The sequence below is a fragment of the Streptomyces aureus genome (genome assembly GCF_000725495.1).
Lineage (GTDB): Bacteria > Actinomycetota > Actinomycetes > Streptomycetales > Streptomycetaceae > Streptomyces > Streptomyces aureus_B.
In genome coordinates this window covers 457,973-514,330 of record NZ_JNZD01000004.1, presented here as the reverse complement: position 1 = coordinate 514,330, position 56,358 = coordinate 457,973, and the positions used below count along the sequence as shown (strand labels likewise).

52 protein-coding genes and 1 pseudogene (2 of these 53 only partly in view) are annotated in these 56,358 nt (G+C 72.9%); 16 read left to right on the top strand and 37 right to left on the bottom strand.

Going from position 1 to position 56,358, the window contains the following annotated elements; all coding sequences use genetic code 11:
* The 4 genes in view from IO36_RS08415 to IO36_RS08400 are tightly spaced (at most 47 nt apart) and all read right to left on the bottom strand, a layout consistent with a single transcriptional unit that may run on beyond the window.
* On the bottom strand, positions 1-661 hold the start of the coding sequence (locus tag IO36_RS08415) for a GH1 family beta-glucosidase (protein ID WP_037618511.1). 698 nt of this gene lie to the left of the window's left edge; the window shows 661 of its 1,359 coding nt (coding positions 1-661); it begins with the start codon at positions 659-661; its stop codon lies beyond the left edge, outside the window.
* A 47-nt stretch (positions 662-708) separates the two neighbouring features.
* Positions 709-1,581 carry a carbohydrate ABC transporter permease gene (locus IO36_RS08410; RefSeq protein ID WP_078943071.1) on the bottom strand — a complete coding sequence of 291 codons (873 nt, stop codon included), beginning with the start codon at positions 1,579-1,581 and terminating at the stop codon, positions 709-711.
* Entirely contained in the window at positions 1,574-2,575 is a 1,002-nt protein-coding gene (locus tag IO36_RS08405; RefSeq protein ID WP_037617736.1) for a carbohydrate ABC transporter permease, read from the bottom strand. The genes IO36_RS08410 and IO36_RS08405 overlap by 8 nt, the downstream gene beginning before the upstream one ends.
* 14 nt (positions 2,576-2,589) lie before the next feature.
* The gene (locus IO36_RS08400; protein WP_037617735.1) at positions 2,590-3,903 is read right to left on the bottom strand and encodes an ABC transporter substrate-binding protein; all 1,314 of its coding nucleotides are present in this window, start codon (positions 3,901-3,903) and stop codon (positions 2,590-2,592) included.
* Positions 3,904-4,070: 167 nt separating this feature from the next.
* Here IO36_RS08400 and IO36_RS08395 point away from each other — a divergent pair, with 167 nt between their 5' ends.
* On the top strand, positions 4,071-5,393 hold the full coding sequence (locus IO36_RS08395) for an ROK family transcriptional regulator (protein ID WP_037617734.1): 1,323 nt from the start codon (positions 4,071-4,073) through the stop codon (positions 5,391-5,393).
* 246 nt (positions 5,394-5,639) lie between these two features.
* Complete coding sequence (locus tag IO36_RS08390; RefSeq protein ID WP_037617732.1) at positions 5,640-6,473, top strand: alpha/beta fold hydrolase; 834 nt, start codon at positions 5,640-5,642, stop codon at positions 6,471-6,473.
* 192 nt (positions 6,474-6,665) lie between these two features.
* Here the strand turns inward: IO36_RS08390 and IO36_RS08385 are convergent, their stop codons facing one another.
* Both IO36_RS08385 and IO36_RS08380 read right to left on the bottom strand, forming a co-directional pair.
* The gene (locus IO36_RS08385) at positions 6,666-7,625 is read right to left on the bottom strand and encodes an SDR family NAD(P)-dependent oxidoreductase (protein WP_037617730.1); all 960 of its coding nucleotides are present in this window, start codon (positions 7,623-7,625) and stop codon (positions 6,666-6,668) included.
* A gap of 187 nt (positions 7,626-7,812) precedes the next feature.
* A complete protein-coding gene (locus tag IO36_RS08380; RefSeq protein ID WP_037617728.1) occupies positions 7,813-8,832 on the bottom strand; it encodes a PHP domain-containing protein in 1,020 nt (339 codons plus the stop codon).
* A gap of 254 nt (positions 8,833-9,086) precedes the next feature.
* Between IO36_RS08380 and IO36_RS08375 the strand changes: the two genes are divergently transcribed.
* The gene (locus IO36_RS08375; RefSeq protein ID WP_037617726.1) at positions 9,087-9,323 is read left to right on the top strand and encodes a hypothetical protein; all 237 of its coding nucleotides are present in this window, start codon (positions 9,087-9,089) and stop codon (positions 9,321-9,323) included.
* Positions 9,324-9,446: 123 nt separating this feature from the next.
* On the opposite strand, the gene IO36_RS48000 is transcribed toward IO36_RS08375, so the two are convergent.
* From IO36_RS48000 to IO36_RS08360, 3 genes are all read right to left on the bottom strand, one after another.
* Complete coding sequence (locus tag IO36_RS48000; RefSeq protein WP_425535517.1) at positions 9,447-10,163, bottom strand: VanZ family protein; 717 nt, start codon at positions 10,161-10,163, stop codon at positions 9,447-9,449.
* A gap of 203 nt (positions 10,164-10,366) precedes the next feature.
* Positions 10,367-10,729, bottom strand: a complete 363-nt coding sequence (locus IO36_RS08365; protein WP_037617723.1) for a cupin domain-containing protein — start codon at positions 10,727-10,729, stop codon at positions 10,367-10,369.
* A gap of 135 nt (positions 10,730-10,864) precedes the next feature.
* On the bottom strand, positions 10,865-11,515 hold the full coding sequence (locus IO36_RS08360; protein WP_051900162.1) for a DUF4230 domain-containing protein: 651 nt from the start codon (positions 11,513-11,515) through the stop codon (positions 10,865-10,867).
* 275 nt (positions 11,516-11,790) lie between these two features.
* Here IO36_RS08360 and IO36_RS08355 point away from each other — a divergent pair, with 275 nt between their 5' ends.
* Positions 11,791-12,744: a ribose-phosphate diphosphokinase gene (locus IO36_RS08355; protein WP_037617721.1), complete on the top strand. Its 954-nt coding sequence runs from the start codon at positions 11,791-11,793 to the stop codon at positions 12,742-12,744.
* 42 nt (positions 12,745-12,786) lie between these two features.
* On the opposite strand, the gene IO36_RS08350 is transcribed toward IO36_RS08355, so the two are convergent.
* A complete protein-coding gene (locus tag IO36_RS08350; protein ID WP_037617719.1) occupies positions 12,787-13,158 on the bottom strand; it encodes an anti-sigma factor antagonist in 372 nt (123 codons plus the stop codon).
* A gap of 247 nt (positions 13,159-13,405) precedes the next feature.
* A complete protein-coding gene (locus tag IO36_RS08345; protein ID WP_037617716.1) occupies positions 13,406-14,356 on the bottom strand; it encodes an NADP-dependent oxidoreductase in 951 nt (316 codons plus the stop codon).
* 71 nt (positions 14,357-14,427) lie between these two features.
* On the opposite strand from IO36_RS08345, the gene IO36_RS08340 reads away from it, so the two are divergent.
* Positions 14,428-15,405, top strand: coding sequence for a GlxA family transcriptional regulator (locus IO36_RS08340; RefSeq protein ID WP_245173169.1), 978 nt, complete (start codon positions 14,428-14,430; stop codon positions 15,403-15,405).
* Between the two features lie 130 nt (positions 15,406-15,535).
* A complete protein-coding gene (locus tag IO36_RS08335; protein WP_051900256.1) occupies positions 15,536-16,345 on the top strand; it encodes a hypothetical protein in 810 nt (269 codons plus the stop codon).
* Positions 16,346-16,394: 49 nt separating this feature from the next.
* Here the strand turns inward: IO36_RS08335 and IO36_RS08330 are convergent, their stop codons facing one another.
* From IO36_RS08330 to IO36_RS08315, 4 genes are all read right to left on the bottom strand, one after another.
* Entirely contained in the window at positions 16,395-16,949 is a 555-nt protein-coding gene (locus tag IO36_RS08330) for a TetR/AcrR family transcriptional regulator (protein WP_037617712.1), read from the bottom strand.
* Positions 16,946-17,308 carry a DUF1304 domain-containing protein gene (locus tag IO36_RS08325; RefSeq protein ID WP_037617710.1) on the bottom strand — a complete coding sequence of 121 codons (363 nt, stop codon included), beginning with the start codon at positions 17,306-17,308 and terminating at the stop codon, positions 16,946-16,948. The genes IO36_RS08330 and IO36_RS08325 overlap by 4 nt, the downstream gene beginning before the upstream one ends.
* A 122-nt stretch (positions 17,309-17,430) precedes the next feature.
* The gene (locus IO36_RS08320) at positions 17,431-19,062 is read right to left on the bottom strand and encodes an amidohydrolase (RefSeq protein ID WP_037617708.1); all 1,632 of its coding nucleotides are present in this window, start codon (positions 19,060-19,062) and stop codon (positions 17,431-17,433) included.
* A 33-nt stretch (positions 19,063-19,095) separates the two neighbouring features.
* Positions 19,096-20,589 (bottom strand): APC family permease, encoded by a 1,494-nt coding sequence (locus IO36_RS08315; RefSeq protein WP_037617707.1) that lies wholly within the window; start codon positions 20,587-20,589, stop codon positions 19,096-19,098.
* Positions 20,590-20,731: 142 nt separating this feature from the next.
* Between IO36_RS08315 and IO36_RS08310 the strand changes: the two genes are divergently transcribed.
* Complete coding sequence (locus IO36_RS08310) at positions 20,732-21,478, top strand: TetR/AcrR family transcriptional regulator (RefSeq protein ID WP_037617706.1); 747 nt, start codon at positions 20,732-20,734, stop codon at positions 21,476-21,478.
* Positions 21,479-21,785: 307 nt separating this feature from the next.
* On the opposite strand, the gene IO36_RS08305 is transcribed toward IO36_RS08310, so the two are convergent.
* Positions 21,786-22,091: a DUF4235 domain-containing protein gene (locus tag IO36_RS08305; protein WP_037617704.1), complete on the bottom strand. Its 306-nt coding sequence runs from the start codon at positions 22,089-22,091 to the stop codon at positions 21,786-21,788.
* Between the two features lie 175 nt (positions 22,092-22,266).
* Between IO36_RS08305 and IO36_RS08300 the strand changes: the two genes are divergently transcribed.
* Complete coding sequence (locus IO36_RS08300) at positions 22,267-23,442, top strand: cation diffusion facilitator family transporter (protein WP_245173168.1); 1,176 nt, start codon at positions 22,267-22,269, stop codon at positions 23,440-23,442.
* Positions 23,443-23,517: 75 nt separating this feature from the next.
* Here the strand turns inward: IO36_RS08300 and IO36_RS08295 are convergent, their stop codons facing one another.
* Positions 23,518-23,961, bottom strand: a complete 444-nt coding sequence (locus IO36_RS08295; protein ID WP_037617703.1) for a nitroreductase family deazaflavin-dependent oxidoreductase — start codon at positions 23,959-23,961, stop codon at positions 23,518-23,520.
* Between the two features lie 185 nt (positions 23,962-24,146).
* Positions 24,147-24,779 (bottom strand): LysE family transporter, encoded by a 633-nt coding sequence (locus tag IO36_RS08290; protein ID WP_037617702.1) that lies wholly within the window; start codon positions 24,777-24,779, stop codon positions 24,147-24,149.
* A gap of 357 nt (positions 24,780-25,136) precedes the next feature.
* On the opposite strand from IO36_RS08290, the gene IO36_RS08285 reads away from it, so the two are divergent.
* The 4 genes from IO36_RS08285 (at position 25,137) to IO36_RS08270 (ending at position 27,788) form a co-directional block, all read left to right on the top strand.
* Positions 25,137-26,447 carry a cytochrome P450 gene (locus IO36_RS08285; protein ID WP_063764837.1) on the top strand — a complete coding sequence of 437 codons (1,311 nt, stop codon included), beginning with the start codon at positions 25,137-25,139 and terminating at the stop codon, positions 26,445-26,447.
* Between the two features lie 11 nt (positions 26,448-26,458).
* Positions 26,459-26,665 carry a ferredoxin gene (locus tag IO36_RS08280; protein ID WP_387703616.1) on the top strand — a complete coding sequence of 69 codons (207 nt, stop codon included), beginning with the start codon at positions 26,459-26,461 and terminating at the stop codon, positions 26,663-26,665.
* 76 nt (positions 26,666-26,741) lie between these two features.
* A complete protein-coding gene (locus tag IO36_RS08275) occupies positions 26,742-27,200 on the top strand; it encodes a nuclear transport factor 2 family protein (protein ID WP_037617700.1) in 459 nt (152 codons plus the stop codon).
* Between the two features lie 54 nt (positions 27,201-27,254).
* Positions 27,255-27,788, top strand: coding sequence for a flavoprotein (locus IO36_RS08270; protein ID WP_037617698.1), 534 nt, complete (start codon positions 27,255-27,257; stop codon positions 27,786-27,788).
* A gap of 21 nt (positions 27,789-27,809) precedes the next feature.
* Here the strand turns inward: IO36_RS08270 and IO36_RS08265 are convergent, their stop codons facing one another.
* From IO36_RS08265 to IO36_RS08245, 5 genes are all read right to left on the bottom strand, one after another.
* Complete coding sequence (locus IO36_RS08265; RefSeq protein ID WP_037617696.1) at positions 27,810-28,241, bottom strand: glutaredoxin domain-containing protein; 432 nt, start codon at positions 28,239-28,241, stop codon at positions 27,810-27,812.
* A 307-nt stretch (positions 28,242-28,548) separates the two neighbouring features.
* A complete protein-coding gene (locus tag IO36_RS08260) occupies positions 28,549-30,366 on the bottom strand; it encodes a phospholipid carrier-dependent glycosyltransferase (protein WP_078943069.1) in 1,818 nt (605 codons plus the stop codon).
* A 208-nt stretch (positions 30,367-30,574) separates the two neighbouring features.
* Positions 30,575-31,237: an HdeD family acid-resistance protein gene (locus IO36_RS08255; protein ID WP_037617693.1), complete on the bottom strand. Its 663-nt coding sequence runs from the start codon at positions 31,235-31,237 to the stop codon at positions 30,575-30,577.
* 163 nt (positions 31,238-31,400) lie between these two features.
* On the bottom strand, positions 31,401-31,598 hold the full coding sequence (locus IO36_RS08250) for a hypothetical protein (RefSeq protein WP_037618493.1): 198 nt from the start codon (positions 31,596-31,598) through the stop codon (positions 31,401-31,403).
* 175 nt (positions 31,599-31,773) lie between these two features.
* Complete coding sequence (locus IO36_RS08245; RefSeq protein WP_037617692.1) at positions 31,774-33,399, bottom strand: MFS transporter; 1,626 nt, start codon at positions 33,397-33,399, stop codon at positions 31,774-31,776.
* Positions 33,400-33,732: 333 nt separating this feature from the next.
* Here IO36_RS08245 and IO36_RS08240 point away from each other — a divergent pair, with 333 nt between their 5' ends.
* Positions 33,733-36,396, top strand: coding sequence for a winged helix-turn-helix domain-containing protein (locus IO36_RS08240; RefSeq protein ID WP_037617690.1), 2,664 nt, complete (start codon positions 33,733-33,735; stop codon positions 36,394-36,396).
* Positions 36,397-36,466: 70 nt separating this feature from the next.
* Here the strand turns inward: IO36_RS08240 and IO36_RS08235 are convergent, their stop codons facing one another.
* The 10 genes from IO36_RS08235 to IO36_RS08190 all read right to left on the bottom strand — a co-directional run bounded on the left by IO36_RS08235 (position 36,467) and on the right by IO36_RS08190 (position 48,255).
* Positions 36,467-36,886 carry a DUF7144 family membrane protein gene (locus tag IO36_RS08235; RefSeq protein WP_037617688.1) on the bottom strand — a complete coding sequence of 140 codons (420 nt, stop codon included), beginning with the start codon at positions 36,884-36,886 and terminating at the stop codon, positions 36,467-36,469.
* A 279-nt stretch (positions 36,887-37,165) separates the two neighbouring features.
* Positions 37,166-38,485, bottom strand: coding sequence for an alpha-glucosidase/alpha-galactosidase (locus IO36_RS08230; protein ID WP_037617686.1), 1,320 nt, complete (start codon positions 38,483-38,485; stop codon positions 37,166-37,168).
* Positions 38,482-39,522, bottom strand: coding sequence for a carbohydrate kinase family protein (locus IO36_RS08225; RefSeq protein ID WP_078943068.1), 1,041 nt, complete (start codon positions 39,520-39,522; stop codon positions 38,482-38,484). The genes IO36_RS08230 and IO36_RS08225 overlap by 4 nt, the downstream gene beginning before the upstream one ends.
* Positions 39,523-39,528: 6 nt before the next feature.
* Positions 39,529-40,359 carry a carbohydrate ABC transporter permease gene (locus tag IO36_RS08220; RefSeq protein WP_051900161.1) on the bottom strand — a complete coding sequence of 277 codons (831 nt, stop codon included), beginning with the start codon at positions 40,357-40,359 and terminating at the stop codon, positions 39,529-39,531.
* Complete coding sequence (locus tag IO36_RS08215) at positions 40,356-41,318, bottom strand: carbohydrate ABC transporter permease (protein WP_037617683.1); 963 nt, start codon at positions 41,316-41,318, stop codon at positions 40,356-40,358. Before IO36_RS08215 ends, IO36_RS08220 begins: the two co-directional genes overlap by 4 nt.
* Positions 41,319-41,386: 68 nt before the next feature.
* The gene (locus IO36_RS08210) at positions 41,387-42,679 is read right to left on the bottom strand and encodes an ABC transporter substrate-binding protein (RefSeq protein WP_037617681.1); all 1,293 of its coding nucleotides are present in this window, start codon (positions 42,677-42,679) and stop codon (positions 41,387-41,389) included.
* Between the two features lie 9 nt (positions 42,680-42,688).
* Positions 42,689-43,546, bottom strand: coding sequence for an endo alpha-1,4 polygalactosaminidase (locus IO36_RS08205; protein ID WP_037617679.1), 858 nt, complete (start codon positions 43,544-43,546; stop codon positions 42,689-42,691).
* 211 nt (positions 43,547-43,757) lie between these two features.
* Complete coding sequence (locus tag IO36_RS08200) at positions 43,758-44,291, bottom strand: universal stress protein (RefSeq protein ID WP_037618483.1); 534 nt, start codon at positions 44,289-44,291, stop codon at positions 43,758-43,760.
* A gap of 5 nt (positions 44,292-44,296) precedes the next feature.
* Complete coding sequence (locus IO36_RS08195) at positions 44,297-45,601, bottom strand: arsenic transporter (protein WP_425535516.1); 1,305 nt, start codon at positions 45,599-45,601, stop codon at positions 44,297-44,299.
* Between the two features lie 278 nt (positions 45,602-45,879).
* Entirely contained in the window at positions 45,880-48,255 is a 2,376-nt protein-coding gene (locus IO36_RS08190; protein ID WP_037617677.1) for a SpoIIE family protein phosphatase, read from the bottom strand.
* Positions 48,256-48,754: 499 nt separating this feature from the next.
* Between IO36_RS08190 and IO36_RS45800 the strand changes: the two genes are divergently transcribed.
* Entirely contained in the window at positions 48,755-50,578 is a 1,824-nt protein-coding gene (locus tag IO36_RS45800; RefSeq protein WP_051900160.1) for an RICIN domain-containing protein, read from the top strand.
* A gap of 40 nt (positions 50,579-50,618) precedes the next feature.
* Here the strand turns inward: IO36_RS45800 and IO36_RS08180 are convergent, their stop codons facing one another.
* The gene (locus tag IO36_RS08180) at positions 50,619-51,593 is read right to left on the bottom strand and encodes a 2-hydroxyacid dehydrogenase (RefSeq protein ID WP_037617675.1); all 975 of its coding nucleotides are present in this window, start codon (positions 51,591-51,593) and stop codon (positions 50,619-50,621) included.
* The gene (locus IO36_RS08175) at positions 51,590-52,759 is read right to left on the bottom strand and encodes a lactate 2-monooxygenase (RefSeq protein ID WP_037617673.1); all 1,170 of its coding nucleotides are present in this window, start codon (positions 52,757-52,759) and stop codon (positions 51,590-51,592) included. The genes IO36_RS08180 and IO36_RS08175 overlap by 4 nt, the downstream gene beginning before the upstream one ends.
* A gap of 113 nt (positions 52,760-52,872) precedes the next feature.
* Here IO36_RS08175 and IO36_RS08170 point away from each other — a divergent pair, with 113 nt between their 5' ends.
* Positions 52,873-54,075, top strand: a complete 1,203-nt coding sequence (locus IO36_RS08170; RefSeq protein WP_051900159.1) for a PucR family transcriptional regulator — start codon at positions 52,873-52,875, stop codon at positions 54,073-54,075.
* Positions 54,076-54,234: 159 nt separating this feature from the next.
* On the opposite strand, the pseudogene IO36_RS46745 reads toward IO36_RS08170, so the two are convergent.
* A pseudogene (locus IO36_RS46745) lies at positions 54,235-54,609 on the bottom strand (hypothetical protein); the annotation flags it as partial.
* Positions 54,610-54,681: 72 nt separating this feature from the next.
* Here IO36_RS46745 and IO36_RS08160 point away from each other — a divergent pair.
* Positions 54,682-55,218: an SRPBCC domain-containing protein gene (locus tag IO36_RS08160; protein ID WP_037617672.1), complete on the top strand. Its 537-nt coding sequence runs from the start codon at positions 54,682-54,684 to the stop codon at positions 55,216-55,218.
* Positions 55,219-55,222: 4 nt separating this feature from the next.
* On the opposite strand, the gene IO36_RS08155 is transcribed toward IO36_RS08160, so the two are convergent.
* Positions 55,223-56,358, bottom strand: the 3' portion of a protein-coding gene (locus IO36_RS08155; RefSeq protein WP_037617670.1) for an NHLP bacteriocin export ABC transporter permease/ATPase subunit. The gene runs 1,693 nt beyond the window's last position; only the last 1,136 of its 2,829 coding nucleotides appear in the window; its start codon lies beyond the right edge, outside the window; its stop codon occupies positions 55,223-55,225.

Sequence of the window (56,358 nt, the reverse complement as noted above, 5' to 3'; positions counted from 1 at the left end):
TGCCGATCTGCGCGCCGGGCGCGGCCGCGCGGATCGCCTGGGTGGCGAGACCGTGGCCGAGCAGGAGGTGGTACGACGCCCGGACGGCGGCCGTGAGGTCGGTCAGGCCGGGGGCCATCCGCCCCTCCAGGTGGCCGATCCAGGCCGAGCACAGCGGTTCGTTGAGGGTGGTCCAGTGCTGGACGCGGTCGCCGAGCCGCTCCGCGACCGCCGAGGCGTAGGCGGCGAGGTGGTGCGCGGTGTCACGGGCCGGCCAGCCGCCCCGGTCCTGGAGCACCTGCGGCAGGTCCCAGTGGTAGAGGGTGACCGAGGGCGTGATGCCCGCCTCCAGGAGGCCGTCGATCAACGCGTCGTAGTAGTCGAGGCCCTTGGCGTTGACCGGGCCGTCGCCGCCCGGCATCACCCGGGGCCAGGCGACGGACAGCCGGTAGGCGTTGGTGCCGAGCCGGCGCATGAGCCCGATGTCCTCGCGCCAGCGGTGGTAATGGTCGCAGGCGACGTCCCCGTCGTCGCCGTTGTCCACCTTGCCGGGAGTGTGGGAGAACGTGTCCCAGATGGAGGGGGAGCGGCCGTCCTCGGCGACGGCGCCCTCGATCTGGTAGGCCGACGTGGCCGTGCCCCAGAGGAAGTCCTCGGGGAGGGCGGCGAGGTCGATGGTCACTGAAGTCCCTTCGTCGTCAATGGAGTCGATGTCCTCGGCGGGGCCGGTCACTTGACCGCTCCCGCCGTGAGACCGGCGACGAGATAGCGCTGGAGCAGCAGGAAGCCGGCCACCACGGGGACGCTGACGACCAGCGAGGCGGCCATGATCTGGTTCCAGTACACGTCGTTGAGCGTGGAGTAGCCCTGGAGGCCGACGGCGAGGGTGCGGGTGGCGTCGTTGGTCATCACCGACGCGAACAGCACTTCGCCCCAGGCCGTCATGAAGGCGTAGACGGCGACCGCGACGATGCCGGGGATCGCCGCGGGCACGACGACCCGGAACAGCGCCCCGAGCGGCCCGCAGCCGTCCACCAGCGCCGCCTCGTCGAGATCGCGCGGCACCGAGTCGAAGTACCCGATCAGCATCCAGATCGAGAACGGCAGCGAGAAGGTCAGATACGTGAGGATCAGACCGCCGCGCGAGCCGAACAGCGCGATGCCGGTGGCGTTGCCGATGTTCACGTAGATCAGGAACAGCGGCAGCAGGAACAGGATGCCGGGGAACATCTGGGTGGACAGCACGGTGACCGTGAAGACGCGCTTGCCGCGGAAGTTGTAGCGGCTGACGGCGTACGCGGAGAACACGGCGATCACGACCGAGCAGGCCGTGGCCGCGCCCGCCACGATCAGCGAGTTCACGAAGTACTTCGCCAGCGGCACGGTCGACCAGATGTCGACGTACGGCCGCAGGGTCAGCCCGCTCGGGATCCAGCGGAACTTCCCCGACACGTCCGCGAGCGGCTTCAGCGAGCTGGAGACCATGACGTAGACGGGCACCAGGACGAAGCCCGTGAGCGCGGTGAGGAAGATCCGCCGGGACCACAGGAAGGACCGCGGCGGGGCCATCGGGGAGCGGGGCGTGGTGGAGGTGCTAGACATCGGCCGTCTTCCTTCCCCGGGAGGTCAGCAGCAGGTAGACGCCGGTCACCACGAGCAGGAAGAGCAGCAGCAGCACGGACATCGCCGAGCCGGTGCCGAAGTTCCAGGTGACGAAGGACGCCTGGTAGATGTGGACCGAGATGAGGTCCGCCGACTCCGGGGCGGTCTTGCCGAACAGGACGAACGGCGTGTTGAAGTCGTTGAACGTCCACAGGAACAGCACCAGCACCAGCACCTGGTTGACCGGCCTGAGCGACGGCAGGGTGATGCGGCGCAGCTGCTGCCACAGGCCGGCGCCGTCGAGGGCGGCGGCCTCGTACAGCTCGCCCGGGATGTTCTGCAGGCCGGCCATGACGATCAGGAAGGCGAACGGCCAGCCCTTCCAGACGGACACGGTCAGCAGGGCGTAGAAGCTGTTGTCGCCGATCAGCCAGAACGACGGCTTGTCGGTGATGCCGAGCTGGTCGTGCAGGACGTGGTTCACCAGGCCGTTGTCGTGCTGGAACATGAACACCCAGGTGATCACGGCCGCGTAGACGGGCAGCGCGTACGGGACCAGGAACAGGGCCCGCAGCACACCCCGCCCCACGAAGTTGTCCTGCATGTAGATCGCTGCGGCCGTGCCGATCAGCCAGCACAGGCCCACCGAGAGCAGGGTGAAGCCGATGGTGACGAAGAACGAGTGCAGCAGCGCCTCGCCGACGGGCTCGTCGAAGTGCACCGACACCGAGTAGTTGTCGAAGCCGGCCCAGGGCGCCGTGCCCCAGTCGCGGATGTAGAACTGGGTGAGCTCCTTGAAGCTCATCACGATGCCGATCACCATCGGCACCAGGTGCACCAGGAGTTCGAGCACCAGCGCGGGCAGGAGTAGCAGGTAGGGGAGGCCGATGCGCTTGATCCGCCCGGTGCGGCGCGGGCCGCGCGCCGCACCGGGGGAGCTCTTGCGCACCGTCCGCTCGCCGGGTTCGGCGGAAGCGGCGGTCGTGGTGGTCATGAGGGTGTCCGCACTCACTTCTTCGGCATCTGCTGCTGGGCCTTCTCGAGCGCCGCCTTCACCGACGCGGTGGTCACCGCGCGTCCGCCGGCCGCGTCGGCGAACAGGCCCTTGATGGCCGTGCCCACAGCCGTCTCGAACTGGGACTCGTCGGCGACCTGCGGCAGCGCCGCCGCGCTCTTGGCCAGGGTGTCCTTCAGAACCGCGTTCGAGGGGGAGTTGAACGCGGTGTCCGTCTGGGCGGTCTTGACCGGCGGGATCGAGGTGTAGGCGCCGTTGAGGATCTTCTGCTCGGCGTCACTGGTCATGAACTTCACGAACTTCGTGGCGCCGTCGAGGTTCTTGGTGTTCTTGAACACCGCGAGGTTGATGCCGGCGACCATCGAGTTGACGTTCGTGCCCGTGCCCGGGGTGCCGGACTGCACGGGCACCGGGGCGATCCCGTACGCGTCGTCGGCCATGCCCTGCGACTTGAGGTTGGCGGCCGCGGACTGCCACAGCAGCATCGCGTTCTTGCCCTTGGCGAAGTCGCTCACCGACTGGTTCTGGGCGTACTCGGCGTTGCCCGGGGCGATGATCTTGTCCTTCGCCATCAGGTCGACGTACTGCTTGACCGCGGCGACGACCCCGTCGTTGGTGAAGTCGGCCTTGCCGTCGGCGGTGAAGAAGTCGGCTCCGTGCTGCTTGGCGAAGACGAAGGCGTGGTGGATGTTCTCCGAGGCGTTCGAACCCTCGGCGCCGAGGCCCCACTTGCCGTTCTTCGAGATCTTCTTGCCGTCGGCGATCAGCTCGTCCCAGGTGGCCGGCGGGTTCTTGATGCCGGCGTCGGCGAACATCTGCTTGTTGTAGTAGAGCGCGTACGCCATCGAGTACAGCGGGACCGCGGCGGGGTCCTTGCCCTCGGCGCCGGTCGAGCCGAGCGCGGAGTCGACGAAGCGGTCCTTGCCGCCGATCTTGTCGAAGTTCTTCGCGTCCCAGGGCAGCAGCGCGCCGGTGGCCTGGAGCGAGGCGCTCCAGGTGTTGCCTATGTTGAGGACGTCCGGGCCCTGGCCCGAGGTGGTGGCCGTCAGGATGCGGTTCAGCAGGTCGGACCAGGGCACGACCTCCAGCTTCACCTTGATGCCGGTCTGCTTCTCGAACTTCGCCAGCTCGGGGGCGAGCGTCTTCTTGTCGATCTCGATGCTGGCACCCTGGTTGGACGCCCAGTACGTGAGCGTCTTCGGCGAGGCGTTGGACCCGCCGTCCGACGAGCCGCCGCCACAGGCGGTCGCGGCGGTGAGCAGGGTGATGGTGACCGCACCGGCGGCCGCGGCTCGGATTCTGCGCATGGCTGCTTCTGTCCCTTTCCCGGAGGGAGCGATGACGGCGCCCGGGTTCATTTCCCGAACGGCCCTCATGGCTTAATTTAGGACGTGAGTTAAGACCCCGAAGAAAGTCGCGTCAAGGGATCGCGCAGGGGTATCTTGCAGGTCGGGCAGGTTGGAAGGGACATCACATGGCGGGCCGGAACGGGCGGACAGTGCGTGACCTGCGGCGGGGCAACCGGACCGCCGTACTACAACGGTTGTATTTCGACGGGCCGATGAGCCGCTACGAACTCGGTCCGGCGACCGGACTGAGTTCCGGATCCATCAGCAACGTCGTCGCCGAGCTAGTCGCCGACGGTCTCGTCGAGGAGGCCGGAAGCGTCGACTCCGACGGCGGCCGCCCCCGCACCCTGCTGCGCGTCGTGCCCGGCAGCGGCCACATGATCGGCGTCGACGTCGGCGAGACCCGGGTCCGCATCGAGCTGTTCGACCTGACCCTCACCGAACTCGCCCGCGCGGAACGGCCGTTGGAGCGCCACGGGTACGAGGCCGACCGGCCGCTCAGGGGCCGGGAGTACGACGTCGACGTCATCGTCGGCCACATCCGCGACGGCATCGCCGAGGTCCTCGCCGCCGCTGACATCGCCCCCGAACGGCTCCTCGGCGTCGGCATAGGCGTTCCCGGCATCGTCGCCCGCACGCCCGAGCGCGGCGCCGTCGTGCACGGCCAGACCATCGGCTGGGACGCCGTCCCGCTCGAGTCCCTGCTCCGCTCCGCCTGCGAACTCCCCGACACCGTGCCGTACTTCGCGGACAACGGCGCCCGCACGCTCGGCCAGGCCGAGATGTGGTTCGGTGCCGGCCGCGGGGCCCGCAACGCGGTGGTCGTGCTCTTCGGCTCCGGCGTGGGCGCCTCGCTCGTCACCGAGGACGTCGAGAACGGCCGGTCCGTCGAGTGGGGGCACCTGACCGTCCGCGTCCGGGGCCGGCGCTGCCGCTGCGGCTCCCTCGGCTGCCTGGAGGCCTACGCGGGTGCCGAGGCGCTGCTCGACCGCTGGCTCGAGGAGGGCGGGCGGCCCCCGGAGGGCACCGACGAGGAGACCGCGCTCACCGCGATGCTCGCCGCCGCCTATCCGCCCGAGGGCACCGAACCCGACCTCGTCGCGCTCGCGGTCCTGGAGGAGACCGCGGAATACCTCGGCGCGGGCCTCTCCGACCTGATCAACCTCTTCCAGCCCGAGCGCATCCTCATCGGCGGCTGGGCCGGCCTCCAGCTCGGCTCCCGGTTCCTGCCCGCCGTGCGCCGCTACGCCTCCTCGTACGCCCTGCGCTACCCGGCCCAGCACGTCACCGTGGACCTCGGGCGCCTCGGCCCCGACGCCGTCACGGTCGGCGCCGCGATCCTGCCGCTGGCCGACTTCTTCGCCCGCGGCGGCCGGCGCGAGGAACCCGCGCCCACGGGACCGTCCCCGGCCTGGCGCACGGCCCTTGAGGAGCGGACACCGCACTGACCCGCTCCGGCGCCGGTCCGGTGTCCGGGGCGTCCGGCTCGCCGGTGCGCGACCGCGGTGGCGCGCGGGCCCTGCGGCGCCCGACCTTGGCGGCGCCCGGCACCGCGGCACCGCGGCACCCGACGTCCGCCGGGCGGGGCCTCCGGGGCACATGACCTCCGGGGTAATCGACGCCGGCACCGCCTCCCGGAAGCATGAAGGGCACAGAGACACCGCCCCTCGTACCACCGGATCCCGGGAGGACCCATGCCGTACTTCGCGAGCCCCGTCGACGGTGCCCGGCTGCACTTCGTCGACTACGGCCCCGCCACGGGCCGGGTCGTCGTCTTCGTCAACAGCTCCTACTTCGGCACCGAGATGTGGGAGTACCAGATGCTGCCGCTCGCCGAGGCCGGCTTCCGGTGCGTCGGGTTCGACCGGCGCGGGCACGGCAGGTCCGACGACGTCTGGGGAGGATTCGACCTCGACAGCCTCGCCGACGACGTCGACGGGCTGCTGCGGCACCTCGATCTGCGCGAGGTCACCCTGGTCGGGCACTCCCTCGGGGCCGCCGAGGTCGTCCGCTGTCTGACCCGGCACGGGGTGGAGCGGGTGGCGCGCGTGGCGCTGGTCGCCGGGATGGCGCCGGGCCCGGTACGGTCCGCGAACCACCCCGGGGGCGTCGACCCGGCCCTCGTCGAGGCGGGCAACCGGGCGTTCCGCCAGGACCGGGCCGCGTTCTTCGAGGACGGCGCCGACGCGTTCTTCGCCCTCGGCCTGCCCGGCAACGAACTCTCCGCGGCCTACGTACGGTCCATGGTCGACCGCTGTCACGGCGCCACCGCCCGGGCCGGGGCCGCCCTCGGCGACCTCGTCGTCACCCTGGACGTCGCGCCCGAGCTGGCGAAGCTCGATCTGCCCGCCCTCGTCGTGCACGGCACGCACGACGCCTCGGCCCCGCTGGAGCTGACCGGCCGCCGGGCCGCGGAGCTGCTGCCCGACAGCACGCTCAAGGTCTACGAGAACGCCGGACACGGCCTGTTCGCCACGCACCGCGACCGGCTCACCGCGGATCTGCGGGAGTTCATGACCGGTGCGTGAGCGGTCCCGCCGGGGCGCGACCGCCGCACATGCGACCGCTGCCCACGCGATCGCCGCCCATGCGACGGTCACGACCGCGGCCCGCGACAGCCGCCCACGGGACCGTCACGACCGTGACCCTCGCCCCCCGGCACACGCGAACATCGTGACCGGGACCCGCCGCCCGCCACCTGCCACGCGCGACCGGGCGGCTCAGGCGAAGGCGTTCACCCCGGTCAGCTCGGCGGACAACTCCCAGAGCCGGGAAGCCTGTTCGGGGTCGGTGGCCCAGTCGCGGACTCCGGTCCGGCCGCCGTCCGCCGGAGCGGGCTCGGCGATGTCGCAGTCCTCGCAGTACACCCCGCCCATGCCGTCGAGCATCGGTGAGGTCGCGGCCCACACCTGGGTGGCCGCGCCCTGCTCGGGCGTCTTGAAGCCCTCCGGGTTCAGCGGCTTGCCGTCCTCGTCGATCCAGCCGCGCTCGACCATCTCCTGCCGGGGCAGGTGCCGCTGGAGCGGGGTGAGGATGCCGCCGGGGTGCAGCGCGAAGGCCCGGACGCCGAAGTCCCGTCCCCTGCGGTCGAGTTCCACGGCGAACAGCACGTTCGCCGTCTTCGCCTGACCGTAGGCCTCCCACTTGTCGTAGCCCGTCCGCCAGTGCACGTCGTCCCAGCGGATGCCGGAGTAGTGGTGGCCCGCGGAGGACACGGACACGACCCGGGCGCCGCCCGGCGCGATCGCCGGCCAGAGCCGGTTGACCAGCGCGAAGTGGCCGAGATGATTGGTCGCGAACTGGGCCTCCCAGCCGGGGCCGACCCGAGTCTCGGGGCAGGCCATGATCCCGGCGCTGTCGATGACGATGTCGACGGTGCGGCCCGAGGCGAGGAACCGCTCGGCGAAGGCGCGCACGCTGTCCAGGTCGCCGAGGTCGAGCTCGTCGGTCTCGGTGCCCTCGATGTCCGCCAGTGCCTCGCGCGCGGTCGACGGGCGGCGCGCCGGTACCACGACATGGGCGCCCGCCCCGGCCAGCGCCCGGGTGGTCTCCAGGCCGAGACCCGAGTACCCGCCCGTGACGATCGCGAGCTTCCCCGAGAGGTCGATCCCGGCCAGGACCTCCTCCGCGGTGCTCCGTGCGCCGAATCCCGAACCGATCTTGTGCTGTGCAGTGCTCATGTCCCGCACGCTACGAACTGGAGCGGACTCGAAGTCAAGCGGACACGTCCCCGGCGGGGCGAACATGTCCCCGGGCAGCGATGGGGCCCCGGCCGGACGGGGGAATCTCGGCCGGGGCCCACGGTTTGTTCAACGGGTAACTACCGGTGGGTGTTCCCGGGAGCGGAGGCCCGGGCGGTGACGTGTGTCACGGCGTCCGGCGGGTCCGAGTCCAGGTGAGCAGCTGGTCCAGGGTCCAGGTGGTGACGACGCGCTCCGACGGCACCCCGCACTCCTCGGCCCGCGCGCACCCGTACACCTGCCAGTCCAGCTGCCCGGGGGCGTGCGCGTCGGTGTCCAGGGAGAACAGGACACCGGCGTCGACGGCCTGGCGCAGCAGCCGGCGCGGCGGGTCGAGGCGCTCGGGCCGGCTGTTGATCTCGACGGCCGTTCCGGTCTCCGCGCAGGCGGCGAAGACCGCCTCGGCGTCGAAGGCGGACTCGGGCCTGCCCCGTCCCTGGACCAGCCGGCCGGTGCAGTGGCCGAGGATGTCCGCGTGCGGGTTGCGTACGGCGGCGACCATGCGGCGGGTCATCGGGCCCGCGTCCATGCGCAGTTTGGAGTGCACGGACACGACCACCACGTCCAGCCGCTCCAGCAACTCCGGCTCCTGGTCGAGCGATCCGTCGTCGAGGATGTCGCACTCGATGCCGGTGAGCAGCCGGAAGGGGGCCCAGCGTTCGTTGAGCCCGGCGACGACCTCCAGTTGCTCGCGCAGTCGCTCGGGCGACAGGCCGTTCGCCACCGTCAGCCGGGGGGAGTGGTCGGTGAGCACCGCCCACTCGTGGCCGAGCCGGGCCGCCGTACGCCCCATCTCCTCGATGGGGCTGCCGCCGTCGGACCAGTCGGAGTGCAGATGGCAGTCGCCGCGCAGCAGCGCCCTCAGGGCCTCGCCCCCTTCGGCGAGCGGCCCCGCGGACTCCCGCTCGGCCTTCGCCAGATAGCCCGGCACCTCACCGGCCAGCGCCTCCCGCACGACCTGCGCGGTCTTCGGGCCGATGCCCTTGAGCGACTCCAGCGTGCCGTTCCCGGCGCGCTCGCGGACCTCGTCGGCGGGCAGAGCGGCGAGCAGGGTCCGGGCGGTGCGGAAGGCCCGTACGCGGTAGGTCGGCGCCAGGCTCCGCTCCAGCAGGAACGCGATCCGGTCCAGGGCCTCGACGGGGTCCATCGGCACTCCTCCCTGCGGTCGCGGCGGCGGCCGGGCGCTTCCCCCAGGGTTGCCCAACCGCCGCCGGACCGCACGGTGGACGTCACCGGGAGGGCTTTGCCGTGCCCCGGGCGGTGCGGATCGGGGCTGTTCACCCGGCCGGGTGAATGCCGGGACAGCCGCCGCCACGCCCGCACCTGGTCCCACCGGCGCCGGGCTCCCGGCGCTCGACCGCTGACCAGCGGAAAGCGTGGTGACGCCCTTACGCTCTAGTCATGACCGAAAGCGCGAGCCCTCACATCGCCCACCCACGGATCATGGTGCTCGGGGTGCAGCCGGGCACGCCCCCGTTCCGGATCATGGAGATCGACGGCGAGATGGTCGGCGAGGCCAAGACGATCACCGACGTCCTGGAGTACGCGGCCGCGTACGGCATCACGGTGGACGACCTGGACGACCCGGACGTGGTCCGCTGGGTCGGCGGCGACAAGCTCACCTGGTATCCGCGCTGACGCGCCCCAGGGGGCGCTCCCGCCGTCCCCCGGGTGTGCGCCGTGTCCGGCACGGTCGCGCGGGGCGGAAGACGCTTCCGGAGCCGACAGCGCCGGCTCCGGAAGCGTCTTCCGCCCGGTGGCTCAGGCGCGGAGGCGCTTCCTGGGGTGCACGGCCCGGCCGAGCCGCCGGCCGAGGAGGAGGTAACCCACCAGCGCCCCGGTCGTGTTGAGGATGACGTCGTCGATGTCGAAGGAGCGTCCGGTGATGAGGGCGCCCTGGACGAGCTCGACGAGGAACATCACGACCGCGGTGAGCGCGAGGACGCGCAGGATCCCGCGGGTCCTCGGGAACACCACGGGCAGCAGGACGCCGAAGGGCACCCCGAGCAGCAGGTTCCCGCCGATCTGCTTGACGGCGTCGCGCAGCTCCGGCTGGTCGAGATAGGCGCGCAGCGAGTCACCGGGGTGAAGGTTGTTGTGGATCAGCGCGGCCGACGCCGGTGAGGGCTCCAGGGTCAGCCGGGCCAGGACGACGGCGAACGCCACCATGGCCGCGAACGCGATCAGCATGGCCAGCAACCGGAAGGGGAGCGCGAGCGCTCCGGTCTCACGGGCCGGCTCGGGCGCGCGCTTCGGCGTCCGCCGGGGTTCCCCCTTCGGCTTCCCGAAGCCGAGGAACGACCACCGTTTCGCCGGCTCGCTCCGCTCCGCCTTCGGCGCCCGCTTGTTCCGCGTGGTCCTGCCTGTCCCGGCCTTCGAACCGCCGGTGCCCCGTCCCGCCTTCGCCGGTGGCTTCTCCTCGTCCGGTCCCGGCTTGGCCGCCGGTTTCCGGCCCCCCTTGGTGGCACGAGCGCGCAACGCGGTGCGGACCATGTCCCCTCCCCTTTTCAACTGCCCTCTGGTGCTGCCCGCTTACCCCCGGGGAGCCCGACAATGCCCGGCGTTTCGGCGCGGGGGAGGACTTCGCGACAGGGCACGCCCGAGGGCGCGGAAGCGGCCCGCGCCCTCGGGAGTCGGTCGTACGTGCCGGATGGCCTCTAGGGCGTATTGCGAAACACGCCCTAGTCCTTCGCCTTCGCGTAGTCGGTGGCCATGCCGCCCGCGAAGTCGTACACGATGACCTGTTCGTCGCCCACGACCCAGGCGTCGTGCCCGGGCGGGCAGACGAAGACGTCTCCGGGACCCACCTCGCCCTCGCCGCCCTCGTCCATGACGAGGTGCATCCGTCCCTGTACGACATAGCCGTTGTGGTGGATCTGGCACGTCTTCGTGCCCGCGATCGGGCCCACGGACTCGGACCAGCGCCAGCCCGGTTCGAAGGTCCCCACGGCGAAGTCGAGTCCGCTCATGTGAACCGCTTCGAGGTGGCCGCGCGGGAAGTCACGTCGCTCGTCGGGCTTGTCCACCGTCTTGATCTCCAGCATGACGGCTTCCTTCCGTTGCCTGCCTCCATCGTCCGCCCGCCCCGGGGGGACTGCCATCCGGAGGGCCGTCGCCGCGGCGACGCCGGCACCGGGCGCGGACCCTCGTCCGTCCGGTGCCGCCGTCGCCGTGGTGGCTCAGGTGCCGTAGGTGACCGTCACCCGGGTGAAGCCGAGCGAGCGCAGCAGGCCCTGGAGCATGCTGGTCGTGTTCTCCTCGGCCCGCGCGGTGAGGCGGCTGTCCTTCGCGGCCGTGCCGATGTGCCGGGCCGCGAGCCGCTGCACGGCACGCTCGTCGTTCGGGTTGTCCGAGAACAGATCCCCGATCCGGTCGAAGAGACCGCGCTGCTTGGAGACGGCGTAGGAGTGATCGGGGTCGAGGGCGGGCTTGCCCAGTGCCGCGTGCGGCAGGTGGAGCGTGGCCGACGTACGGTCGTCGTTGACCGTCACGTCCTTCTGCCCGACCCGTCCCAGATCGACGTAGGCGTCTACGGTGCCGGCCCCCACGTACAGCGTGCGGGTGCCGCGGATCGCGTCGGGCAGGTACTTCGCGTCCTTCTCCAGGTCCACGACCACCTGGAAGTTGCCCGACGCGGCGTCGTAACGGCTCATGTCCTGGATGGACTTGAGCAGGGCGGGGCCCGAGTTGTCGTGGGTCTCCGTGCCGAACACGTCGCGCAGCCCCGGCAGTACGGCCAGCCGCAGCCCGGCGAACAGCACCACGAGGACCAGCACGAGGGCGGAGAGGACCTTCGCCCAGCCGGGCATGCGTTTGATGGACGTCGTCATGTCGACGTTCCTCCTTTCAACCGTCCGTCTACCCGGCAAGTCCCTTGGCAGGCCGCCGGACAGGCCGCGGGGCGGGACGCGGGACGGGCCCCCGGTCGGGCCGCCGGGCGAACCCGGCGGGGTCCGGCACTGCGTGACCGGTTCCGCAACCCGGTCGGCGGCCGGAAATCCCCCGGTCGAAGGCCTGAAAGGTGCCCAGTAGCATGAAGTGCGCGCTCCGGGCGATCTTGCGCCCGGGGACAGGCGCGTCCGGTCAGACCGTGCGAGGAGCCGACGTGCGTGACATCGCCGTGTTCAGCGGTAGTGCCCATCCAGAGCTCGCGGCGGAGCTCTGTGCGCACCTCGGGGTGCCGCTCAGCCCGACCCGGGTCAGCCGGTTCGCCAACGACTGCCTGGAGGTCCAGCTCCAGGCCAACTGCCGCGAGCGTGACGTCTTCCTCGTGCAGCCCCTGGTCACTCCGGTGCAGGAGCACCTGGTCGAGCTGCTGATGATGTGCGACGCGGCGCGCGGCGCCTCCGCCGGGCGGATCACCGTGGTCATGCCGCATTATTCGTACGCCCGTTCGGACAAGAAGGACATGCCGCGGATCTCGCTGGGCGGCCGGCTCGTGGCGGATCTGCTGGTGGCCGCCGGCGCGAGCCGCGTCCTGGCGATGACGCTGCACTCCCCGCAGGTGCACGGCTTCTTCTCGGTCCCGGTCGACCATCTGCACGCCCTGCGGGAACTGGCCGCGCACTTCCGGACCAACGACCTGTCGCGGACGACGGTGGTCTCGCCCGACCTCGGCAACGCCAAGGAGGCCGCCGCGTTCGCGCGGCTGATCGGCGCCCAGGTGGCGGCCGGCGCCAAGCAGCGGTTCGCCGACGACCGGGTGAGCATCAACTCCGTCATCGGCGAGATAGCGGGCCGCGATGTCATCGTGCTCGACGACGAGATAGCCAAGGGCAGCACGGTCCTCGAACTCCTGGACCGGCTGCGCGAGTTGGGGCCGCGCTCGATCAGGATCGCCTGCACCCACGGTCTGTTCGCGGCGGGCGCGCTCAAGCGGCTCAGTGAACAGCCCGACGTCCTGGAGATCGTCTGCACCAACACGGTGCCGGTCCCGGACGAGGAGTACACCGAAAAGCTCAGCGTCCTGTCCATCGCCCCGGCGCTCGCCGAGGCGGTCCGGCGCATTCACAACGGGGAGTCCGTCAGCGCCCTGTTCGACGCGCCCCGCAACCAGTAGGCAGGGGCGGCCGGACGGTGGGTGCCGGACGGGTGAAGAGGATCAGGGAGTAGCCGCCTGGCGGCCGAGCGCCTCCTCCACTGACGCCGACGGCGGCAGCACGCGTGCGAGCCCGGTCAGCCGGATCATCCGCAGCGTCAGTGCGTGGGTGCAGACCAGGTGCAGCCGGCCGCCCCGGTCGTGGACGCGGCTTCGCGCGCGGTACAGCAGCCGCAGGCCGGAGCAGTCGAAGAACTCGACGCACCGCAGGTCGATCACGACCTGCGGTGCGGGCTCCGAGGTCACCGCGTCCAGGACCGGGGTGATCTCCGTCGTGGAGAGGATGTCGATCTCCCCGTGCAACTCCAGCACCACATGACCGTGGTCATGGGTGATCCGCACATGCTTGGTGCACGGCGCGAAGTCGCTCGCCACGCGGACATCACCTCCAGCCGGCTGTCGGCCCGCTCCCGACGGCAGCAGGACACGCTCACCGGAGGCCGGGGGTGACCACATGTCAGGCGATCACTGGACACGACCCGGGCGCCGGTGCGGAGCAAATCCGTTTCCTGCTCTGCAAGTTACCCTCGTTGAGGTGAATTCCAGCATGTTCGATTGACATATGTCTTCACTGTGTGGGGCGAGTTGGCCAATTGTGCGCGGCCGGGCGATCTCCGCTTGATCAGTCGACCACCAGCACGAGCTTGCCCGTGGTCCGGCCCGTGTCGCCCAGCGCGTGTGCCTCGGCGGCGTCGGCCAGCGGGAACGTCCTGGCGACCGTGGCGCGCAGCGCGCCCTTCTCGACGAGGTCCGCGACCGCCTCCATGCCCGTCCGGTCGGCGTCCACCAGCATCCGCACCGCCCGGACCCCGAGCCGTTCGGCCTCTTCGTAGAAGGCGTCGGACCCGACCGGCAGGATCGAGACGACCACGCCGCCGGGGCGCAGCACGCGCAGGGAGCGCAGTCCCGTCTCGCCGCCGATCGTGTCCAGGACGACGTCGACGTCCCGCACTGCCTCGGCGAAGTCGACGGACGTGTAGTCGACCGGCTCGTCCACGCCGATGGACCGCAGGAAGTCGTGCTTGCCCGCGCTCGCCGTGCCGATCACGTGCGCGCCGAGCGACTTCGCGATCTGGACGGCCACGTGACCGACCCCGCCGGCCGCCGCGTGGATCAGCACCCGCTGCCCGGGGCGCACCCCGGCCTGCTCGGTCAGCGCCTGCCAGGCGGTGAGGGAGACCAGCGGGAGGGCGGCGGCCTGGACGTGGTCGATTCCGGCCGGCTTGCGGGTGAAGGCGCGGGCGGGTCCGGTCGCGTACTCGGCGTGCGAGCCGTGTCCGAAGGGGTAGGGCAGCATGCCGAAGACCTCGTCCCCGGGCCGGAAGGCGGCGACGCCGATCCCGGTCGCCTCGACCACGCCGGAGACGTCCCAGCCGAGGACGAAGGGGGGTTCGCCGAGGAACCCGCCGGTCGCGCGGTGCTTCCAGTCGGTCGGGTTGACGCCCGCGGCCCGTACCCGGACCAGGATCTCGTTCGGCCGGGGCGACGGCCTCTCCAGGGTGATCTCCTTCAGGACCTCGGGGCCGCCGAGGACGGTCTGGCCGATGGCTCGCATGGTGTTCTCAGTGCTCATGGTCAACCAGCCTGCCCCGGGGCGCCCCGGCAGAAAATGGCATGATTGCCAACCTTCGATAAGATCGTGCCATGAAGCAGGAGCAGGAGCAGATGGAGAAGCGGACCCGGGCCGAGCGGGTCGTCGTCCTGGCGCTCGACGGCGTCTATCCCTTCGAGCTGGGCATGCCCAGCCGCATCCTCGGCGCGGCGGACGGCCGCTACGAGGTGGTGACCTGCACCGTCGACGGGGGCCCGGTCCGCACCGCCGCCGACTTCTCGGTCGCCGTCGACCACGGCCCCGAGGTCCTGAGCACGGCGGACACCGTGGTGATCGCGGCCGTCACCCCGGCCCGTATCGCCGCCTCCCTCACCGACGAGACGGCCGCCGCACTCGCGCTCGTCCGCCCCGGCGCCCGGGTGGTGTCCATCTGCACGGGCGCGTTCGTGCTGGCCGCCGCCGGACTGCTGGACGGGCGGCGGGCGACCACGCACTGGTGCGTGACCGACGAGTTCCGGAGCCGGTTCCCGCGGGTCGACCTGGACCCGGACGTGCTGTTCGTCGACGACGGCGACATCCTGACCTCGGCCGGAGCCGCGTCCGGCATCGACATCTGTCTGCACCTCATCCGCCGGGACCACGGCAGCGAACTGGCCAACAAGGTGGCCCGGCGCTGTGTGGTCCCGCCGCTGCGCGAGGGCGGTCAGGCCCAGTTCATCGAGCAGCCCGTCCCCGAGCCCTCGACGGCGAGCACGGCCGCCACCCGCGACTGGGCGCTGGCCCGCCTCGGCGACCCGCTGACCCTGGCCGATCTCGCCGCCCACGCCGGAATGAGCCTGCGCACCTTCGCCCGCCGCTTCAACGACGAGGTGGGCCAGAGCCCCGGCCGCTGGCTCATCCAGCAGCGCGTCTCCCGCGCCCGGCATCTCCTGGAGGCCAGCGATCTGCCGGTGGACCGGATCGCCGGCGAGGTCGGGTTCGCTACGGGCGCCTCGCTGCGCCAGCACCTGCACGCGACGATCGGCGTCTCTCCGCAGACGTACCGCCGGACCTTCCAGACCGCCCGCTGAGCCGGATCCCGCGCCGGCGGTCGAACGAACCTCCGCACCCGTGCGTCGTAGAAGGACGGACGACGGACGACGGGCGGAGGGGGCGGCGGTGGGCAAGCGCGACGGGATCGTGGCGGCGGCGGTGGTGCTGATGATGGGGCTCGTGGCGGCGGGCTGCGGCGGGGACGGGTACGACGCCCTGGTGGTGACGGGCACCGTGCCCGCCACGCCGTACGCGGGGCGGCTGGACCTGCCGTACACGACGGGGGAGGACGGGGACGCGCAGGAGAGCGCGGGCGCGGCCGGCCGGGCGCTGGAGTGCGACGGAGCGATCCGCGCGGGCGACGCCGGTGACGCCTGGAGCAAGGGGGACGGCGGGTCGACGCCGGAGGAGGGGCTGAAGGCGTACTTCGACATCTACAAGCCCGAACTGCCGGAGCGGGGCTACCGGGTGGAGCGCTCCGAGGGCGACCGGGTCCTGTTCTCGTACGACGTCGGCGGCCGCACCAAGGTGGCCGTCGTCGTGGCCAAGGACCAGCCGCGGCGACCGGGCTGGGGGCCGGAGACCAGCGCGTCCTGCGACCCCTCCGAGTTCCCGGCGAACTGGACGAAGGCGCACGGGTACGAGATCTGGACGGACCGCTACGGCCACCGGGTGCCGACCACCTCGGTGAGCAGTTCGCCCGGTGCCGAGCACTGCGACTGGCAGAGCGCCCACTTCCTCGATCTCGGCCGCTACGGCCGCCAGTACGGGCGCGATCCGCACGGCGTCCTGCCGCCCGGAAGCCTCACCGCCGCCTACCGGGCGCACGTGCGCATGCCCGCCGACGCGCGGGACACCGGCTACCGGTTCCACGACTGGCGGCTGTGGCTGACGCCGGACCGGAGGACGGCGTACGTGAGGACCCCCGACGGGGTGGAGGCCTGGCCGGCGACCGCGTCGCGCTTCGGCTGCAGATGAGGTGCCGGCTTCGCCCCCGGGCACGCGGGCATCCGCGCGGCCCGGGGTGTCACCTGCTCCTGTGCAGGGCCACGAGGAGCTGCCAGACCTCGTCCGCGACGGTGTCCGGGGTGCCCTCCAGGAGTCCGTGCAGCCAGTCGCCGAGGACGCCCGCGAAGGTGGCGGCCACCGCGGAGGCGACGAGGGGGGCGTCCGGCGCGCCGGCGAGCGTGCGCTCGGCCAGGCTGCGGGCCCGCAGGTCGCGGTGGAGCACCAGGCCGAGCGGGCCCCCGCCGCCCGGACTCAGCAGCGCCCGGTAGAGGCCGGCGTGCGGGGCGAGTCCGGTGAAGAAGGCGCGCAGCGCGGGCGGCGCCGACACCGGGTCGGGCCGGCCGCGCCAGGCGTGCAGCGCCTCCACGGCCTCGCGGACGACATCGGCGCAGGCGTCGACCGCGAGCGCCTCCAGATCGGCGTAGTGCACATAGAAGGTGGCCCGGCCGACCCCGGCCCGCCGCACCAGCGCGGCGACGCCGGTCTCCTCCAGGGGGTGCTCCGCGCACTCCTCCAGCAGGGCCTGGCGCAGCTTCGCGCGGGTCCGGGCGGCGCGCGGGTCGTCGGGCGTCATCCGGCGATCAGGACCGCGGCGAGGGCCAGGGCCCCCGGCAGGGCCTGGGCGAACAGGATCCGGCGGTTCGCGGTGACCGATCCGAACACGCCCGCGACGACCACACAGCTCAGGAAGAACACCTGCGCGTCGTGGCCGGTGGGGTCGGCCGCGACCAAGCCCCACACCAGGCCCGCGGCCAGGAAGCCGTTGTAGAGCCCCTGGTTCGCGGCGAGCGGCGCGGTCTCCCGCGCCATCGCGGCGTCGAGTCCGTGCAGCCCGCGCCCGGGCTTCTTCTGCCACAGGAACATCTCCAGCACCAGGATGTACACGTGCAGCACGGCCACCAGGGCCACCAGCACGTTCGCGGTCGTCTCCATCGTCGGTGGACTCCGATACGCCTCGGGACCTCCTGGACGGGTGTCACAGGTGTCCGCGGATTTCATGGACAGGTGTCCACTATAGCTGGACGAGTGTCCAGGAAGTCCCGAGGTCGGTCCGGTCAGGCGTCCGGTGCCGCGTACACGCGCTCCCCTTCGACGTAGGTGAGTGCGACCCCGGTCTCCTTGATCGCCTCCGGCGGTCCCGTGAAGGGGTCGCGGTCCAGGACGACGAGGTCGGCGAGGGCGCCGACCCGCACGCTTCCCGTGTCGTCTAGGTGGTTCACGTACGCCGCTCCCGCGGTGTACGCCGTCAGCGCGGCGGTGAGATCGACGCGTTCGGCCGGCAGGAACACCGGACCCGGCTCGTCGGGGCTCACCCGGTTGACCGCGACATGGATGCCCTGGAGCGGGTCCGGGCTGCTGACCGGCCAGTCGCTGCCCGCCGCCAGCCGCGCGCCCGAGCGCAGCAGCGACCCGAACGGGTACTGCCAGGCCGAGCGTTCGGGCCCGAGGAACGGGATGGTCAGCTCGTCCATCTGCGGTTCGTGAGCGGCCCACAGCGGCTGGATGTTCGCCGTGGCGCCGAGCGCCGCGAAGCGGGGGACGTCCTCGGGGTGCACGACCTGGAGGTGCGCCAGATGCGGACGCGTGTCGCTCGGCCCGTTGGCCTTGCGCGCCGCCTCCACGGCGTCCAGGGCGTGCCGTACGGCGCCGTCGCCGAGCGCGTGGAAGTGGCACTGGAACCCGAGCGCGTCCAACTCCGTCACGTACGCGGGCAGATGCTCGGGATCGATGAACCGCTTGCCCCGGTTCGCCGTGGCGCAGCCGCACTTGTCGAGGTAGGGGTCGAGCAGCGCGGCGGTGCCGTTCTCGGCGACGCCGTCCAGCATCATCTTGACGCTGGTGGCGCGGAACCTGCCGAGCGCCAACGCGGCCCGCCGCTCGACCAGTTCGGGGATCTGCTCGGCGCCGCGCGCCCGGTCCCACCACAGGGCGCCGACCACCCGCGCGGTCAGCGACCCCTCGCGGGCCGCCGCCGTGTACGCCTCGGTCGGGTCCTCCATGCCGGGGACGGCGCCGACCATGGCGTCCTGCCAGGCGGTGATGCCGAGCGCGTGCAGATGCCGCTGGGCGCCCAGCAGGGCGGCGAGCCGGTCGGCGGGCGTGGCCGGGGGAGTGAGCCGGCCGACCGACTGCATGGCTCCTTCCTGGAGCATGCCGGTGGGCTCGCCCGAGGCGTCCCGTTCGAAGCGTCCGTCGGCGGGGTCGGGGGTGTCCCGGGTGACACCGGCGAGTTCGAGGGCGCGGCTGTTGACCCAGGCGCCGTGATGGTCGCGGTTGGGCAGATAGACGGGCCGGTCCGGTACGACCGTGTCCAGGAGCTCCTTGGTCGGCGTACCGCCCGCGAAGGCCTCCATGGACCAGCCGCCGCCGGTGATCCACTCCCGCTCGGGGTGGGCCTCGGCGTACGCGCGGACGGCGGCCACGGTGTCCTCCGCGGTCCGGGCGCCGGTGAGATCGCACTGGGCGAGTTCCAGACCGGCCGGGACCGGGTGGACGTGGGCGTCCTGGAACCCGGGCAGCAGCAGCCGCCCGGCCAGGTCGACCACCTCGGTGCGGGGACCGGCGAGTTCGAGGACCTCGGCGTTCCCGACGGCGGTGATCCGTCCGCCGGTCACGGCCACCGCGGTAGCGGTGCGGCCCTCGGGAGTGAACACCGGTCCGCCGGTGAAGAGAAGGTCAGCGTGCATGGTTCCGTTTCCTGGTGGGGGCGCCGGAGGCGCTCAGTCGGTGACGGCGAGGAGTTCGGGAGCGTCGGCGTCGGTTCCCCGTCCGGTGGTGAAGTAGGCCGACTTGCGGCCCCACTTGGCCCAGGCGCCAGCCGCGAAGCCCGAGACGATCATGAGGGTCGGGGTGAGCAGCAGGAACCAGCCGTTGTCCGCGCTGATCTCGAGGTGATCGGTCGAGTCGTAGAAGGACCAGGCGAGGTAGCCGCCGAGGCCGAGCAGCGCCACCGCGCTCAGCGCGGGCAGCACGACCGCTCGTATCCCTTCCCACCGGTTCTCGCGCAGCAGTCCGCGGAACCGGGCGGCCGCCGCGAGCGCGATGAGCGCGTACGACAGGGCCACGACGATCCCGACGGCGTTGACCGTAGCCATGATCATGTCGGCCAGGCGGGGGATCACCAGCGAGAGTGTCGCCACCACCACGGCCATCGCGCCGATCAGCAGGGTGCCGGCCGCCGGAGTCCCGTAGCGGGTGCTGACCTTGGACCAGACGGGCCCGAGCGTACGGTCCCGGCTCATCGCGAACATCCCGCGGGCCGTCGGGATCACGCCCGCCTGGAGCGAGGCGACCGCCGAGAACATCAGCGCCACCAGGGGCAGCGCGGCCAGCGGCTGGTCGGCGAGCCGGTTCCCGAGGAACGCCAGACCCTCGGCGCCGTGCCCGGCCAGCTCGTCCTCGGACAGCACCCGCTGGAAGGCCACCGAGCCGAGGACGAACAGGCCCAGCATCGTCACCAGCGTGATGGTCCCGGCCCGAGAGGCGTCCCGCGGGTCGCGCACCTCCTCGTTCACGGTGAACGCGGCCTCGAAGCCCCAGTAACAGAAGACCGACAGCAGCAGTCCCTGCGCCAGCGCGGTCGCCGACGGGATCTGGAAGGGGTCGAACCAGCTGAGGCTGAAGGGGTGCGGACCGGTCACGATCCCGTAGGCGCAGAAGCCCAGCAGCACGACGTACTCGAAGACCAGCAGCCCGCTCTGGAGCCGCGCGGCCGTCTTGACCCCGGTCACCGCCGTCAGCGTGACCGCCACCAGGACCACGACACCCACGGCCGTGGTCTGGGCGGTCGAGCCCGGGTCGAGCTCCAGGCCCGCCACCGAGTGCAGCCCCGCCTGCCCGGCGAGCTGCATCATCGCCGACCCGGTCACCGCCGTGGTGTACGCGAGGAAGGCCACGGTGGCCACGATGCTCACCCAGCCGACCAGGAAGCCCAGCCAGGGACTGAGCGAGCGGCCCACCCACACGTAGCCGTTGCCCGCGTTCGGCTCGACCTTGTTCAGCCGGGAGAACGCGCCCGCGATCCCGAGGATCGGCACGAAGGCCAGCAGCATGATCGCCGGCAGATGCAGCCCGACCACCCCCGCCGTCACTCCGAGACCGATCCCGATGCTGGTCGTCGCCGCCGTGCTGGAGGCGGCGATGGCGACACCGTCCAGAACGCCCAGCGTCTTGCGCAGGGACGGGGGATCCACACCGTACGACTGCTGCGTCATGACCTGCTCCGATCACACCCGGGGCCTGATACCGGCCCGATGACCGGAAATGAAACTGCCCGGGGACTTAACAGGTCAACGCTGTTGACATAAGGTGCCCGCACCGGAGGGAGCCGGTGACCCCGCCGGGAAGGGAGAGCCCATGACGTCCACCAGCGACCGCGTCGTCCCGCCCACCGCCCGGCGGCGCAGACGCCCCACCAAGTCCGGCGTCGTCCTGTCCGAGGAACTGATCGTCGAGACGGCGCTGCGGCTGCTGAAGGAGCACGGCGCCGACGCCCTCACCGTCCGCCGGCTCGGCCTCGCCCTCGGCGCCGACCCCAGCGCCCTGTACCGGTACTTCCGCGACACCGACGATCTGCTGCTGGCCATCGCGGACGAGCTGATCGGCCGGACCCTGCAGGACTGGCATCCCACCGGGGACTGGCGCGCCGACCTCAGGGAACTCGGCCTGCGCGTGCACGCGGGGTCCCTCGCCCATCCGCAGGCCGCGGTGCTCAGCTCGTACCGGGTGACCGGCCGGGCCCATGAGATCCAGGCGGTGGAGACCATCCTCGGGGTGCTCCGAGGGGCGGGATTCCCCGATCCCGAGGCGGTACGGATCTATCACGCCTTCGTCGACCAGGCCCTCGCGTTCGCGGCCCTGGACGCGGCGAGCCTCGCCCTGCCCCCGGCCGCCCGTGACGCCGAGGCCGGGGTGTGGCGGGCGATGTACGCCCGGCTGCCCGCCGACAGCCACCCGAACATCGCGGCGACGGCACGCCACCTCGTGCAGGACATGCGGCGCAGCGCCTATCCGACCGCGCTCGACCTGCTGCTGAGCGCGGCGGCCGCGCGGCTCGCGGAGATCACCGGGGGTGGAGACGGCAGGGGGCCGGTGGCCGACTGAGATCCCGGTACGGGGGAACCCGGTACGGGCAGGGCGGTGGCGGTCGGCTGCCACCGCCCTGCCACCCGGATCCGACGGACTCGATCCGTCCGCCACGCGCATCCGACGGACCCGGCCCGTCCGGCACGCGGATCCGACGGACCCGGTCCGTCAGGCATCCGGATCCGATGGGACCCGGCCCGTCACGCGCACCCGAGGGACTCGACCTGTCTGCCACGCGCACCCGACGGACCCGACCCGTCTGCCACACGCCTCGCAAGGACTGGCCCCTCCGGGACGCACACCCGACGGACCCGGCCCGTTCCGGTCAGTCACGGCCCGACGGGTCGCGGGAGGGCCAGACGCCCGTGGACCGTTCGATGGCCTTCGCGCCCGAGCGGTCCACCGCGCTGCGCACGACGGCGAAGATCGCGCCCTGCAGGGCCGCGGCGAGCAGCACCTCGCCCCAGCCGCGGTCCCGGTCGAGCGCGTCGGGCGCGTCCTCCTCGTGGCGGATCGCCATCCAGGTCTTCTGGAACGCGAGTCCCGCCAGCGCGCCTCCGGCCCAGCTCAGTACGAAGCCGACCGGCTTGTAGGCCAGCGACAGTTTGCGCTTCTTCCGCTTCCCGGACACCGAGGCTCCTTCTCCGCTCGCGAGGCCGCGGACCTGCGGCGGCCTCCTTCCACCGGGTACGGGTGCCCGGTGCGTCGCACTCGTACCCCTCGGCCCGATTCTCCCGGCCGGGCGGTGTGAGGCGGGGCCTCTTGGGAAACCGGGCCGTGTGAGTGGTGAAGACAGGACACGACCGGTGGACGGGACGGACCGCGATCCGTCGACGCGGCAGCGGCGGAGCGGGGAGGCCGGCCCGGACGGTTCGCACGGCCCGAACGGGCCGCACGCCTCGGACGGTTCGCACGGCTCGCACGGCTCGGGCGGATCGCACGGCCCGAACGGCTCGCACGGCTCGGGCGGATCGAAGGGCTCGGGCCGTTCGGACTCCTCGGACGGTGCGGGCGACTCCGGCGGTGCCGACGGCAGGACCAAGGTCACCGTCATCGTGGCGCTGGGCGCCAATCTGGTGATCGCCGTGGCCAAGGCGGTGGGCGGGCTGATCTCGGGATCGCCCGCGCTGCTTTCGGAGGCCGCCCACTCGGTGGCGGACAGTCTGAACGAGGTGTTCCTGCTCGCCGCGCTGCGCCGCAGCCGCCGGCCCGCCGACCGGCGGCATCCCTTCGGCTACGGCAAGGAGCGGTTCTTCTGGTCCCTGCTCGCCGCCGTCGGCATCTTCGTCATGGGCGGCTGCTTCTCCTTCTTCCAGGGGTTCGAGGCGCTCCGCAACGGGGCCGAGGAGTCCTTCGGCGGCTATATGACGGGGATCGCGGTGCTGGTCGTGGCCCTGCTCGCGGAGGGTGCCTCGCTGCTGCGGGCGCTGTTCCAGGTGCGCGGCAAGGGCGGCGACGGCCTGCGGGACCCGGCGCTGCGCACGGTCGTCGCCGAGGACGGGACCGCCGTGCTCGGCGTGACTCTCGCGATCATCGGGATGGTCCTGCACATGGTCACGGGCCAGGTCGTGTGGGAGGCCTGCGCCTCCTTCGCGATCGGACTGCTGCTGGTGTGCATCGCCTTCTGGCTCGGCAGCGACGCCCGCGAGCAGCTCATCGGACGGGCGGTCGACGAGGAGCAGAGCGGCCGGATCCGCGAACTGCTGAAGGCGCAGCCCGAGATCGACAGCGTCGAGGCGCTGCTGACCATGGAGCTCGGTCTCGACTCGACCCTGGTCGCCGCCCGGATCGACCTGGTCCCCGGGCTCGACAGCGAGGAGGTCGAGGAGGTCGCCGTCCGGATCAAGCGGTCGGTCGCCCACACCTTCCCCGGCACCGACCAGATCTTCCTCGACGTCACCGACGCCCGGGCGGCGCGGGCGGCCGCGGGGCGGGACGCAGCGGGAAGCCCCGCCGCGACGGGGGAGCGCGGCGGGGCCTGAGGAGCGGGTGCCCGCCGTTCCCCGGTTCATGCACCCGCGGACGGCGGGACCCGGGGAGCGGCGGGCCGGCCGGGGTCAGCCCGCCGGCTCCAGGACGAAGACGGGGATCACCCGGTCCGTCTTCTTCTGGTAGTCGGCGTACGGGGGGTACGCGGCGACCGCGCGCTCCCACCACCGGTCCTTCTCCTCGCCGGTGATCTCCCGGGCCGTGAACTCCTTGCGCTCGGGTCCGTCCTGGAGCTCGACGTGCGGGTCCGAGACGACGTTGTGGTACCAGACCGGGTGCTTCGGGGCACCGCCGAGCGAGGCGACCACGGCGTACCGTCCGTCGTGCTCGACGCGCATCAGGGGGGTCTTGCGGATCTTGCCGCTCTTGGCCCCGCGCGTCGTGAGGATGATGACCGGCATGCCGGTGTCCATCAGGGTCGTGCCCTTGGTGCCACCGGAACTCTCGTACAACTCCACCTGGTCCCGGACCCACTGGGTGGGGCTCGGCTCGTACTCGCCCTCGAGTGGCATGACTTCCGTCCCATCGTCGCGTCGGACTGGTCGTGTCTCGGCTCGATTCAACACCAGCGTGGACGCGAATCTTCCGCACCGCGGCCCGCGTGGCTCCGGGTTCCGGGCCGATCGCCCGGTGAGGGGCGCGCCCGGGGCGCGGCTTCCGGTCCGCCGCGGGGGCGCCCGGAGGATGCCCCCGGGGGTCATGACGGGGCCGCCAGGACGCGTACCGCGAGGAGCATGATCACGGCGCTCGACACGAGCCCGGTCACCAGCCGCCCGCGGTGCCCCGTCAGGGCCCGGCCGAGCAGGGCACCGCCGCCGGCGATCAGCAGTTGCCAGCCCGCGGACGCGGCGAACGCGGCGAGGACGAACACCCCCTGGTCCAGCGGACCGACCGCCTCGGCCGTCCGGCTGCCGAGCACCAGCGCGGCGAAGTACACGACCGTGGTGGGGTTGAGGAGGGTGATCCCGAGCAGCGCCAGATACGCGCGGCCGGGGTGCGGGGGATCCTGGACGGTCCGTTCGGCGAGCCGGCGCCCGCGGTACCGGCGGACCGCGCCGATCGCTCCGTGGACCGCCAGGACGGCCAGGACCAGCGCGGAGACCCGGCTGAGCGGGAGCATCACCGGCTGGAGCACGGCCGCGAGCGCGGTGCCGCCGAGGGCGGCGGCCAGCGCGTAGAGACCGTCGGCCGTCGCGACGCCGAGCGCGGCCGAGGCGCCGATCCGCAGCGACGTACGTGCGGTGAGGGAGACGAGATAGGTCGCGACCGCTCCGACGGGCATGGCGATGCCAAGGCCCGCGAGAAGCCCCGCGACGAGCGCGGCCGTCACGACCGGGGAAGCTCGGGCCTCCGGGGTCGGCCGGGCTGCTGCTGGACCCGCACCGGACGGACGGCGGCGGAGGTCGGCGGCAGGAAGGCTTCGTTCATGGACATGGGCAGATGTTCGGACCGCCGGACGTGCCCGCGCAACCCGTTTTCGGAAGGGGTCTCCCGAGGACTTCGAGCCACGGGCGGGCGGGCACGGTGCCGCCGGGGGCCGGAACGCCGCGGAGAACGGAACCACGCCCACCGCGCTTCGGCCAGATCGTGCGAGCGGCTCATCTGGCCGAACTTCCCGTGGCCGTATAGGTGCCTGGGGCATCTAATGAAGATCGGAAAGAGGGAACCGTCGCTTGCGAGGTCACTCATGACACACACGCCCCTGACCCGATCCCCGGCAGACCGGCCCGAAGGGCCCGGGCGACCGGCCGTCGAACCGGTTGTTGAACCACTCGTCGGATCAGTCGTCGACCCGGCCGTCGAACCGGTCGTCTTCCCGCAGGACCGGACCTGCCCCTACCAACCGCCCGCCGGCTACGAACCACTGCGCCGGGGTCGTCCGCTGTCACGGGTCTCCCTCTTCGACGGGCGGGGCGTCTGGGTGGTCACCGGGCACGGCGCCGCCCGTGAACTGCTCGCCGACCCGCGGCTGTCCTCGGACCGCACGCTGCCCGCGTTCCCGGCCGTCACCGAGCGGTTCGCGGCGGCACGCAACCGCAGGATCGCGCTGCTGGGGCTCGACGACCCCGAGCACCACGTCCAACGCCGGCTGCTGGTACCGAGTTTCACCCTCAAGCGGATCGCCGCACTGCGCCCCCGCATCCAGGAGACCGTCGACGGGCTGCTCGACCGCATGGCCGGGCAGGGTCCGCACGCCGAGCTGGTGAACGACTTCGCGCTCCCCGTGCCCTCCATGGTGATCTGCGCGCTCCTCGGAGTCCCCTACGGCGACCACGAGTTCTTCGAGGCGCAGTCCCGCAGGCTGCTGCGGGGCCCGGACGCGGCCGACATCGAGGACGCGCGCGATCAACTCGACGCCTACTTCGGCACGTTGATCGACCGCAAGGAGAAGGAACCCGGGGACGGGCTCCTCGACGAACTCGTCCGCGACCAGCTGCGCGAGGGAAAGGTGGACCGCGAGGAACTGGTCTCGCTGGCGACCATCCTGCTCGTCGCGGGGCACGAGACGACGGCGAACATGATCTCGCTGGGCACCTTCACGCTGCTCCGGCATCCGGAGCATCTCGCGGAGCTGGTGGCCGAGCCGGCTCTGATGCCCGCCGCCGTGGAGGAGTTGCTGCGGTTCCTGTCCATCACGGACGGGCTGCTGCGGGTCGCGGTCCGGGACATCGAGATCGCCGGGGCGACGATCCACGAGGGCGACGGCGTGGTCTTCTCCACGTCGGTCATCAACCGCGACGAGCAGGCCTTCCCCGAGCCCGACGCCCTGGACTGGCAGCGCCCGGCCCGCCACCCGTCGGCCCGGCACCATGTCGCGTTCGGCTTCGGCATCCACCAGTGCCTCGGCCAGAACCTGGCGCGGGCCGAGATGGAGATCGCGCTGCGCTCGCTGTTCGACCGGTTCCCCGGCCTGCGGCTCGCGGTCCCCGCCGACACCGTGCCGTTCAAGCCCGGGGACACGATCCAGGGGATGCTGGAACTCCCCGTGACCTGGTGAGGGGCCGCACCGTGGACATCGGCGTCACGATCGACAGGGACGTCTGCATCGGCGCGGGCCAGTGCGCCCTCGCCGCACCGGGTGTGTTCACCCAGGACGACGACGGATTCAGCGAAGTGCTGCCGGACAGCGGGGAGGGCGAGCGCGACCCGATGCTGCGGGTGGCGGCACGGGCCTGTCCGGTCGGGGCGATCACGGTGACCGAGCACGCCACCTGACTCGTCCCGGGTGCATCCGCTTCACCTACTGTTGCGCCTGTACCCGTGTCCGTGTTCCGTGCGTCGAGGAGTCACCGTGGCCGACCGTCCGCCCCTGCCGCCCTTCACCCGCGAGACCGCGCTCCAGAAGGTCCAGGCGGCCGAGGACGCCTGGAACACCCGCGACCCGCACAAGGTCTCGCTCGCCTACACCGAGGACTCGGTCTGGCGGAACCGGGACACCTTCGTCACGGGCCGTGCGGCGATCGTGGAGTTCCTGACCGCGAAGTGGGCCCGCGAGCACGAGTACGCCCTGCGCAAGGACCTGTGGTCCTTCGAGGGCAACCGCATCGCGGTCCGTTTCCAGTACGAGTCGCGGGACGCGGACGGCCGGTGCTGGCGCTCGTACGGCAACGAGCTGTGGGAGTTCGACGAGCACGGCCTGATGGCCCGGCGCGAGGCATCCATCAACGACGTACGGATCGAGGAGACAGAGCGCCGGATCCACGGGCCGCGCCCGGAGTCCGAACGGGGACGGAGTTTCCCGCTTCATTAGGCGGCACCGGAGCCCGGCCCGCCCCTCGCCGTGGATCTTCACTAAGGTGCCCCCGTGAGCGAACCCAGCGGGAAGCCCTTCCTCTACGTCGTCGTGTGCGCGGCCGGAGTCGCCGCGGGCGTGGGCCGGTTGATCGCGGCGGCGCGGGAGCGGGGCTGGGAGGTCGGGGTCATCGCGACGCCCCAGAGCCTCGGCTTCTTCGACGCCGCGGCCGTCGAGGAGCTGACCGGCCGCCCGATCCGCTCCGCCTGGCGGGCCCCGGGGGACCCGCGTCCCTTCCCGGCGCCGGACGCGGTGGCCGTGGCGCCGGCCACCTTCAACACGGTCAACAAGTGGGCGGCCGGGATATCCGACACCCTCGCCCTGGGAACCCTCTGCGAGGCGTACGGACTCGGTGTCCCGATCGCCGTACTCCCGTGCGTGAACGAGGCGTTGGCGGCCCACCCCGCCTACCGGGCGAGCGTCGAACGCCTCACCGCCATGGGCGTCCGCTTCGCCGGCACCCACACGGCGGAACCCCGGCAGGAAGGGGAACGGGACGAGTTCCCCTGGGAACGGGTACTGGACCTCCTGGCACCCGAACCCTGAGCACGCTCCGCCGGTTCAGGGCTACGGGGCGAGCAGCTCGCGCAACCACGCGGGGTCGGGGTTGGTGTGGGCCCGTCCGGCCACGAGGACGGTCGGTACGGTCTCGTCGCCGCCGTTCACCGCCCTGACCTCGGCCGCTCCCGCCGGGTCGCGCCAGATGTCCACCCAGTGCGCGTGACGGGCACGAAGGCCCAGCCGGACGCGCAGGCGCAGACAGTACGCGCAGCCCGGCCTCCAGAAGACGACCGGCCGGCCGTCCACGGCGCTGCGTTCGCGCGCCTCCGGCGCGCTGACCGATTTCGGGAAGACCAGGGGCGAGTTCATGCCTCCGAGCACCAGGAAGACCAGCAGGACGACCGAGGCCGCACCGGCGTTCCCTCCGAGGAAGAGCCGTGTCGAGACGGCCGCCCCGCAGAGCGCGAGCAGTGCCGGTAGTGTCCAGGCGCGCATCATGGGGACGCAGGGTAGCAACGCACGTGCCGCGAGCCTCCCGTGGGGAGCCGGGAGGTGCGGCGGGCTCCGCGGATCCGAAGCACGGTGGCCCGAGCGGGGCCTTCACCTGGGAGATCCGGAACCCACAGGGACACCATGCACCAGAAACCGGCCACCCCGATAGATCGTGGCTGGAACTATCGGTCCACGTGTTCACTCGGCCCGTCCACGGGACGGCTCGGGTGGCGTCCGGACCCACCCGTGACGGATCTCGCGGGCCCGGCCGGCGCCTTCGGGACCCTCGGGGGCCGGGGCTCCGGCCGTGGGGTCAGGGCCTGCGGAACAGGGTCATCGAGTGGCCGACCTCGTCGATCCGGCGGCTCGTCGCGAGCAGCGACCTCAGCCGGGCGTCGGCCTTGTCGATCGCGGTGTCGGACACCACCAGCAGCCCGTGCACCCGGGCCGCCGGCACCGTGCGGGGATCCCGCGCCTCGATGCCGTAGGCGGACGGCACCCCGGCGCCCTTGTAGACCAGCCACACCCGCTGGTGCGGGTGGCGCTCCTTCAGCCGGTCGGCCAGCCGGCCGAGGTCCTGGCCCCAGTCGACGTTCGAGTCGTGCAGACGCAGATACGTCTTCGCCGGACCGCCGAACGCCTCGTTCGCGTAGGGGAGGTAGTAGGGGTACGTCAGCAGCGAGCTGACGGCGACGAACAGGACCAGCCCCGTCGTCACGCTCCCGACCCTCGCCGTCCCCGCCCGCCGTGGCCACGCCTCCCGTCCGGCCGCGACCGTGCAGCCCGCCGCCACCGCGAGGAACACCGGCATGAACAGGGCGTAGCGCACGCCGAGGTCGCGGGAGCCGGTCATCGCCGTGGCGAGCAGCAGCGCCGGGGGGATCAGGAGGTACGGGGCCGCGGGGCGCAGCCGGCGTACGGTCAGCAGGGCGAGCGACCCGGCCGCCCACAACGCCGCCATGCCGAGCGGGGTTTTCACCAGCAGCGCGGCCGGCAGGTAGTACCAGAGGTGACCCCGGTAGAGGTGGCCGAACAGGAAGCCCTGCCAGGTGGCGTTCTCGAAGCCGAACTGGACCCGCATCCCGTCCCGGTAGGGCGCCGGCAGGGGCAGGTGGCCGATGAGGAAGGCGCGCAGCCCGTGCACGGCCGGGAGGTCCGCGGGCGCCCACCAGCGCAGCCGGGGATCGACCGCGAGATACGCCGCCCACACCACGGCGACCACCACCACGGCCATCCCGGCGGCCCACGCGGCGGCCTGTCCGAGCAGCCGGACGTTCGGCCGGATGCCGGACGGCTGTGCGGTCCCGCCGTCCGCGTCCGGCACGGTCGGCTGTACGGTCCCGCCGTCCGCGTCCGGCACGGTCGGCTGTACGGTCCCGCCTTCGGGACGGCGCGCGTGCCACACCGACGCCATCGCGAGGAGCAGCACCACCGGGATCGCCGGCAGCGTGCTCATCTTCGTCGCCACCGCCGCGCCGAGCGCCGCCGCGGAGAGCGGCAGGTACGGGAGCGGCCGCCGCCGGGCCCGCCACACCAGCCACACGGACGTCAGCAGGAATCCCGCCGCGGGCACGTCGAGCGTGGCAAGCGAGCCGTGGGCGATGACGTCGGGCGAGAACGCGTAGAGCGCGAGGGCCACCAACGCGCCGGTGCGGCCCGCCAGTTCACGGGCGAACGCGAGGACGACCAGCCCGAACAGCAGCGTCAGCACGATCACCGGCAGCCGGGCCCACAGCATCACCCGCCAGGGATCGTTGCCCGACTCGTACAGGACGTGCCGTCCGAGCTCGGTCTGGTCGCCCCGGAACCCGGGGTCGAGGTGCGGGTGAGCGAACAGCAGACCGGTCCCGATGATCAGCTTGCCGAGCGGCGGGTGCTCGGGGTTGTAGCGCAGGTCGTGCTGCTGGACGTACACCGTCGCCGCGCCCACGTACACGGGCTCGTCGATGGTCGGCGTCTGCTCCACGGCCGTACTGACCATGGCGACGGCCATCTGGACCAGCAGCAGGGCCACGGCCACCACGAACAGGGCGCTCCGGTGCCGCCGCAGCCGCGCGAGGAGGGGGTGCGGCGCCACCGCGCCCGTCACCGGCGCGCGTTCGTCGTGCCTGCTGGCCAGGAATGTCGGCATGCCCTTTGTTACGTCCGCTCCGTACGAGCCTGCTCACCGGGCGGGCCCACGGATTCGGGTACGCGTCGAGGCGCCGGCCGGATGATCCGGCCGGCGCCCAGGCAGGGGAGTCACGAGTATGCCCCGGCCCCGCGCACAACTCGAGGAATCGTGGGCGGCGGTGTGCGCGGAGCGGGGAGTGCCCGGCCTCCTCTGTCTCGGCCCCGCCTCAGTAGGGCGAGGCCGGGTCACGGGGCGTCAGGGCCACCGCCCGGCGCAGGGCGGCCCGCCAGGCGAAGGCCACGGCCAGTTCGACCAGGCCGATCAGCACCATCCACAGACCGAGCAGCCGGGTCAGGGCACGCGCCGACTCGGTCGGCAGGGCCAGGACGACGATGCCCGCGATGATGCCGATCGCCGCGCCGCACAGCACGAACCCGCGGTGCGGGAGGTCCCGGGCGGCGAGGGCGGTGTACGCGGTCAGCACGCCGGACACGAGCCAGACGACGCCGAGGATCAGGGACAGCGCGGCGATGGTCTGCATCGGGTGGCGCAGACACAGGACGCCGGCCAGGACGTAGAGCACCGCGATCAGCAGGGTGGCGAAGCGGTTGCCCTGCTCCCGGTGGCCGAAGACGGACACGAACCGGAAGACGCCGATCACCAGCAGGTAGAGACCGAGGAGCACCGCGAGGACGTGCAGGGTCTCCTCCGGCCAGACCAGGATCAGGATGCCGGGGATCAGCGTCGCGACGGCCGAGCCGAGCAGCCAGGTCCAGGAGGCGCCGACGCGGTCCAGCAGCACCGCGGGGTCGCTCGGGGGCGCGTAGGTCCGGCCCCCGGGCCCGGGTTCGGATCCGGTGTGCGGTGCCGGACCAGGCGAATCCGTCATGGTTCCTCCTCACGCGGTCGAGCGGACCGGTCGCGGACCGCCGACGGGACGGTGGGTGGATTCCCGGCATCCACGGTCCCGCGCGACGCCGCCCGGCGGCTCACCCCCGACGGGTGATCCTCAAGTGAGCCGGGAGCCGGGGGCCGGGGGCCGGGGCGCCCTGTCACCCGGGCAGTTGGCGCATCTCCACCACCCGCAGGCCGAGCGTCCGGCAGCGGGCCAGCAGCCCGTACAGGTGCGCCTCGTCGACGACCGGTCCGAACAGGATGGTCTGGCCCGAGATCAGCACGTGGTCCATCTCCGGGAACGCCTCGGAAAGCGTCTCCGAGAGATGTCCCTCGACGCGGATCTCGTACTGCATGCGGGGCTCCCCCCGGCGGGCGGCCTGGGGCGTGCGGACGGCACCCTTCCCCACGATCATCCGCCCGCGGCCACCGTCCGCCCTCACCCGCAGAAGGTGAACCTGGGGCGGCTGAGGGGCGCACGAGGTAACTGGGCGGCGAGAAGACCGGGGGGCCGGGGAGCCGTCCGAGCGGTCATGCCGGTTCGAGGGGCACGTCCCGGGAGTCCGGGCCCGCTTCCTTCCCGCGACCCGTCCGCCCGGTCGGCAGATGCGTCGTGACCAGGAAACTGGCGAGCGTGATGCCGCCGGCCGCCAGGATCGCCGCCTTCAGACCGTTCAGCTGCGCCGACGCGTAGGACTCCGTGACGGCGTCGACCTCGGCCGGCGGCAGCCCGGCCTGTTCGGCCGCGGACCGCACCTGGTCGGTGGGGACGAAACTGATGCCCGCCTCGAGCGCGATGCTCGTCTGCGTGCGCGCCTCCTGTGACACGTCCGGGTGCTTGGCCACCTGGGTGGTGAAGGCGTGGGCCAGGGCGCCGACCAGGATCGACCCGATCAGCGCGGTGCCGAGTGCGGACCCCAGGTTCTGCGCGGTGAACTGGAGCCCGCCGACCTCGCTGCGCTCCTCCTCCCCGGCGGTGGACTGCACGACGTTGCCCAACTGCGAGGCGAGCAGGCCCATGCCGACGCCCAGCAGCGCCATGGCTCCGGCGAAGGAGGCGTCGTCGATGACCGGCTGGATGGTCGCCAGCAGCCAGGTGATCGCTCCGAGCAAGGTCAGCAGGGCCAGCCGGACCACCCGGCGCGGCCCCATCACCCGCCCGAGCCGGGAGGCCAGGACGGAGGCCAGCAGCATCGTGACGGATACCGGGAGCAGCCGCAGTCCCGTCTGGAACGCGTCGAACCCCTGCACCACCTGGAGATACAGGGGGATGGCGAAGAACAGCCCCAGCAGGATGAGGTTCTGGCTGACCAGCGTCAGCAGGCCCGAGCGCAGGGGCAGCCGGTGCAGCAGCGCCAGATGGATGAGCGGGTCGGTTCCCCGTGCCTCCCTGCGGCGCTCCCACTTGGCGAACACGGCGAGCACGGCCACCCCGGCCGCGACCACGAACAGGGTCGGGGCGAAGCCGAAGACGGTGAAGGGAGGGTTCTGCGGCTGCACCCATCCCCAGGTGCCGCTCTGGAGGACGCCCAGCACGCCCAGGCCCAGGCCGGCCGCCGACAGGAAGGCGCCCACGCCGTCGAGCCGGGGCCGGTGCTCCGTCCGGGGCGACTCGGGGATCGCCCCGCGGAAGCAGAGCATCGCGATCACCACGACCACCTCGCCCGCGAAGACCAGCCGCCAGGTGAGGTACGTCGTCACCCAGCCGCCGAGCAGCGGTCCGACCGCGATGCCGGCGCCCGCGAGCCCGCCGATGACCCCGTAGGCGACGGCCCGGTCCCGTCCGGTGTACGACTCCGCGACCAGGGCCGCCATGGCGGGCAGCACCAGCGCGGCACCGAGTCCCTCGACCACCGACCAGCCGAGCGCGAGCATCCACAGCGTGGGCGCGACCGCGGTCAGGGCCGACCCGACGCCGTAGACGACGAGTCCGACGAGGAACAGCCGGCGGCGGCCGAGGATGTCGCCGAGCCGTCCGCCGGTCGACATGAAGGCGGCCATGACCAGTGCGTAGAGCGTGATGACGGCCTGGATGGCGGTCACCTCGGTGTCGAAGTCCTCCACCAGCTGGCTGATGGACACGTTCATGACGGAGGTGTCCAGGACCATGAGGAACTGGGCCGTCCCGAGCACGGCCAGTGCGCGCCACTGTCTCACCGGTGACCACCTCATCGATTCGGCCCTCGGGGCCGCCGCTCCGGACGGGGCGTCGGGCCCGGTCCCGCTTCCACGGCACCTCCATGGCACCCGGAGCTCCGCTCCCGCGCCACCCGGGCGACCGGTTCCTCCGACCCCGCCGCAGGTCCCATCGCACCGGGAACCGCCGGATCCCGCCTCACCCGCGGCGGGCGACCGGGGCCTGCCTTGCGACATCCGGGACAGCGGGTGACGATCAGTGTGCGGGGGTTACACCGGGGAGGGAGCCGTGCACCCGGACCACATCGGATCGGACGCGTCGCCGCTTCCGAGAGACCGCGGAGGCAGGACCCCATGGCAGGCCTGCTGACCCCGGGGGGCGACCCCCTGCTCGCCGTCCGGTTCACCGTCCCGGACCTCACGGAGACCTTCGTCCGCAGACCCCGGCTGGTCGGACGACTCGACGAGGGTGTCCAGGGCCCCCTCACGCTGGTCAACGGGCCCGCGGGCGCGGGCAAGACCCTCCTGGTCGCCCACTGGATCTCCACACGGGACCGCCCGGACGACGTCGCCTGGCTGACCGTGGAGCACGAGGACACCGGCCCCGGGATCTTCTGGACGTACGTGCTGGAAGCGCTGCGGCGGCACGGAGCGGCCGTGCCGGACGACATCGGCAGCCCCTCCAGCCCCGGCGACGTCGACCACTCCCTGCTCACCCGGCTGGCCGCCTGGCTGAGCGAACGCGCGGAACCCGTGATCCTCGTGCTCGACGAGTTCGACCGGGTGGGAGCCTCCGCGGAGGTCGCCGACGAGCTCCAGTTCGTGCTGCGCCACGCGGGCGGCGGCCTGCGCCTGGTCATCGTCAGCCGTACGGAACCGCAGCTGCCGCTGCACCGCTACCGCGCCGCCGGCATGGTCGCCGAGGTCCGGGGCGCCGACCTGGCGTTCGTCCCCGGCGAGACGGCCGCCCTGCTGAGCCGGCACGACATCAGGCTCTCCGACGAGGGCGCGCGCTCCCTGACGGAGTGGACCGGGGGCTGGGCCGCCGGGCTGCGCCTGTGCATCCTCGCGGCCCAGCACGTCGACGATCCGGACACCTTCATCAAGAACTTCGAGGCCGGCCAGAGCACGCTCGCCGACTTCCTGCTCGCCGAGGTCCTCGAAGCCCAGTCGGAGGAGACCCAGGACCTGCTCCTGCGATCGAGCATCCTCGACCAGATCCACCCCGACCTGGCGAACGCCCTGACGGGCCGGGAGGACGCCGACGCCATCCTGGCCGGACTCCAGCACGCCAACGCCTTCGTCGAGGCCATCGGCCACGCGTGGTACCGGCTGCACCCGCTGTTCGCGGAGATCCTGCGGGTGCACCTGCGGGTCAGGCTCCCGGGCCTGGAACCGGAGCTGCACCGGCGGGCCGCCCGCTGGCTGAGCGGGGCCGGACTGCTGGCCGAGGCCCTGCCGCACGCGGCGGGGGCCGGCGAATGGGAGCTCGCGGCCGACCGGTTCGTCGACGAACTGGCCATCGGTGAACTGCTGACGGGACTCGACGCCGAGCGTCTCGACGGACTCTTCGCCGCCATGCCCCCGGACGCCGCCGGCCCCGCCGCCACCCTGGTGCGCGCCGCCCGTGAACTCGTCCGCCACGACGTGGACCGGGGCCTGGAGTATCTGCGCCGGGCAGGGGAGCACCTGGCCGGGGAGGAGGCCGGCACGCCGGCCCTGCGGCTGAGCCATGCGCTGCTGCGGGTGTTCGCCGCCCGGCTGACCGGATCGGCCGACCGGGCACAGGCGGCGGCCGAGGACCTGAAGGCGGCCGAGCTGTCCCTCCCGGCCGAGCGGCTGGAGCGGCATCCCGAGCTGCCCGCACTGATGCTCACCGACCTGGGCTCGGCGCAGCTGTGGGCGGGACGGTTCGACGACGCCCGGAACTCGCTGTCCGCGGCCGCGCGGATCGACGACGGACCGTCCACCGCGTATCCCCGGCACGAGTCGCTCAGCCGGCTGGCCCTCATCGACCTGCTCTGCGGCCGGCCCGGGCGGGCGGAGTCGCACGCGCGGGCGGCGGTCGCCGAGGCGGAGCGCTCGGGCCTGCCGCCCGCCGCGCGGACGGGTGTCGCCCAGCTCGTGCTCGCGGCGGTCGCCGTGGACCGGGACGAACTGGCCGCGGCGCAGACGCACCTGGACCAGGCGACCGAGTCCAGCGCGGCCGCGCACGATCCCGTCGCGACGGCGGGACTGGTGCTGCTGCGCTCCCGGCTGCTGCTGGCCAAGGGGCATCCGAAGGAGGCGCTGCGCGTCCTTCAGGAGCTCAAGCGCCCGCCGCACGGGGTCGAGCCCTCGCCCTGGGTCGCCGACCGGGCCGCGCTGGCCATGTCCGGCGCGTATCTGGCCCTGGGCGAGCCGCTCGCCGCGGCCGAGGTCCTGGCCGAGGAGGGGGCGACCGGGCCGGAGGCCACGGCCGCCGCCGCCCGCGCCCGGCTCGCCGTCGGGGACCGGGAGGCGGCGCGCGCCCTGCTCGACGGACTCTCCACCGAGCTCGACGAGGGCCCGTGCATCGCCGTCCGGGTGCTGCTCGCCCGGGCGCAGACCGCGGACGCGCTGGGTGACGACTCCACCGCCCAGCGGCTGGTGGCGCGGGCCCTGCGGACGGCCAGGGCCGAGCGGCTGCGCCGGCCGTTCCTGGAGGCGGGACCGTGGCTGCGTACCTTCGTGCGGCACCGGCCCGGGCTGGCCCAGGGGCACGAGTGGCTGCCGGAGACGGCCGCGGTCCGCTCCGCGGTCCCGTCGCCGGGGGCGGACCGGGAACCGGAGTTCGCCGCGGTGCTCGAACCGCTCAGCGAACGCGAGCAGGAGGTGCTGGAGCGGCTGGCGCAGATGATGTCGCGGGACGAGATCGCCGCCGACCTGCATCTGTCGGTGAACACGGTCAAGACCCATCTCAAGAGCGTCTACCGCAAGCTGGCCGCCACCCGCCGGGGCGAGGCCGTACGAAGGGCCCGCGACCTCCATCTGCTGTGAGCCGCGGACCCTTCACGCCGGGACGCGCCGGAAGCCGGTCACCCCGGACCGGCCCCTCGGCGTGCCGCTGCTAGATGCCGTCCTCGTCCGGCCTCGCCACGCAGAGCGCCCAGATGACGAATCCGTACAGCGCGATGAGGGTGAGCGACCAGACGGGGTAGTAGGGGATGGAGAGGAAGTTGGCGATGATCAGCAGTGCGGCGATGCCCACGCCGATCACGCGTGCCCAGGTGGCCGCGGTGAACAGGCCGAGGCTCACGACCACGGCGACCGCTCCGAGCGCCAGGTGGATCCAGCCCCAGCTCGTCAGGTCGAACTTGAAGACGTAGTTCGGGCTGGTGACGAACACGTCGTCCTGGGCGATCGCCATGACGCCCCGCAGGATGTCCAGGACGCCGGAGACGAACAGCATCACCGAGGCGAAGATCGTCAAGCCGCCGGCCGCCGTCATGGTGGCCCTCGAGTGGGTGTGATGCTGGGTGGTTGCCATGGCGAGACCTCCGTTGCACGGGCTGCGACCGCAGCCACTCACCACGAGCGTGCGACAGCCGGCCGCCCCCGGCCTCACCCGCTAGGGGTGACGATGAACGGACATCCGTCGGAGAGCCTGGGAGCCGGGCAGGGCGCGGGGGCGAGGAGGGGCCGGCGCGGGCGGCGCACACCGCCGCCCGCGCCGGAGAACCACCGGACCGCCCCGGCCTCGGCGGCCCGACCGCCCTGGCCTCGGCGGCCCGACCGCCCTGTCGTGTTCGGCCCGACCGATTCGGGGTCAGTGGCCCAGCAGTTCCCTCAGCTCGGGCTGGAGCAGGTCCCCGTGCGCCCGTACGAGGTCGTCGCACAGGTCCCAGATGCGCTCGACCGGCAGCGCGGCGGCGGTCGCGGGGTCGGCCATCGCGGCGTGCCGGATGTGCCGCGGCTCGTGGTCGGTGGCGGCGCGGACGACCAGGTCGGTGACGGAGGCGTAGGCGCTGTTCAGCGCGGCGCACTGCGGGGGCAGCGCGCCGATCCGGGTCGGCTGCACCCCCGACGCGTCCGTCAGACAGGGGACTTCGACGACGCAGTCGGCCGGGAGGTTGTCGATCAGGCCGCGGTTGGGCACGTTGCCGTAGATCCTGCGAGGGGTGTTGGTCACGGCGCTGTGGATGATCTGCGGGGCGTACTCCAAGGTGCCCTCCACGGGGAGGGGCACCCCGGCGGCGAGGGCCTCGCGGGTGCGCCGGTAGCTCGCGGCGTTCTCCTCGATGATCTCCAGATAGGCGCCCACCGGCAGTCTGAGCCGCTCGATCTCGCTGTCGTGGTGCAGATACCAGGGCACGTACTCCGAGGAGTGCTCGCTCGTCTCGGTGGGGTAGTGGCCGAGACGGCGGTACATGTCCACCCGGACCCGGCGCAGCAGCCCCGGGTCCCTGGCGATCGTCTCGTCCAGGAGGGGGTACAGATCCTGGCCCCCTCGCTCGAAACGCAGCACCCACGCCTGGTGGTTGACCCCGGCGGCCAGATACGTGACCTCCTCGAACGGGACCCCGACGAGCTGGGCGAGGTCGTGCATGGTCCAGTGGACCGAGTGGCACAGGCCGGTGACCCGCAGCTCCGGGGCGATGCGGCTGAGATAGAGGACGTTCATCGCCATGGGGTTGGTGTAGTTCAACAGCAGGGCGTCCGGGCACAGTTCGGCCATGTCGGAGGCGAGCGCGCGCAGCACCGGGAAGGTGCGCAGGGCGCGGAAGATCCCGCCGATGCCGAGGGTGTCGCCGATGGTCTGGCGCAGTCCGTGGCGCGCGGGGACGGTGAAGTCGGTGCGGGTCGCGGCGTCCATGCCGACCTGGACGATGTTGATGACGAAGTCGGCGTCCTCCAGGGCCGCCCGGCGGTCAGGATGCGCGGTGATCACGGGCTTGGCGCCGCGTACGCCGGCGATGTACCGGGCGGCGCTCTCGGCGGTGTCGAGCCGCTGCGGGTCGATGTCGTGCAACGCGACCCGCGCGTGGGCGAGTTCGGGGAAGCCGAACAGGTCGGCCAGCAGGCCCTGGGTGAACACCACGCTCCCGGCTCCGATGAAGGCGATCTTCGGGGCGGTGACGCTGGTCATGAACGGCTCCTGGTGTCGCTGGTGCGGGGTGTTCGTGGCACGGCCGGGGACTCGGCGGTGTCCGGGGCGTCCGTGCCGGAGGTGGGGCCGGCGCCCGCCTCGGGGGCGGCGCGGGCCGCGGCGAGCGCCTCGTCCCAGGTGGGCTGGGCCGCGGTGCCCCCGTGGGCCCGGGTCGAGAGCGAGCCGCAGGCCGCCGCCACCTCGAGCGCGGAGCGCAGGCCGAGACCGCGCAGGGTCGCGGCGACGAACCCGGCGTCGAAGCTGTCGCCCGCGCCGATCGTGTCCACGGCGTCGACGGTCATGGCCGGCACCCGGACGGTCCGGGTCCCGGTGTGGGCGAGGGCGCCGTCGGCGCCGTCCTTGACCACGACCGTCGGTCCCCGTCCGGCCAGCACGGCGGCGGCCGTGAGGAGGTCGCCCCGGCCGGACATCGCCGCCGCCTCGGCCGCGTTGGGCAGCAGGAAATCGGTGAACTTCATGACGGGATGGAGGAGTTCGGCGTCCCAGCGTCCGGCCGGGTCGTCGTTGGTGTCGAGCGAGGTCGTCGCGCCGTTCTCGCGTGCCAGGACGAACACGGCGGCCAGGGCGCGCGCCAGACGGGGCATCAGGAAGAACGAGGCCGCGTGCACGTGCCGGGAGGCCCGTATCAGCTCGCGGGGCACGTCCTCGGGTCCGGTGGCGGTGAGACAGCCCTGGGCCGTGAGGATCGCCCGGTCCCCGTCCCCGGTGGTGACGACCGTCGTGAGCGCGGTGGGCCGGACCGGGTCGGTGACCAGGAAGCCCATGTCCACACCGCGTCGGGCGAGTTCCTCGCGCACGAAGGCACCGGCGGGGTCGTCGCCCACCCTGCCCGCGAAGGCGACCCGCAGCCCGAGCCGCGCCGCCCCGCACGCCATGATCGCCGCGGAACCGCCCAGGACCAGCCCGGCGTGCTCGACGAGCTGTTCGCGCTGCCCGAACTCCAGCGGGCCGCGCAGCGGGCCGACGACGACGTCCGGATTGGCGTCGCCGACGACCAGGAGATCGAAGGATGTCATCGTGTCCTAGCCCTTCAGGCCGCTCGAGGTGAGCGACTGGACGAAGGTCTTCTGCGCGAGCAGGAACGCGACCAGCACGGGCAGCACGGTGATCACGTTGCCCGCCATCACCGCCGACCAGCGCGTGTGGTGCTGTCCCTGGAACGTCGTCAGACCGAGCTGCAAGGTGTACTGCGTGTCGTGGTTGATCGCGATGAGCGGCCAGGACAGGTCGTTCCAGGTGCTCAGGAACGTCAGCACGGCGACCGTGGCCAGCGCGGGCCGGGCCAGCGGCATGACGATCGAGAACAGCACCCGCAGCCGTGAACACCCGTCGATCCAGGCCGCCTCCTCCATCTCCCGGGGCAGGCCGAGGAAGAACTGCCGGAACAGGAAGACCGCGAACGGGGTGACGAGCGACGGCACGATCAGCGCGCCGAGCGTGTCGATGAGACCCAGCTCCTTCATCACCAGGAAGGTCGGGATCATCGTGAGCTGGAAGGGGATCACCATCGTCGCCAGCATCAGGGCGAGCAGGGCCCGCGACCCGGCGAACCGCATCCGTGCGAACGCGTAGCCGCCGAGCGCGCCGAGCAGCAGGTTCGACAGGACCGCCGCGAGCGCGACGACCAGCGAATTGGCGAACCAGCGGGGGAACATCGCGTTCCCGAGCACGTACCGGTAGCCGCCCAGGTCGATCCCCTTGGGCCACAGCGCGGGCGGGAACCGGTTGATCTCCGCGTCGGACATCACCGAGCTGAGCACCAGCCACACCAGCGGCAGCGCGAAGCACAACGTCAGCGGCGCCAGCAGCAGATGCCAGCCGCTCGGCCGGCGGGAGGTGACGGGTGAACTCATCGGACCGCTCCTTCGGTACGTTCCTGGCGGCGGCGCACGAGCCGCAGCGCCCCGCCCGCCACCAGCAGGGCGATGGCGAGGACGTACGCCGCCGCGGCCCCGTAGCCCGCCGTGAACATCTGGAAGGCCTGCTGCCAGACGAAGTAGACGACCACGCCGGTCGAGCCGAGGGGGCCGCCCTTGGTCGTCACATAGATCAGGTCGAACACCTGGAGCGCCGTGATCAGCTGCCACAGCAGCAGGAACACGGTGACCGGGGTGAGGGTGGGCAGGACGATGTGGCGCAGCACCCGCGTCCGGCCCGCCCCGTCGATCCGCGCGGCCTCGACGAGTTCGGGCGGGACGTCCTGGAGCGCGGCCAGATAGACGACGACGCAGAACCCGACCCCGCTCCACAGCGAGATCAGCACGAGCAGATAGATCGCCTGGTCGGGGTCGGTGAGGAAGCCCTGCGGGGAGATCCCGAGGCGGTGCAGCAGGGAGTTCGCGACCCCGAACTCCGGGTCGAGGATGAACGAGAACAGCACGCCCTGCGCGGTCGCCGACACCACGAACGGGACGAAGACGAGCGTGCGGTACAGGCCGATGAACCGGATGCGGCGGTTCAGCGCCAGGGCGAGCGCCAGCCCGCCGGCCAGGCTGAGCGGCACGTACAGGGCGGAGTACAGCACCGTGTTGCCGACGGCGGTGCGGAAGTTCGGGTCCTGGGCCAGGGCCCGGTAGTTGTCGAGGCCGACCCAGCGGCCCGGGGTGACGAGGTCGTCGGCCCGGAAGGAGAGCAGCAGCGACCAGACGACCGGCACGATGCTCAGACCGAGGATCACGACCACCGCCGGGCTGATGAAGGCCCAGGCGGTGGCGCTCTCGCGGCGGCCGCGGCGGCGGGCGGCGCGCCGCGAGGCGGCCGGTGTCACCGCGGGTCCGGGGACGACGGTGAGGGCGCGGGGAAGGGTGGACATGACGGCCTCCTTCAGCTGGAAGTCAGCTGGGAACGTCTGACGTCGAGGTCACCGGGGACGAGCCGGGGTCACCGGGGGATGAGCAGGGCCGCGTCGGCCGTGGCGGCGCACCGCCGGACGGCGTGGGCGGGGGAGTCCTTGCCGAGCAGGACCGAGACGATCGCCTGGCCGAGGGCCTGGGAGATCTGCGGGTAGGCCGCGTGCACCGGCCGGACCCGGGCGGAGGCCAGCGTGTCGGTGAACACCCCGAGCCCGGTGGTCGTCGCGGAGTGCTCGCGCCATTCGGGACGGCGGGCGGTGGCCGAGCTGAGCGGGAGGCTGCCGGCCGAGAGGTCCCAGCGGGCGTCCTGGGCGGGCCGGATCATCCAGCGCACGAACTCCACGGCCGCCCGGGAGCGGGCGGAGCCGTTGTCGAACACGGTCCAGGTGTCCGGCCCGGATATGGTCATCGGCCGGCCGCTGTACGTGGGGAGCGGGACGACGCCGTAGTCGACCTTGGCGGTGACGACGTCGGGCAGCTGCCAGGGGCCGGTCGCCACCATCGCCATGCGGCCGCTCAGGAACACCTGGTACATCTGCTCGCTGCCGGGCTTCGGGTCGACGTACACGCTCTTGTCGTGGGCGAGCCGGGCGAGGGTCTCCAGGGCCCGGGTGCCCTGCGCGGCGAAGCCGATCCGCTTGCCGTCGGCGGCGATCACCTCGCCGCCGAGGTCCCAGATCATCGGCCACAGCCGCCAGACCGTGTCCTCGTCACCCGTGCCCGGCCAGCCCGTGCCGAAGACCCCGCGTCCGGCATCGGTGAGCCTGCGCGCGGTGTCGGTGAACTCCTCCCAGCTCCAGCCCGCCTTCGGGAACGGCACACCGGCCCGCCGGAAGAGCGTCTTGTTGTAGACGACGGCCAGCGAGTCGAGCACCGCCGGGGCGGCGCGCACCTTGCCGTTGACGGTGACCGCGTCCCGTACCGGCGTCCAGAAGGAGTTCCACGGCGGGGCGCCCCCGTGCAGCGCGGCGGTGAGGTCGACGACCCGTGGACTGCGGGCGACACTCGCCAGGTCCGAGCCGAAGATGTAGGCGATGTCGGGGTACGAGCCGGCGGCGAGCGCGGCCGTCACCTTCTGGAGCATGGCGTCGGCCACCACGCCGCCGCCCGAACTGTCCACCCGTATGTGCGGGTGGGTGCGGTTGAACTCGGCGACCAGCGCCTCCACGGCCTTCCTGGCCGTGTCGTTCTGACCGTGCCACAGCTCCACGGTCACCCGGCCGTCGGCGCCGACGCCGTCCTGGGAGGTGCCGCAGCCGGCGAGAGCCCCGGCCGCCGCCGCGCCGAGGAGCAGCCGGCGCCGCGCGATCACGCGTGTCATCCGGGCCCCTCAGCGGGTCTTGCGGACGTAGTCCGCGCTGCCGGGTGTCGAGACGTTCACGTCCCGGCGCACGATGCTCAGCCGGCCGCCGAAGGCCGAACGGGCCTTGCGCAGACCGCTGTCGGTGTACTCGACGACCACCACCCGGTCGTGGAAGGCCTTCGCGTACGTGCCGCACTCGTCGTACTCGCCGCACTCCTCCGCCACCGCGAAGTCGAGCCCGGTCCGTTCCCTCAGTCCCGCGAGTTCGGCGGTGTTCTTCTGGCCGATCGCCAGATTCCGTTCGTGCGCGTGCCGGGACAGCAGGGTGATGAACGCGGTGGCGTCGTCCGCGGTCAGCAGCTTCCCGGAGCGGGTGTAGCTGTCGTAGTTGTCGGGCTCGACGGCGTCGAATCCCTTGTCGGCGCACTCGTCGATCCAGTGCTCGACCCGCGCCGCCACCCGCCGGCGCTTGTCCGGCGTCCGGATGTCCAGCAGCGCCTCGTTCCAGTCCTTGTCGACGACGACCTTGCCGTCGGCGTCCCGCAGGAGCAGGTCGGCGGGCCACTGCCCGCGCTCCTCCGGCTGGGCCTGGAAGGCGTTGACGTAGCAGATGTTGTACAGGCCGGCGGCCGGGGAGGAGGAGCGGTCGCGGCTGACGATGCGGACGTCGGCGGCCGGGGGGTAGGCGCCGCCGATCTGGTAGTCGAAGCCCGTGTGCAGCGGCGGGAGTTCGACGGAGTCCGCGGTACGGCCGGGGCGGGGCGCGGGTTTCGCCGAGGCGCTCGTGCCGTTGCCGGCGTCGCAGCCCGCGAGTGCCAGCAGGGCGACGAGGGTTGTGGTCGCGCCCGGAACCCGGCTGCGGAGAACACGTTTGACGGGGGGCATGTCCGCTCCATCAAATCGCGAGTACGTCCCCGCCTCGGACGCTTCGAGCGATCCTGGCGACTTTGGCCGGACTTGAACCTGGTCCTCTACCGGCTGGGCGCACCTCTGGTGCCGGGTCGCACCACGGCACGCAGAGGATCAAATCGTGCATGCCCGACTTCGTCAAGTCCCCGCTCGCGGGGAACGGCGCCGCCGGGCGCTCGCGCCCTTCTCAGGGACGCGGAGGGTGCGGGGGACGCGGCGGCGGGGGCGGACGCGGTCCGTCCGGTGGCGGGGGCGGCAGCGTCGTGACGTCCGGTGCCGGCTCCGGCCAGACGAGCAGCACCGGGCACGGGGCGTGGTCGACGACGAAGCGTCCCGCGGGCCCGAGGCTGTGCGGGCCGAGCCGGGCGCGGTCCCCGTCCCGGGCCAGGACGAGCAGTCCGGCGCCCTCGGCCGCGGCGACCACCTCCCGCTCCACCCGGCCGGTGCGCTCCTCGGTGGTCGCCGGGCCGCCGAGCCGCTCGGCCGCCGCGTCGAGGAGCTCGGCCGCGGAGACGGTGCCGAGGGTCTCCAGGAGGTCGCCGGGATCGGGCTCCGAGCGGCCGCGTCCGAGGAGTCCCGCGAAGGCGCCGTGCGCGAGACCGGGTACGGCGGGGTCCGTGACGTGCAGCAGCACCACTTCCGTGGCGCCGGGCGCGTGCGTGCGTACGGCGTCCACGCACGCGGGCCAGGTTCCCTCGACCAGCCAGACGACCACCCGCATGCCCATCAGCCTCCGATGACGTGGAGCGAGAACCACAGCGCCAGTACGGCGGGAACCAGCGCCGCGGGCACGGCGATCAGGCCCAGCCGGGTGAACTCCTTCAGGTCGACGCCGTGTTCGTGCTGATGCACGATACGTCGCCACAGCAGCGTCGCGAGGGAACCTGCGTACGTGAGGTTGGGGCCGATGTTGACGCCGAGCAGCACGGCCAGCACGGAACCCGCCCCCGAGGGGACGGCCAGCGGCAGCAGGACGAGCACCGCCGGCAGGTTGTTGATCAGGTTCGCCAGGACCGCGGCGAGCGCGGCGACACCGAGGAGCGCGGCCAGCGAGCCGCCCGCCGGAAGCAGGTCGTCGAGGGCGCCGTCCAGCCCGTTGTCGACGACCGCGCGGACCACGATGCCGAGCGCGAGGACGAAGACGAGGAACGACGGCGCGGCGGCGCGCACGACGGTGAGCGGGGTGGTGCGACGGCGGACGAGCGCCCGGCCGGCCAGGACGAGCGCCCCCGCGGCGGCGGACCAGGCCGGGTCGATGCCGACGGCCGAGGCGAGGACGAATCCGGCCAGCGTGCAGCCCACGGTGACCAGGGCGAACAGCGGCAGCTCCGGGGCCTCGCCGGTGTGCTTCAGGGACGCGCCGGCCGCGAGGTCGACGGCGAAGAACCGCCGGAAGACCAGGTACTCGGCGCCGATCGCGACCAGCCAGGGCAGCACCATCAGCGCGGCGAACCGGGTGAAGCTCAGTCCGCTGGCGCTGAACGCCAGCAGGTTGGTGAGGTTGGAGACCGGCAGCAGCAGCGAGGCGGTGTTCGACAGATGGGTGCACGCGTACACGTGCGGCTTCGGGCGGGCGCCCATCCGCGCGGCCGTCGCGAACACGACCGGGGTGAGGAGCACGATGGTGGCGTCCAGGCTGAGCACCGCCGTGATCGCGGAGGCGAGCACGAACACCGCGGTCAGCAGCCGGCCGGGCCGTCCCGCGGCCCAGCGCGCCATCCAGGCCCCGCACGCCTGGAACAGCCCCTCGTCGTCGCAGTACTTGGCCAGGACGAGGACGGCCGCCAGGAAGCCGATCACCGGCCCCAGATGGGCCGCCTCGGCGCTGGCGTGGTCGACGGAGATCGCCCCGGTGGCCAGCGCCAGCCCCGCGGCGGGCACGGCCACGACGGCCTCCGGCCAGCCGAACGGCCGTACCACGGCGCAGACCAGGACGGCCGCGAGGAGGACGACGGACAGCGTCTCGGCGAGCGGGCCGCCGAGCGCCGCGGCCAGGACCGCACCCGTCGCGCCGGGATGCGGCGCGGGCACGCCGGTGCCGGGCCCGGCGGAGACCGCCACGGCGAGCCGGGCGCCGGGTCCGGCGGACAGGAGGTCGGTGAGCGGGGTGCCGGGTCCGGTGGACAGGGCCTCGGTGAGCCGGGTGCCGGCCGCGCCGGGGATGCCTTGGACGAGCGGGCTGTACAGGATGGTGTCCTCCGGGCGGTGATGGCGGCACCCTCCATCACATCAGACCGGGCCCCGGCCGCCCGTCAACGCCCTCCCGCCGCGCCCTCGCGCCGACCCGGGCTTCGTGCACCGAGCGTCCCTCACTCCTCGCCGAGGAGGGACAGCTCCGCCCAGATCGTCTTGCCGTCGGGGGTGTGCCGGCTGCCCCAGCGCTGGGTGAGCTGGGCGACGAGGAGCAGTCCGCGGCCGCCCTCGTCGAAGGTCTTCGCCCGGCGCAGATGCGGAGCGGTGTGACTGCTGTCCGAGACCTCGCAGATCAGCGTCTCGGAGTCGTGGATGAGCCGCAGCCGGATGGGCGGTTCGCCGTAGCGGATGGCGTTGGTGACCAGCTCGCTCACCACCAGCTCGGCGGTGAACGTGGCCACGGTCAGCCCCCAGACCTCCAGCTGGTCGGAGACCTGCTTGCGGATCGGCGCGACCAGGGCCGGGTCGGCGGGGATGCGCCAGGTGGCCACGTCGGACGCGGCGAGCCCCTGGGTGCGGGCGAGCAGCAGCGCCACGTCGTCCGGCGCGCCGCCCGCGGGAAGCAGCGCCTGGAGGATCGCGTGGGCCGCCTCCTCCAGGTCGCGCGACGACTCCTGAAGGGCCCGGCAGAACAGCTGCAGGCCCGCGGCCACGTCCCGGTGCCTGCTCTCCAGCAGACCGTCCGTGTACAGCGCGAGCACCGTGCCCTCGTCCAGGTCGAGTTCGACCGACTCGTAGGGCAGCCCGCCCACGCCGAGCGCCGGGCCGGGCGCCACGTCGATCTGCCGGGGCGGCCCGTCGGGCGGCTGGACGACGGGCGGCGGATGGCCCGCGCTGGCGAGCGTGCAGCGCCGGGAGACCGGGTCGTACACGGCGTACAGACAGGTGGCGCCCACCTCTCCGGTGGTCCCCTCCGCACCGGCCTCGGCCGACAGCCGCACCACGAGGTCGTCGAGGTGGGTGAGCAGCTCGTCCGGCGCCAGGTCGATGTCGGCGAGCGTCCGCACGGCGGTGCGCAGCCGGCCCATCGTCGCCGAGGCCTGGATGCCGTTGCCGATGACGTCGCCGACGACCATGGCCACGCGCATCCCGGACAGCGGGATCACGTCGAACCAGTCGCCGCCGACCCCGGCGCGCGCCGCGGGCAGATAGCGCGACGCCGCCTCCAGGGCGGCCGTCCGCGGGAGCGACTGGGGGAGGAGGCTGCGCTGCAGGGCCAGCGCGGTCTGCCGCTCGCGGGAGTAGCGGCGGGCGTTGTCGATGCAGACGGCGGCCCGGGCGGTGACCTCCTCGGCGAGCAGCACGTCGTCGGCGGTGAACGGGTCGGGCCGGCGGAAGCGGCTGAGGACGACGACCCCGAGGGTCCGCCCGCGGGCCCGGACGGGCACCGACATCGTGCTGTGGACGCCGTACTCCCGGACGTGCCCGCCCCGCCGGCCGTCCCAGGTGAGCCATTCCTCCAGCGTGCCGGACGCGTTGGGGGTGACGAGGGGACGGCCCGCGGTCAGCGAGTCGGCCTGGGGCGAGGACACCGGGTAGACGTCGGTCTCACCCGGCGTCACGACCGCCTCCGGGGTGCCCGGGTTCACCGAGAGATGGGCGGCGCGGCGCAGGGTGACCGGGGCGGGGGGCGGCCCGACGCGGTACTCGCCCCCGTTCTCCGGCGGGTCCAGCAGATCGACGCTGACAAAGTCGGCGAGGGCGGGAACGCAGACCTCGGTCAGCTCCTGAGCCGTCCGGGTGACGTCCAGGGTGGTGCCGATCCGCACGCTCGCCTCGTTGACCAGCTGGAGCCGCTCACGGGCACGGAACTGCTCGGTGAAGTCGTGCGCGGCCACGCACACGCCGATGACCCGTCCGTGGGTGTCCTTCAGCGGGGCGATCCGCGCGAGCCAGTGGTGCGCCCGGTCCTCGCCGCCGGCCCGCGCGTACGTCTCCACCGCGCGCGCCCGGCCGGAGGCGAGCACCTCGGCCATCTCGCGCTCCACCCGCTCGCCGGCCGGCCGGGAGCCGATCTCGGAGACCCTCAGGCCCCGGATGCGTTCCTCGGGCAGGCCGATCACCTCGGCCATGGCGTCGTTCACGCCGTACAGCCGCAGCCGCTCGTCGTAGACGGCCAGGGCGCAGGGCGCCTGCGCCAGGACCGCGCCGGTCAGCGGGTCCTCCGGGTCGCGCGGCCCACGGGCCTCCAGCGGGGTGAGCACGAGCCAGTCGCCGGCCGGCTCCAGGGCATGGGCGAGCACCCAGACGGACAGGGTCCGGCCGTCGCGGTGACGCAGTTCGAGCACGCCGTCGGCGCGGCCGCCGCCGGACGCCGGGCGCGGGACCGTGGCCCCGGGGGCCAGGAGATCCGCCGCGGGGCGGCCCTCGACCTCCTCGGCGGTGTAGCCGAGGAGCCGGCGGGCGCCCTCGCTCCAGTGGATCAGGGTGCCGTTCCCGGCGATGACCGCCCGTGCGGTGGCGGCCTCGTCGAGAGGGTGGACCGGGCTCATCGTCGCCACTTTCCCTTGTACGCACACTCGCGGTGATCAAGCGCGTCGTCCGGGTTCCAGACTAGTGGGCCAGGTGCCGTCCGCACCCTCGAACGCGACCACGGGACCGGGCGGGGGTGTGCGCGGGAACGGGGTGCGCGCACCCCGTTCAGGGGGTGCGGAGGGAAAGGGGGAAAGCCGCCGTGCACCCCCCGGACCCGGGCCGACTTTTTGACATTCTTTCAATAAGGCTGATCTCACCCGTGCGCCTTGTTGCTGAGGAGTGTGTTGTGCGAGGGTGAGCCTCCCGCGCTTGGTCAAGGGCCGGGTCTGAATCGCTGTTCGCCATTCCCGGCTGTCGACGAGCTCAAGAGGCTCCCTGCGCGACGGTCGCCGCACGGCCTTCGTCCCCGGCCGTTTTCCCGGCGCTCCGTCAAAAGGTCCACACCAATCGGGACTCCTTTTCGACGGGCAAGCACATCCTGTGTGCCACCTTGCACCTCGGAAGGAACCCGCTCCCGTGCGCACCCCCCACCCGCCGCAGCCCGCCCGTCCGCCGGGCGGATATTTCGGCGAGTCCGACGACGACCTCGCCGCTGTGCTGATAGACGGGACCGAGGCCGACACCGCCCGCGCCGTGGCCCTGCTGACGGCCCGGCACTGGCGACCCGCGTACGACTACGCGGTGATCTGCCTCGCCACCTCGTCGCGGGTCGCCTCCCTGGTCGCCGAGGCTTCCTTCCAGTACGTCCTGGACGGTATCGGCGAGGGCGAACCGGCTCTCGCGCTGCGCCCCTGGCTCCTGGTGACCGTACGGGACACGGTCCGCAACTGGGCGGCGGACGACCGGATATGCGAGGCGCTGCCGGCGCTGCGGAAACCCGCGGGAGGCCGCGGTATGCGCGCCGCGAAGTCCATGACGGCCGAAAACCGTGTGCTCGCGGAACACGCTTTCCTCGCCCTTCCGGGCGCCGCCCGGTGCCTGTTGTGGCATACCGAGGTGGAGAACGAGTCGCTGTCCGTTCCGGGCGGTCTTCTGGGCATGGACGAGCCCACCGCCGTCGCCGCCTGGGAACAGGCCCGCGAACAATTCCGCCAAGGCTGTCTGCGGGCTCATATGGAGTTCGCCCCGACGAGGGAATGCCGTTTCCACAACCGGCTCCTCGACGTGCCGATCCGGCGCGGCGCGGCCCTGCTGCCGGAAGTCCGCCGTCATCTGACGGAGTGCTCGTACTGCCGCCACGCGGCGGCGCAACTCGGCCATTTCGAGGGCGGTCTCGGCCTTCTGATCGCCGAGTCCGTGCTCGGCTGGGGAGCCCGCCGCTACCACGACTCCCGTCGGCCCCGCACCCGGCAGATGCTGCGGTCCCGGGGCGCCTCCCCGGCGGCGGGCCGCCGGGGGCGTGCCGGTGAACGCCCCGGGAAGAGCGGGCGGCCCCTGGACGAGGGACGCCCGGCGCGCCGCGATCGGGCCGGGCAGGCCGAAGGCCCCGGGGACGACCCGCGCCCCGTGGACGGCGAAAGCTTCGTGGGCGGCGAGAGCTTCGTGACCGACGAGAGCTTCGTGGACCCCGTGCACCCCGGCGCCGAGGGCACCCCCGCGGGCCCGGGGCCCGCCGGAGGCACCACGGCTCCCGCGGGCGGCGGACGCCCCGCTACGGGCGCGCGGCGCCGTCCGCAGCCGCTGTTCGGGTCGACGGGACGCAGGGCCGCCCGGTCGGCGGAGGGGTCGCAGCAGGCGCTGGTCACCGGCGCCGGGCTGTCGGCCGCGCTCCTGGCGACCGTCCTCGCGGTCAGCCTGTGGCCGAACGAGGAGGGCGGCACCGACGCCGCCGCCTCCATCGGCGCGAGCAGCAGCCGGACCCTGTCACCCACCCAGGACGCCGGGGCCGTGCCCTCCACGGCGGCCACACCGCCCACCGCGACCGGGATGAACGTCAAGGGCGAGCACGACCGGCTGCGCAACGTGGACGCCGGTCTGTGCCTCGACGTCCGGGACGGCCGGGCCGTGCGGGGCGCCGAGGCCACCCTGGACGCGTGCTCGTCCGCCGCGACCCAGCAATGGGTGCACGAGCGCGACGGACGGCTGCGCAGCGCCGCCGACGGGCGACTGTGCCTCGACGCGCGGTCGGACGACGGCGTGCTGCTCCTCGACCGCTGCGCGGGCGACGGCGACGAGCGGCGCGAGGATCAGCTCTACACCCTCACGTCCGAGGGCGAGATCCTCTCCCGCGGTCGCGGCGGACTGGCCGTCGCGCCCGCGTCCAAGCACTCCGGCGCCGACATCGTGGTCAAGGTGCGCGACTACTCCGAGATACAGCGCTGGCGGACCGAGCGCCCGTAGGGGGCTCCCGGTCCGCCCGGTGTCCGCCGGCCTGCCGTGGTTACGAGACGACGTCCCGGGGCGGCTTGCCCGCGATGAAGTCCGCCGCGTTCTGCACGGCCGCGAGCGCGATCCGTACGAGCGTCTCCCGGGTGACACCGGCGACGTGCGGGGAGAGCACGACGTTCGGCGCCTTGAGCAACCGCAGGGCCGGGGTGGGCGGTTCGGGGTCGAAGACGTCGAGCCCGGCTCCGGCGAGGGCGCCCGCGTGCAGCGCGTCCGCGAGGGCGTCCTGGTCGATCAGGGCGCCCCGTGAGGTGTTGACGACGAACGCGGTCGGCTTCAGCAGCGCGAGCCGTTCGGCGTTCAGCAGGTGGCGGGTCGCCTCGGTGAGCGGCGCGTGCAGGGTGACGTAGTCCGCCACGCGCAGCAGTTCCTCCAGTTCGACATGGCGGGCGCCGAGCCGGGCCTCGGTCTCGGCGGACGCGGGTGTGGGTCCGGCGTAGACGATGCTCATGTCGAAGGCGGCCGCGCGGCGGGCGACCTCCTCGCCGATGTGACCGAGTCCCACGATGCCGAGCGTCTTGCCGGACAGTTCGGTGATCGACTGCTGGAGCCGGGGCAGCGCCCAGTCCGCCTCCGCCAACGCGGTGTGGGCGGGCACCAGTTGCTTGGCCAGGGCGAGCATGAGGGCGAAGGTCTGCTCGGCCACGTTCTGCTTCTCGGCGCCGCTGGAGCCGATGTTGCACACGGGCACGCCCCGTTCGCGCGCCGCGTCCAGATCGACGTAGTCGAAGCCGTGGCTCGCGCACTGGACGAGTTCCAACTCCGGTGCGGCCGCCATGTGTTCGGCGGTCACCGGGCCGAGGCCGGTCACCACGACATGGGCCTCCCGCAACGCGGCGGGGTCCTCGTCCGCCGTCTCCACGACGGTGACGCGGGCCTGCCCGGGGAAGAGCGTGGCGAGCGCGGCTCCCGCCGTCCGGCCGCCCACGTGCGGGGAGACGACGGCAAGCACGTTCTTGGTCTCGGTCATGCGTTGTCCTCGATCAGGTCGTCGGGGCCGACGGTGGCCGGGCGGGCGTGCCCGGACAGGGCCAGGGTGAGATCGAACTCGGCGAGCAGGCAGCGGACCACGTGCTCGACGCCCGCCTGTCCGTCGAGGGCGAGGCCGTAGGCGTAGGGACGTCCCACGAGCACGGCCCGGGCGCCGAGGGCGAGCGCCTTGAAGACGTCGTCGCCGGTGCGGACGCCGCTGTCGAAGAGGACGGTGAGCCGGTCGCCGACCGCCGCCGCCACCCGGGGCAGCGCGTCGGCGGCCGCGACGGACCCCGCCACCTGCCGGCCGCCGTGGTTGGAGACCACCACGCCGTCCATCCCGGCGTCGGCGGCGTGCCGGGCGTCGTCCGGGTGCAGGATGCCCTTCAGGACGATCGGCCCGTCCCAGTTCTCCCGCAGGAACGCCAGGTCGGGCCAGGTCTTGCCGGGGTCCGCGAACATGCTCACGAAGTGCATCACGGCCGCGTTCGGGTCCTCGTGCACGGGCTTGGCGAGCCCCGCCCGGAACGCCGGGTCGGAGAAGTAGTTGGCGGTGCCCACGCCGTGCAGGAACGGCAGGTACGCCTGGTCCAGGTCGCGCGGGCGCCACGCCAGCAGCGGGGTGTCCAGGGTGACGAAGAGCGCGGTGAACCCGGCCGCCTTCGCCCGGTCCAGGAAGCTGCGGGTGACCTCGCGGTCCTTCGCCCAGTACAGCTGGAACCAGCGCTCGCCGTCCCCCATGGCCTCGGCGACCTGCTCCATCGGGGTGCTGGAGGCCGAGGACAGGACGTACGGGACGCCCTGCGCGGCGGCTGCGCGGGCGGCCGCGCACTCCGCGTCCGGATGCATGATCGACAGCACGCCGATCGGCGCGAGCGCCAGCGGCGCGGGCAGCGGGCGCCCGAGCACCTCCACGGACAGGTCGCGGTCGTGGACGTCCCGCAGCATGCGCGGCACGATCCGGCGCCGGGCGAGGGCCTCCCGGTTGGCCCGCGCGGTGCTCCCGTCGCCCGCGCTCCCCGCCACGTAGCCGACCGGACCGGGGCCGAGCCGCCGCTCGGTCAGCTCCTCCAGCCGGGTCAGATCGGTGGGCAGCCGCGGCACGGCACCCGTCATCCCGTTCAAGTAGATCTCGTACTGGAAGTCGGCCCAGTGCTTCGCCATCCGTACGTCCCGCCTCTCGTCCCCAAGACCGCGCTGTACGAGGTCGATCCTGGCGAGGGTGACAAGTTCCGTCCACCGTGGTGCGCACACCGTGCGGCTGGAATCATCACGGTGTGACAAACGAGCCGTCCGGGATCCGCGAGCGCGTCCGGCAGGAGATGGTCGCCGACCCGCGGGTGGTCGAGGCGATCGTCGCCGCGGTCCACGAACAGGTCCCGGTGTACGCGGCGCTCGACGACAGCCGGCTCCCCGAGGTACGGGCCATCGCGGCCTGGGGCCTGGAGAGGCTGCTGCACCTGTGGGCCACCGACGGCACGCTGGGGCCGGCCGACCTGAGGCGCTTCCGGGGCATCGCCTCGGCCCGGGCGGCGGACGGGCGCCCGGTGCGGGCGGTGCTGCGGGCCTACCGGGTCGCCGGCACCGTCCTGACGGACGAGGTCGCCGCCCGCGCGCCCGGCCTCGGCGCCGCCGACGCCTTCGCGCTGGCCCGCATGCTCCTCGTCAGCCTCGACACCCTCTCCGAGGAGATGGCCACCGCCTACGCCGCCACCAGCGAGGACCTGGCGGGCGACCGCGACAGGGCGCTGCGACTGCTGCTCGACGACCTGATCGCCGGCCGGCACGCCTCGGTCGGCGCGCTCACCGACCGCTGCGCGCGGCTCGGGGTCCAGCTCCCGGACCCCTGCTGTCTGCTGGTGGCGGAGCCGGCCTCGGCGGAGCGTCCCGACGCCGCCCACGGGACGGCCACGGACCTGCTCGACGCGCTCGCCGGGCCCGGTGACGAGGCGACGCCCCTGGCGACGGTACGGGGCTCACGGGCCGTCCTGCTGCTGCCGCTCGCGGCGGCGGCGAAGGCGGGCGCGGTCCTGGGCGAGCGGTCCTGGCGCGGGTGCGCCGTCACCGGCGAGGGCCTGGACCGGATCGCCCTCGCGCACCGGCTGGCCGCCGACGCCCTCGACACCGCCCCCGCCCACGCCCATCGGCCCGGGCACGTGCTCACCGACGCCGACGCGCAGGTCCTCGCGCTGCTCGCCGGGCGTCCGGCCGCCGCGCCGGGCCAGATCGCGCGGCTGGTGCTGGGACCGCTCACCGAGGCCGCCCAGGGGCATCTGCTGGACGCCCTCGCGGCGTACCTCGACGCGGGCTCGGCGAACGCCGCGGCGCGGGCCCTGCACCTGCATCCGCAGTCCCTGCGCTACCGGCTGCGCCGGGTCCAGGAACTGACCGGCCGCGACCCCCGCGACCCCTGGCACCGGCTCACGCTGGACATCGCCCGCACGGTCCGCGACCGGGGACCCCGCGATCCGGACAGATGACGTACCACCGGGCGCGGTGACCCGGCGGGGGTGGCCGGAAGCCGCCGTCCGGGTCGTCGGCCGTCCCGTGGGTGTTCTTCCGACCGGGTCGTTCACGGTCGTCGGCGGCGTCGCCCCGGCCGCGGCTGTCCGGGGCGCCCGGGGTGTGCCCCGGCCGGGTCATTCCCCGTCGTCGTCGCCGGGAGCGTCCCCCGGGTCGGTGTCCGGGCCCTGGGCGCGGACGCGCTGCACCTGCTCCAGCGAGTCGCGCAGGTCGCCCAGCCAGTCGTCCGTGTGCCGCTGCACGAGGCGCACGCACCAGGCCAGGGCGTCGCTGCGGCTGCGGGCGACCCCGGCCGCCACGAGCGTGTCGAGGACCTGGCGCTCGGGCTGGCGCAGACGGGTCATGACGGGGGCGGCGACATGGGTGAACAGGGCGCGTTCGGTGCCGCACTCCACGCCCCAGGAGACCTTCTTGCCGAAGCGGTGCTCCGCCTCGCGGGCGACCTCCATGCGGTCCTCGCGGGTGCGTTCGCGGAACGCCTGGACCCTGCCCGCGCCTCGGACAAGCCCCGTGCCTCGGGCAGGCCCCGGACCGAGAACCCCCTCACCGAAGGACTGATCACCGTGTCCGACGAAGCCGGCGCCCCCACCGGGACGTACCTCACCCTCGACGACGGCCGCCCCGCCGTGCGCTTCGGCCGCGTCCACGACCGGGCCGTCGACCACGTCTGGCGGTTCGTGACCGACCCCGGGGAACTCGCCCGCTGGTTCCCCTCCCGCGCCGAGATCGACCTGCGCCCCGGCGGCACGATCACCTTCAGCGGCGATCCGAACATGCCGGAGTCGACGGGACGCGTCCTCGCCGTCGACCCGCCCCGCCATCTCTCGTTCGCGTGGGGCGGCGACGAACTGCGCTTCGACCTCGAAGCCCTGGGCCCCGGCCGCACCCGCTTCACGCTCACCGACGTGCTCGCCGCCGCGGACACCGCCGCCCGCAACGCCGCCGGCTGGGAGGTGTGCCTGACCGCCCTCGACGCCGCCGTCCGAGGTCAGACCTCCGCGGGCCCGCACGGCGGTGGAAGGGCGGTCTGGAAGGAGATCTACGACGCCTGCGTCGCGGCGGGCTTCCCGTCCGGCGCCCCGGTGCCGGGAGCGGACTGAGACCTCAGGCCAGCTGGCGCCGCACCAGCTCGTGCAGCCGCCCGCCCGTGTCCGCCAGCAGCTCGGCCGGCGGGCCCTGCTGGGCGATCCGGCCGTTCTCCATCACGACGACCCGGTCCGCGTCCAGCACGGTCGACAGCCGGTGCGCGATCACCACCCGGGTCGCGTCCAGCGCCTTGGTGCTCTCGATCACCGTGCGCTGGGTCGCGTTGTCCAGGGCGCTGGTCGCCTCGTCGAAGTAGAGGATGCGCGGCCGGCGTATCAACGCCTGGGCGATCATGAGGCGTTGGCGCTGGCCGCCGGAGAGCGCGCCGGAGCCCGACACCAGGGTGTGCAGCCCCATCGGCATCCGCCGGATGTCGTCGGCCAGGCCCGCCATCTCCGCCGCCTCCATCGCCTCCTCCGGCGTGTACGCCTCGGTGCCGCAGATGCAGTCGAGGAGCGAGCCGGTGAACGGCTGCGCGTGCTGGAGCACCACCCCGCACTGCCGCCGCACGGCGGAGGGGTCCAGGGCCGCCAGGTCCTGGCCGTCGTAGAGCACACTGCCGGACACCGGCTTCTCGAAGCCGATCAGCAGTCGCAGCAGGGTGGACTTGCCGCAGCCGCTCGGGCCCACGATCGCCACGAACTCGCCCGGCCGGACGGCGAACGAGACGTCGTCGAGGACGAGCGGGCCGTCGTCGGCGTACCGGAACGACAGCCGTCGTGCCTCGACCCCTCCGGACAGCACACCGGGGCGCGTACTCGCCCCGCGCACCTCGGGCGCCGCGTCGAGCACCGGCCTGATCTCCTCGAACATCGGCAGCGCGGCCGCCGCCGAGACGAGCGCGCCGGTGATCTGGGCGACCGACGTCAGCAGCATCGTCATCGACGTGTTGAAGGTGAGGAAGTCGGCCGCCGACAGCGAACCGCGGGCCGGACCCGCGAGGAGCATGAACATCAGCAGGGAGCACAGCGGCAGGTACACCGCGCCCATCACCGTCGTCAGGTTCTTGACCCGGCCCACCCGCTGCTGGAGCTCACGGCTGCGGGCGAAGGAGCCCGCCCAGGCCGCGTAGGCGTAGTTCTCGGCCGCCGCGACCCGCAGCTTGGGCAGACCGCGCAGCGTCTGGAAGGCCTGGTTGTTGAGCTTGTTCCCCA

Excerpts from the sequence above, each read along its gene's own strand:
- IO36_RS08405 (WP_037617736.1), bottom strand. The coding sequence starts at position 2,575 with ATGACCACCACGACCGCCGCTTCCGCCGAACCCGGCGAGCGGACGGTG.
- IO36_RS08315 (WP_037617707.1), bottom strand. The coding sequence starts at position 20,589 with ATGACGCAGCAGTCGTACGGTGTGGATCCCCCGTCCCTGCGCAAGACG.
- IO36_RS08255 (WP_037617693.1), bottom strand. The coding sequence starts at position 31,237 with ATGACGGATTCGCCTGGTCCGGCACCGCACACCGGATCCGAACCCGGG.
- IO36_RS08190 (WP_037617677.1), bottom strand. The coding sequence starts at position 48,255 with ATGAGCCCGGTCCACCCTCTCGACGAGGCCGCCACCGCACGGGCGGTC.
- IO36_RS08320 (WP_037617708.1), bottom strand. The coding sequence starts at position 19,062 with ATGCACGCTGACCTTCTCTTCACCGGCGGACCGGTGTTCACTCCCGAG.
- IO36_RS08380 (WP_037617728.1), bottom strand. The coding sequence starts at position 8,832 with ATGGACCCCGTCGAGGCCCTGGACCGGATCGCGTTCCTGCTGGAGCGG.
- IO36_RS08345 (WP_037617716.1), bottom strand. The coding sequence starts at position 14,356 with ATGAGCACTGAGAACACCATGCGAGCCATCGGCCAGACCGTCCTCGGC.
- IO36_RS08175 (WP_037617673.1), bottom strand. The coding sequence starts at position 52,759 with ATGGCGAAGCACTGGGCCGACTTCCAGTACGAGATCTACTTGAACGGG.
- IO36_RS08220 (WP_051900161.1), bottom strand. The coding sequence starts at position 40,359 with ATGAGTTCACCCGTCACCTCCCGCCGGCCGAGCGGCTGGCATCTGCTG.
- IO36_RS08210 (WP_037617681.1), bottom strand. The coding sequence starts at position 42,679 with ATGACACGCGTGATCGCGCGGCGCCGGCTGCTCCTCGGCGCGGCGGCG.
- IO36_RS08340 (WP_245173169.1), top strand. The coding sequence starts at position 14,428 with ATGAAGCAGGAGCAGGAGCAGATGGAGAAGCGGACCCGGGCCGAGCGG.
- IO36_RS08240 (WP_037617690.1), top strand. The coding sequence starts at position 33,733 with ATGGCAGGCCTGCTGACCCCGGGGGGCGACCCCCTGCTCGCCGTCCGG.
- IO36_RS08200 (WP_037618483.1), bottom strand. The coding sequence starts at position 44,291 with ATGCGGGTGGTCGTCTGGCTGGTCGAGGGAACCTGGCCCGCGTGCGTG.
- IO36_RS08285 (WP_063764837.1), top strand. The coding sequence starts at position 25,137 with ATGACACACACGCCCCTGACCCGATCCCCGGCAGACCGGCCCGAAGGG.
- IO36_RS08400 (WP_037617735.1), bottom strand. The coding sequence starts at position 3,903 with ATGCGCAGAATCCGAGCCGCGGCCGCCGGTGCGGTCACCATCACCCTG.
- IO36_RS08360 (WP_051900162.1), bottom strand. The coding sequence starts at position 11,515 with ATGACGACGTCCATCAAACGCATGCCCGGCTGGGCGAAGGTCCTCTCC.
- IO36_RS08180 (WP_037617675.1), bottom strand. The coding sequence starts at position 51,593 with ATGACCGAGACCAAGAACGTGCTTGCCGTCGTCTCCCCGCACGTGGGC.
- IO36_RS08295 (WP_037617703.1), bottom strand. The coding sequence starts at position 23,961 with ATGCCACTCGAGGGCGAGTACGAGCCGAGCCCCACCCAGTGGGTCCGG.
- IO36_RS08390 (WP_037617732.1), top strand. The coding sequence starts at position 5,640 with ATGCCGTACTTCGCGAGCCCCGTCGACGGTGCCCGGCTGCACTTCGTC.
- IO36_RS08385 (WP_037617730.1), bottom strand. The coding sequence starts at position 7,625 with ATGAGCACTGCACAGCACAAGATCGGTTCGGGATTCGGCGCACGGAGC.
- IO36_RS08335 (WP_051900256.1), top strand. The coding sequence starts at position 15,536 with ATGATGGGGCTCGTGGCGGCGGGCTGCGGCGGGGACGGGTACGACGCC.
- IO36_RS08225 (WP_078943068.1), bottom strand. The coding sequence starts at position 39,522 with ATGACATCCTTCGATCTCCTGGTCGTCGGCGACGCCAATCCGGACGTC.
- IO36_RS08410 (WP_078943071.1), bottom strand. The coding sequence starts at position 1,581 with ATGTCTAGCACCTCCACCACGCCCCGCTCCCCGATGGCCCCGCCGCGG.
- IO36_RS08215 (WP_037617683.1), bottom strand. The coding sequence starts at position 41,318 with ATGTCCACCCTTCCCCGCGCCCTCACCGTCGTCCCCGGACCCGCGGTG.
- IO36_RS08395 (WP_037617734.1), top strand. The coding sequence starts at position 4,071 with ATGGCGGGCCGGAACGGGCGGACAGTGCGTGACCTGCGGCGGGGCAAC.
- IO36_RS08260 (WP_078943069.1), bottom strand. The coding sequence starts at position 30,366 with ATGCCGACATTCCTGGCCAGCAGGCACGACGAACGCGCGCCGGTGACG.
- IO36_RS08375 (WP_037617726.1), top strand. The coding sequence starts at position 9,087 with ATGACCGAAAGCGCGAGCCCTCACATCGCCCACCCACGGATCATGGTG.
- IO36_RS08250 (WP_037618493.1), bottom strand. The coding sequence starts at position 31,598 with ATGCAGTACGAGATCCGCGTCGAGGGACATCTCTCGGAGACGCTTTCC.
- IO36_RS08235 (WP_037617688.1), bottom strand. The coding sequence starts at position 36,886 with ATGGCAACCACCCAGCATCACACCCACTCGAGGGCCACCATGACGGCG.
- IO36_RS08230 (WP_037617686.1), bottom strand. The coding sequence starts at position 38,485 with ATGACCAGCGTCACCGCCCCGAAGATCGCCTTCATCGGAGCCGGGAGC.
- IO36_RS08205 (WP_037617679.1), bottom strand. The coding sequence starts at position 43,546 with ATGCCCCCCGTCAAACGTGTTCTCCGCAGCCGGGTTCCGGGCGCGACC.
- IO36_RS08310 (WP_037617706.1), top strand. The coding sequence starts at position 20,732 with ATGACGTCCACCAGCGACCGCGTCGTCCCGCCCACCGCCCGGCGGCGC.
- IO36_RS08365 (WP_037617723.1), bottom strand. The coding sequence starts at position 10,729 with ATGCTGGAGATCAAGACGGTGGACAAGCCCGACGAGCGACGTGACTTC.
- IO36_RS08330 (WP_037617712.1), bottom strand. The coding sequence starts at position 16,949 with ATGACGCCCGACGACCCGCGCGCCGCCCGGACCCGCGCGAAGCTGCGC.
- IO36_RS08265 (WP_037617696.1), bottom strand. The coding sequence starts at position 28,241 with ATGATGCGCGCCTGGACACTACCGGCACTGCTCGCGCTCTGCGGGGCG.
- IO36_RS08325 (WP_037617710.1), bottom strand. The coding sequence starts at position 17,308 with ATGGAGACGACCGCGAACGTGCTGGTGGCCCTGGTGGCCGTGCTGCAC.